The organism is Bacillus sp. DHT2 (genome assembly GCF_026241455.1).
GTDB classification, from domain to species: Bacteria; Bacillota; Bacilli; order Bacillales; family Bacillaceae_G; genus Bacillus_A; species Bacillus_A pseudomycoides.
In genome coordinates, this window is record NZ_JAPHWH010000002.1 from 461,374 (window position 1) to 519,044 (window position 57,671).

A 57,671-nucleotide genomic window follows, 5' to 3' on the forward strand; every position below is an offset into this window, starting at 1 on the left:
TCTATCCTACAAATATTAAAACAAAAACGAACAATTCTATTTTTATACGGTACCTTTTTTTGTTACAATGATAATGGAAGGGGGCCTTTATATGGAATCACGCGAATGGGAACGTATTGTTGATCATCTTCTTTCGTTAGTGCCTCTTTTTTATCGCAAATTTATGCTTCCTGGAGAGTTTTCTTCACAAAGGCACATGCCACCGTCACATACACAGGTGTTACTGCTATTGCATGAACGTGGCACATTAGCAGTGTCAGAAATCGGAAAGCGATTAGCGATTTCAAGGCCCAACATGACACCTCTATTAAATAAATTGATTCAAGAAGAACTTATAGAGCGTCATTACAGCGAAAAAGATCGACGAGTCATTTTAATTTCTCTAACACTAGAAGGGAAATCGTTAGTAAGTCAATATCAACAATTCATTTTAGACAAACTAAAAGAAAACTTTCAAACATTATCGGAAAGCGATCGTGAACAACTCATTCACTCGCTTCAAACGATTCAAAATTTAATTTTGAAAACAAACGTATAAAGCTGCTTCCAAAGGAAGCAGCTTTATGATTCATAATAGTTTCCATAATATACATTTGAATACGGCCATGTTGTTAAGTATGGTTTTTGCTCCGGAGAAGGCTGCGCTTGCTGATATGTTTCAAACTGTTGCCTTGTATAAGGAACAGGATAATAATGCACATATGAGTATGCTTGAGGTACATAGTAATAATACATTCATTCACCCTCCTTTTTTAAGCATATTCAAGGCGGAAAATGAATGTGACATTCTTTATATTTGTACAAGTGGTTCTCTCGCGCGTTTTTTTCTTTTTTTCAAACGTAACTTACGGTTCTTTTCATATAAATAATGCACAACAAAATAAGATATTACTCCAAATACAACCCCGAAAATTGTCATCCCAATTAATACATATACTTCACTCTGTAATAAGCTCTTTAACATAATAAAAATATTACTCGAGAAAAGATCAGATATTGTATATGGTTTATGCTGAATTACCTTTATTTCAAATGGATATAAAGTTTTCCCTAATGCATATGCAAACGGAAACAAAATTACCGGAAGAAATGATATTTTTCCGATAATATTACCAATAACCGCTGCTGGAAAAGATCCCTTTGCTAAGCGTACAATTGGATAAAAAATAAGATAAACAAGTGACGCTGTATAAATCACCAACATTTCCAAAGCAAATCCAATCGCAAATCCACGTGACACTTTCTTCGCTCCTTCTGGCGACCGGAGCAACTTATAATAATGAAATTTAAGCACTCTCCAAATACGTTGAAAAAATGAATATGTTTTTTTACCTGTTTGCACAATTATCATCTCTTTAATAGTTTTTTCTCTTCGTAGTATGAACTTAATACTACGACACAAACAACCCTATTTAACTTCACTTATACTAACTTCATCTTATTATAAATGATACAAAGAACATTCACCAAATATACATCAGACATTTCGTAACAAAAAAACCTCCCCGATTAGGAAGGTTTTTTGATGTTTTGAAGTAGACTTACCAATAATGCTTTTTGAGCGTGCAATCGATTCCCTGCTTGCGCAAAGACAACAGAATGCGATCCATCTATAATTTCTCCTGTTACTTCCTCTTCACGATGAGCGGGTAAACAATGTAAGAAGCGATACGTTGCTTTCGCATGCTGAACAAGTTTTTCGTTCACTTGAAACGGTTGAAATAATTGGTATTTCCCTTCCGTATCTTCTTGCCCCATGCTCATCCAAACATCGGTATAGATAAAGTCAGCACCTTTCACTGCCAACTCCGGATCATTCAAAACTTCAATATTTGCTCCCGTCTCATTTGCAATTTCTAGCGCACGCTTTACAATTTGTTCATTCGGTTCATACCCTGGGGGAGTCGCCACTGTCATATGCATACCGACTTTTGCACTTGCTAGCAGTAAAGAGTGACATACATTATTTCCATCCCCTAGGTAAGCAAGTTTAATCCCTTTAAATGTATGAACTTCTTCATAAATTGTCATCAAATCAGCTAATGCCTGACACGGATGATGATCATCTGTCAATCCATTAATAACAGGAATACTTGCTTCTTTCGCAAGCTCCTCTACATCTGCGTGCGAGAATGTACGAATCATAATTCCATCAATATAATGAGATAATACTTTTGCTGTGTCTGAAACACTTTCTCCTCTGCCAAGTTGCATTTCTTTTCCACTTAGAAACATTCCATGTCCACCGAGTTGTACCATTCCTGCTTCGAAAGAAACACGCGTACGAGTTGAATGTTTATCAAAAATTAATCCTAATATTTTCCCTTCTAATAAAGGTTCATGCTTCTCTTTTTTTAAATACATTGCAAATTCAATTAGCGCAATTATCTCCTCTTGCGTCAGTTCTTCTAATGTTAAAAGATCTTTCGTTTGTAATTTCGGTACTTGTATAGTTGACATAGAATTTCCCCCTTATAATATTGGTGATTTTTGTGTACAAATCACTCTTTTTATCATATTTACTGCTTCGTCTATTTCTTCATTCGTTACAATGAGTGGTGGTAAAAGTCGCAAAACATTTGTTCCAGCTTGCAATACAAGAAGCCCCTCTTTTTCTAACTGTTCTATAATGAATGTGACGTCACACTTACAAACGACTCCAATCATAAGTCCTCTCCCTCGAATATTAGTGATCCATTCAACATCAAGTAATTCTTTCTTTAATTTTTGCAGGAAGTATTCTCCCTTTTCTTTTACTTCTTGTAAAAATGAAGGTTGTTTTATAATTTGTAGTACTTCTTTTGCTGCTGTCATTGCAATGTAATTTCCGCCAAATGTTGAACCATGAGTCCCCGCTGAAAAAGCAGTCATAAGCTCTTTCTTTCCAAGCATTGCCCCAACCGGGATCCCATTTCCAAGCGCCTTTGCCGCTGTAACGATATCTGGGGATGTTCCGGTCTGTTCATAAGCAAACAACGTTCCCGTTCTTCCCATACCCGTTTGCACCTCGTCGATTATATAAAGAGCACCATATTGTCTACATAACTTCTCAATCTCTTGCAAAAAGGAAATATCAGCAGGTAAGACGCCACCCTCACCTTGAACAACTTCCACCATAACTGCAGCTACTTCTTCATTCATTGTCTCCCTGAGCGCGGCTATATCATTAAAGGGAATATGTGAAAAAGATGGAAGAAGTGGACCAAATCCCTTTTTTACTTTCTCTTGCCCCGTTGCGCTCATCGTTCCAAATGTTCTTCCATGGAAAGATTGCTGAAATGTTAAAACAAGAGATTTCCCCGTATGCTTCCGCGCTAGTTTAAGCGCTGCTTCATTGGCTTCTGCCCCGCTATTACAAAAAAACACGTAATCTAACTCACGCCCCTCTGTTAGCAATTCAGCTACCTTTTCTTGTGCCTTGTGCGGAAAAAGATTTGATATATGCCAAATTTCCTGTAATTGCTTTTTTACTGCTTCTACAAGTACAGGATGACAATGTCCTAAATTACATACAGCAATTCCAGAAGTAAAATCTAAATACTTTTCCCCACTTTCATCTATCACTTTTGTTCCGGTTCCTTGAACAATTTCAACACTGCGTCTCCCATATGTCGGAAATATATGACTACTCATACGATATTCACCCCTTTTGTTACCGTCGTTCCAACCCACTCCCCTGATGTTCCTACAAAATGTTTTGTACCATTTACAATGCTGACATGCTCGACTCCCATCTGTATTGAGGTGAGAGCAGCCTGCACTTTCGGAATCATCCCCCCTGTAATAATTTCTTTTTCTATCAGACGTAGGATCTCAGCTTCATCCGCTTTCGTTAACAACTTCCCTTCGAACAATATCCCATCTACATCCGTAATAAAAATAAGTTCTTTCGCCCCCAGCGCAGCTGCAATTCCGGCTGCGGCTGTATCTGCATTTATGTTATAAACCTGGTTTCCTCTTACCCCAATTGGAGCAATAACCGGAATATAATTCAAATCTAGTAACCCTTTTAATAGTGAAGTCTCTACACCGCTAACTTCACCAACATATCCAATATCCTCATCAAAAGGCTGAACTTGAAGTAATTTCCCATCACAACCAGAGACTCCGATTGCATGCAAGCCATGCTTTTGAAAATTCATCACCATTTTTTTATTCGTGCTTCCGCATAAAACCATTTGAACAACATTCATCACTTCTTTTGTCGTCACACGTAATCCATTCTTCTTTTCAATTGGAATATTAAATCGCTTTAGCTTTGCATCAATTTCTGCTCCACCGCCATGAACAACAATAACTTGATATTTTTTCTTCAGCTGCTCTATACATTCAAAAAACACATGTTCTAAACGTTCTAGCATACTACCACCGCATTTTACTACGATATACTCGCTCATCTTCTCTCTCCTTACGTACGATAACAAGCATTTATTTTCACATAGTCATAGCTTAAGTCGCAGCCCCAAGCTCTTCCTTTCTCCCCTCCAAGGTGCAAATGAGCATCAATAACAATTTCAGATTCCTTTAATTTTTGTTTCATTTCCTCTTGAGAAAACGCTTGTGGCTCGCTGCTTTGTAAAACAGGAATAGACTGAACAGCAATATCAACAGCGATAGGATCAATAACAACTCCACTTTGACCAATCGCACTAATAATGCGGCCCCAATTTGCATCTTCACCATACATTGCAGTTTTCACAAGACTTGAGCCAACAATTTGTTTCGCAATCTTATTCCCTTCTTCTACTGTTCGTGCTCCGTATACATTTACTTCAACTAACTTAGTAGCACCTTCACCATCTTTAGCAATTTGCTTCGCTAAGTCCTCACATACCTTTTGCAAAGCAAACATAAACTTCTCCCACTCCGTATGATTCGTATAAATAGCAGTTGTTCCTGATAACCCACTTGCCATTACAACGACCATATCATTTGTAGATGTATCACCGTCCACAGTAATTTGATTAAATGTATGATTCGTAACTTGTGATAATGCTAGCTGGAGTGCTTCTTGTTCTATATTTACATCTGTTGTAATAAAGCTAAGCATCGTTGCCATATTCGGATGAATCATACCAGAACCTTTTGCTGCCCCTGCAATCGTCACTTCTTTTCCTTCAATCATAAACTGATAACATGATTGCTTTATAACAAGATCCGTTGTTAATATCGCTTCATAAAAGGAAGCCGCCTTCTCTTTTTCTTTCGATGGTACGAGATAGGAAATACCAGTACGAATTGCTTCCATTGGTAAAGAAACTCCAATGACACCTGTTGAAGCAACTGCTACATGATTTTCTTTTAGCTGGAATTGTTTCGCAGCCAACGTTTTCATTTCATACGCATCTTGTAACCCCTGTACACCTGTACATGCATTTGCATTTCCGCTATTTACAACAATTGCTTGTAGCTTTCCTTCCACAGCTATACTTTCTTTTGTAACTTGTACTGGCGCAGCTTGAAATTGATTTGTTGTATAAACAGCTCCGCAATTAGCAGGAACATCACAAACAATTGCTCCCATATCTTTTTTCCCTTTTTTCAACCCAACCTGGGTACCAATCGCTGCAAAACCTTTTGGCGTTACAATTGATCCACTTGCAACTTTTATAATAGAATCTGTTCCAATCATCATTCTTCCCCCTTATGGATAGAGCGGCATATATTGTAATCCCGCCGTTTCCTCCAGACCTACTAATAAGTTTGCATTTTGAATTGCTTGCCCAGCCGCTCCTTTCATCATATTGTCGATAACGGAAACTACTGTAATACGTCCTGTTCGTTCATCATAAGCCGCTCCAATGTCACAATAATTTGAACCCCTTACTTCTTTTGGACTTGGAAACTCTCCTTTAGAACGGATACGAACAAAAGGAGCATGACAATACGTTTCTTCATATAGCTTCTCTAATATCTGTGCATGGATATCTCGTTTTGCTTTTGCATAGAGAGTAACCATAATCCCTCTCGATATCGGAATTAAATGTGTACTAAATGTAATTGGTTTCGCCTGTTTATTCCACTCACCAAGCATTTGTTCAATCTCTGGAACATGCTGGTGCTCATTCACTTTATAAATATGGAAATTATCATACAGCTCTGGAAAATGAGTCATTGTTGTCGGTGTTTTTCCCGCTCCTGACACCCCTGATTTCGCATCGATAATAAGTGAGTCTTCCTCTATCATCCCGCCCCGCATTAATGGCGCAGCTGCTAGCAGTGCCGCTGTTGCAAAACATCCTGGATTTGCAACCAATTCCGTTTCTTTAATAGCTAACTTTTTCCATTCACTTAATCCATACACTGCCTTTTGAAGAATTTCTTCCTTTGCAGCAGGCCTTTTATACCATGTTTCATATGTACAAGGATTCAACATACGGAAATCACCTGATAAATCAATAACTTTTAAACCAGACGCTAGCAAGCGTGGCGTCAGCTCCGCCGAAACCCCTGCTGGTGTCGCTAAAAATACAATACTAGCCTCCTTCGCTATTACATCCACGTCGATTTCTTGTAACGTATGGACAATAAAATTTTGTAAGTGCGGATATACATTTGTTATTCGTTCCCCTACTTGTGAAAAAGAATGGACAGATGTAATCGAAAAATATGGATGATGATGTAACAACCTTATTAACTCAATTCCTCCATATCCAGTTGCTCCAATAATCGCGACTTTCATATGCTCCTCCTTATATCGATTCTTTAAATTAAATATGATTATAATATTGTATATTTATAGAGTCAATTAAATATTTATTAATTTTAAAAGTTTTAAAAACGTAATTTTTCTAGAAAAACAATAATTATACATGAATTTTTATACACCTTTGATGTACGCTAGTATTTTTTCTATACTTCAAGTACAATAAAAACAATACATTTATACATGCAAGCGGGGGAAAAACATGAATGAAAAATTAATTGAAAAGATGTTGATAAAAAGTTTTCGGCAATATCAATGTAAACCTATTTCAAAAGAGGATCGGGAAACTTTAATTCAAAGTGTCCAAACAACCATTGGTTCGGAACCTAATATCGATGTATATGAAGCAATTGAGGATATTGTTTATGAATATATTACGGGAAAATAAAAAATAGGAGATTTCCAAATGGAAATCTCCTATTTTTTACTTAATGATTTACCTGCTATACGTTCAAAAAAACCTGGAAATAACGCAAAAAGTTTTGGCCCAACACTCATCCATTTTGGCAAATTCACTTCACGCTTTTTCGTTTGCATCACTTTTACAATTTGCTCTGCTACGTATGTTGGCTTTAACATGTAACGTCCCATATTTTTTACATATGTACCTGATTGATCAGCAATATCAAAAAAGTTTGTGTCAATTGGCCCTGGATTAATCGCTGTTACATGAATATTTGTATTTGAGAGCTCCATGCGTAAGCTATTCGTAAATCCTAATACCGCATGTTTGCTTGCTGCATACGCACTAGATTTTGGCGTTGCAATTTTCCCTGCTAACGAAGCAATATTAATGATTTGTCCACTATTTCTCTCTAACATATGAGGTAATACTGCTTTCGTACAAGCTACTAATCCAAATACATTGACCTGAAACATATCTTTCACTTCAGTCATGGACGCTTCTTCAAACGTTTTGAAAATACCAAAACCAGCATTGTTTACCAATATATCAATCTGCCCTGCATCCTTTAATATTCTTGCAAAAACAGTATCGATCTCTGCTTCTTCACTTACATCTAATACGTAATAATAGCAAGGCGTATTGTAAGTCGCTTTAATCTTTCCAGCTAATACTCGTAGTTTTTCTTCTGTCCGCGCTATTAATACAGGAATCGCGCCTTGCGCTGCAACTTGCATCGCAACTTGTTCTCCAATTCCACTAGAAGCTCCTGTAATGACGATTACTTTTTCTTGTAAACGTCCCGTCATCGCTGTCACCTACTTTGCATAATAAATCGATTGTGGCGACGATTCATCAATCATCACTTGTTGATTATATGCTAAAAAGTCCAATTGTCCAACTGTTTCCGAAATCGTAAGTGGCAATTGTTCTTTATATAATACAGGAAATAATTTCACACATACTTCGAAGGCTGTCATCGGTTTTTCTTTTAATAATTCTAACACTTTGAAAGCACGTGTTTCTTGTTTTTGCAATCTTCCCTCTATCAGCTCTTTCACATTCACAATGTCTTCTCCATGACCTGATAAAATACGTGAAATCTTCATGTTACTTAAACGTTTTAATGTTTGATTATATTGTAGTAAAGGTTGCGCTCGCTCTGTCTGTCCTTCATATGGCGGTTCTAGTATCGGATTGGAGGAAATATGACTGATTAAAGCATCCCCACCAATTAATAGTCCATCACGCTCCCTGTATAACGAAATATGAGTCGAAGCATGCCCAGGTGTTTCAATAACTGTAAACTCCGGTAACGATTCAATACTGTCTCCCTCTCGTACAGTATGTGTTAACGATCTATTACAAGAATATTTAAGTGTTTTCGTCGTAAGTAATGCTTCATTCTTCAAAAATGCTTCTGGAACTCCGAACTGTAATGCGGCTTCTTTAAAAAATTGTTGATAACGTTTCAAAAATTGAGAATCCTGCGTAATCCACGGCTCATTCCAAGGATGGCCCACAATATTTGTCTTCTCAGAAAATGTATTTAAAAGTCCACAATGATCAGCATGATGGTGTGTAATCACTACTGTTTCAATGTCTTCTATCCTATATCCTAAAGTCCTTAATTGTTTTTCTAATGCTGCCCTGGCCTCTTTTGTATTTGTCCCTGTATCAATTAATGTTAATGATTCTCCCTTTACTAAAAACACATTAACTGTCTCAACTGCAAATGGAACAGGAATCTCCATTCGATGAATTGCTACCATGTTTATGCCCCCCGTCTCTCTCCGGTTCAAAAATGAATCCCTCTTCAGTTTACAACTTCTTTAAAAATTTGTCATTATTTTCAGATAAAAAGAAGGTGTTTTCTATAATAAAACGAATGTATGTAAATTTATAAGTTTTTCTTACAAAAATTAAGGAGGCTTCATCATGTCTATTCAAAATATTTCCTTTCTAGGTGCCGGATCTATAGCTGAAGCAATCATCGCCGGTTTATTAGATGCGAAGGTTGTAACGGGTGAACAAATTACAGTAAGTAACCGCTCAAATGAAACAAGATTACAGGAATTACATACAAAATACGGTGTCAAAGGAACACATAACAAAGAAGAACTACTTGCTCATGCGGATATTATTTTCCTTGCAATGAAGCCAAAAGACGTCGCAGAAGCACTTCAACCTATAAAAAAATATATAACGAATAATCAACTCGTTATTTCATTATTAGCAGGTGTTTCTACAAGTTCTATTACAAGCCTGCTTCAAAAAAATGTTCCGATTATCCGAGCAATGCCAAATACATCAGCCGCTATTTTAAAATCAGCCACAGCTATTTCTCCATCCTTGCATACAACAGAGCAGCACATTTACATTGCTAAATCTTTATTTGAAACAATTGGCCTTGTTTCAGTGGTGGAAGAAGAACATATGCATGCTGTTACTGCACTATCTGGGAGTGGCCCTGCGTATGTGTATTACGTAGTTGAAGCAATGGAAGAAGCCGCAAAACAGATCGGCTTAGAAGAGTCTGTGGCTAAATCACTTATTTTACAAACAATGATCGGTGCCGCTGAAATGCTTAAAGCTAATACTAAGCACCCTTCTATCTTACGAAAAGAAATCACCTCTCCTGGTGGAACGACAGAAGCTGGGATCGAGGTTCTTCAAAGTTTTAATTTTCAACAAGCACTCGTCGCATGTATTACACAAGCTACAAAACGATCACATGAACTTGGAAAAACATTAGAACAATTAACAAACGAAAAATAATAAACGGAGCTCAGAAAATAGATCTGAGCTCCGTTCTTTTATCACGATTGTATTCTCTTATTTGCTACTCTTTCCAAAAATCTCTTCTTGAAGGCGACGCCCTGTTGGTGTTGCTGCTAGTCCACCTTCAGCTGTCTCACGAAGTGCAACTGGCATTGTTTGCCCAATTCTAAACATCGCTTCAATAACTTCATCGCATGGAATTGTACTTGTTACACCAGCTAGTGATAAATCCGCTGCAATCATAGCATTTGATGCACCTGCTGCATTACGTTTTACACAAGGTACTTCTACAAGTCCAGCAACTGGATCACATACTAACCCTAGCATATTTTTTAAAGCAATCGCCATCGCTGTAGCTGCTTGCTCTTGTGTTCCTCCAGCCATTTCAACAGCTGCCGCTGCTGCCATTCCACTTGCTGAACCAACCTCAGCTTGACAACCTCCAGCTGCACCTGAAATGCAAGCATTATTGGCAACAACCATCCCAAATGCTCCTGCTGTAAATAGAAATTCAATCATTTCTTCACGTGTTGGCTGTAATTTTTCTTTGAGCGCAAATAGTACGCCTGGTACAGTCCCAGCTGATCCAGCTGTTGGTGTTGCACAAATGATTCCCATTGCTGCATTTACTTCGTTTGTTGCAACCGCTTTGCTCACTGCATCCAACATCGTATGCCCAGATAAACCTTTCCCGCTCTTCATATACTCTTGTACTTTCACCGCATCTCCGCCAGTTAAACCAGTCGGTGATTTCACACCTTTAATACCACGCTCTACCGCTTGTTCCATCACGACTAAGTTTTTCTCCATGCCTGCAAGTACTTCTTCACGAGAGATACTTCTTGTCTCCATTTCACATTGAATCATAATTTCTGCAATTTTTACATTCTGTTCTTTAGCTTGCGCCACTAGTTCCGCTGCGTTCCGAAACATGGTGTGTCCCCCCTGCAATTAATCCATAATAGTTACTTGACAAATATTAGATTGTCCTTTAATTTCTTCGATAACTTCATCTGCCAACAATTCATCTGTTTCAATGACCATAAGCGCTCTTCTTCCTTTTTCCTTACGTGAGACACTCATCGTACTAATATTAATTTCATGTTTGGCAAGTATAGAAGCTACAGATGCAATCGCTCCAAAGCGATCATTATTTACAATAAGAAGTGCCGGACTTGTTCCTGATAGTTGTAAATCAAACCCATTTAATTCCACCACTTCAATCTTTCCACCACCAATTGAACAAGCAACCACTTCAATCTCCTCTTCTCCTTTATACAAACGAATTCTCGCTGTATTCGGATGTGGTGCATTCGCTTCTTCTTCAATAAAGTCCACTTCAATCCCACGCTCTTTTGCAATTTCTAGCGCACTTGGGATACGTGTATCATCTGTTTCAAATCCTAGTATACCACCAATCAATGCTACATCCGTTCCATGACCACGATATGTTTTTGCAAACGAGCCATATAACGAAATCGTAACTCTTTTTGGTTCATGACGGAAAAGTTGACGAGCAACTTGCCCCATTCTTGCTGCACCTGCTGTATGTGAACTGGACGGCCCAATCATAACTGGACCGATAATATCAAATACTGAGCGATATTTCATCATGATTCCCCCTAAATCTTTTATAAAAAACTGCTTACTACTATTCTATTAAGCTGCCGATTCTGTTGCCTTTCCTCCCGTACTACGAATTTGCTCCGCTGTACGAATTGGATAGTTTTTGAATAGAAGTAAGCCAATATATCCTGCAATAATACCAGACACCATAATACATAAGAAACATAGCGTTACTTTCATCGGATCATTAAAACCATACATAACCATAAGTCCGGCAATCGCACCAGCAATAAATCCTGGTAGCAATCCAAATTTTAACACAGAAGCCCCTACAAGCATAGCATAAACAGGTGATACCCCCATTCCTAACGCAACAAGAGTTGCACCAGCTACTCCGCCTAGACTACCTGCTGATTCTCCAAGAAACTAAAGAGTGAAAAAAGACTGAGTACAAATAATAATAATACGGTTCCCTTAATAATCCCCATGATGCCCTCTCTCTTTTAGTCAATTTCGTTTCGTTACGAAAAATGGCTAAAATGCACGCTGTAACTCCCGACGAATTGTAATTTGCCCTCATTATAGCTTGTTTTTTATGAAACGCTTACTTTTGTTGAATTTCAAAGTTTCAGAATTATTTTTTTTTACTTCTCTTGTAGTAACAATAAGACAAACTATCTATATAACAGTTTTTCAAAATGACCGATGTTATGTGTTTTTCTCATATTCATCTAAAAATCTTAAAATCCCTGTATTAGTTCATATAGATATCAAATGATAACAGTTTCAACTATCTTGTAGAGAAAAAATTTTTTATAAAAAATAAAACAATGGCAAACTTATGTTGCCATTGTTTGTAAAATGTTATCGTTCTACTGGAAAACATTTCAAATCCATAGCTATTTCTGTATTTGCAAACAACAACTGAGCTTCTTGTAACAATTCCTTATATGTATCTGCTTGATAACGCGAACTAATGTGAGTCAATATTAACCGTTTCACATTCGCTTGCAATGCAATACTTGCTGCCTGTTCTGTTGTTGAGTGAAAATAATCATGTGCCTGTATTTCATCTGCTGCTGCAAATGTCGCTTCATGTACAAGTATATCTGCATCTTGCGCAAGGATTCTACTTGCTTCACAATAACGTGTATCCCCTAAAATCGTAATGATTCTTCCTTTTTGAGGTGGACCAATAAAGTCTTTTCCGTGTAAAACCCTTCCATCCTCTAATTCAACTACTTCACCGTCTTTTAAACGTTTAAAGATTGGCCCTGGCTTTACGCCAGCTTCTAGCAGCTTCTCAACAAGGAGATGTCCTTGTATGTCTTTCTCAACGATTCGGTATCCAAAACATTCAATTCCATGTGACAACCTCTTCGTTTCTACATGAAATTGCTTGTCTTCAAAAACAATACCCTCCTCAGTAATTTCTACAATTTCAAGTGGATATTTAACATGTGTTGTACTCACCGATAATGCGACTTCAATGAATTGCTTAATCCCTTTTGGTCCGTATACTGTTAATGGAGTTGTTCCTCCTTGAAAGGAACGACTTCCTAATAAACCAGGTAACCCAAAAATATGATCTCCATGCAAATGTGTAATAAATATTTTTTCAATGCGACGTGGACGCACTGATGTATGTAAAATTTGATGTTGTGTTGCTTCACCACAGTCAAATAACCACGTTTCACCTCGTTCTTCTAACAACTGCAAAGCGATTGCCGAAACATTTCTCCCTTTTGAAGGGACGCCTGCACCAGTTCCTAAAAATACAAATTCCACTTTCTTTCCTCCAGCTCTTTATAGAATCTATCTTTCATCTTACGGAATGTTATTTCAAATGGCAAATGAATTTCTACGAACTACTCATCTAGACAACTATAAAACACGAACGTTAACGATAAAAAAATAGCAATCGTTCGTGTTTTATAGTAAAATAATTGTATTACAAATAAAGGGAGCGTTTAACTATGAAAGAAGTATTTCGTTTACAAACTGATTTTTCATCTTCATTTGATCGCTGGGTAAGTTCTTTCGTGTCTGATCACCCAGCACCACTAGAATGGACGACTTTAAAAGAGTTAATTCATGAATACACCACATCGCATACAAATCGAACGTTACCTGAATACATTTCTTCATCTATCACATATTATGCACGACGTATTTCAACAACAAACAATTCAGAGATTGTGATTTATGAAAATCCCTCCATCTCATAATCTATAAAGTGAAACTTTAATCAGTGTCGCTTCATCCCCCACTGATTATTAGCCCTCACCAACCGGGCTTTTACGGACAGTTGATCCCCAATCTAACTTCTTTGCTTTCACTGAAATTTGAGATAGGGGTCTTACTGCCCACAAATAGCGGGATAAAAATATACAAAATATCATCCCCTTTTTACTATGAATAATAAATGGCCAACTGGTCATTTTAAAAACATAGTATTGTAAAGGAGAGATATCATTGAAAAAATTAAAGATGTTTTCAATCATTTTTTTGGCAATTATTTCATTGCTTGGATGTGCAGGAAAGCAAAAGGAGAAAGCATTGGATAATCGCGAAAACAATGGCGTACGAAATGTTACATACGAAGGAAACAACACTAACCTTCAAAGAGTAAAAAATAATACGAACGGTGTCACGAACAATGAAACACGACTGCATATAGCAAATAAAGCGGCAGATCGAATCGTTGAACTAGAAGAAATAGACAAGGCAAATGTAATCGTCACAAATAGAAATGCCTATGTTGCAGTTGTTTTACGTGAAAATGTAAAAGGACAAATCACAAAACAATTAGAAAAGAAAGTTGCAGATCAAGTTAGAGCTACCGACCCAGATATTCGTCATGTATTTGTATCTTCAAATCCTGATTTTGTAGATCGAATGAGAGACTATGCGGACAAAATTAACCAAGGCAAACCAGTAACAGGGTTATTTGAAGAATTTACCGAAACCGTTCGAAGAGTATTTCCTAATTCTCGGTAACAAATCAAGTAGCCTTAATCGAGAAAGTAGTAAATCAAATGCTTTTGGAATCTGGAGTAACGACTGCAGGATGGAAAACTTCATTAGATTTAGAAGCGAGTTAAATATAAAAAGTGTCATGAGTACTAAATTACCATGACACTTTTTTACATAAATTTATTTTCCAATTTCTGCCGAAAAGATTTCTCCTGCTTTCGAAATAACTGACTCCCTCTTTGTAAAACAGGAGTTCCATATTTATCATTAATCTGGTCAATTACAGCTAATAGTGGCTCTTCTTTCGCATCTTCTTCAAATGAAAATAAATCCAATTGTTTAATTGATTCTGTTTTCCATTCTAATTCCGTAGCTGTGACACCAAGCAATCGAATCGGATCGCCATCCCAATGTTGCTTCCATAAACGTGAAGCAGCTTGAAAAATATCACATTCTTCCCAAATTGCATTTTTTAATTGTTTACTCCGCGTTACTGTACGCCGATCATAGTATTTCATCATAATTTGAATGTTATAGCTGACAAGAGTCCGTTTTTGTAGCCTTTTGCTAACTGATTTCGATAAGCGCTCTAACATATCAAGCAATTCCTTCTCTTCATCCATATCCTTCGAAAATGTTGTTGAATTTCCGATACTTTTATGTTGTCCCATTTGATTTGGATCGACTTCTCTATCATCCATACCTTTTGCCCGTTTTTGTAAATCAACGCCGTGCTTTCCTATTTTTGCACGAATCACATGCGCTTCTCCCTTTGCCAACTGTTCAATTGTATGTATATGGATTTCTTTTAGCTTTTCTGCTGTTTTCTCACCAATTCCATGCATTGCTTCAACAGGACGTGGCCAAAGTAATTCCTGAATATCTCGTTTCCGAAACACAGTAATACCAAGCGGCTTTTTCATATCTGACGCAGTCTTCGCTAGAAAAAGATTTGGGGCTATTCCAATGCTACATGGCAACTCTAATTCTGTTAATAATGCTTGTTGAATCATCTTAGCAATCTCAAGAGGTGAACCTAATCCATAACAATCTGTTATATCTAAGTAACCTTCATCTATAGAAACTGGCTGAATCTTTTCAGTAAAGCGTGAAAGAATTTGAAACATCTCAAATGACGCCTCGCGATATAATTTAAAATTCGGGTGCTTCACAACTAACTCTGGACATAACCGCTTCGCTTCCCAAAGGAGCATTGTTGTACGTACTCCGTATTCCCTTGCTTCATAACTACATGTTACAATAACCCCTTTTCGTTCTTTTTCATTCCCTGCAACCGCTAATGGTTTTCCTTTTAATGATGGATCATGGGCAATTTCAACTGACGCGAAAAAACAATTCATATCAACATGTAGAATGACACGACCGTTTTTTGGATACATTTCTCTCATGTTTCTCACCCCCGAAAAAGAACGTTTGTTCCTGAATTTATTATATCAAATTCCTCAAAAACAGTGGAGCTTTTCAATCACAAAAACACGTTCTTTCCGACTATTTTTTGATATACTGAAATCAGCAATGGATAATTATGTAAAAGGAGAGGGTGGTATGAAAAACCATAGTAAACTCAATTACACGTTCCTCGTTATTATATTAATTATTGCTATTAATTATTTACTACTGCCGATTTTTAATATTAATGTGAATACCTTCGCACTGCTACCTCACTTAGTACGTGTTGCAACAACGTATATACTCCCCTGGATTTTTTTATATTGGCTCATTCGCCTTGTAAAAGCAATCGAATCCAAATGAAAATGGCGTGTAAACCTATGATGGTTTACACGCCATTTTTTTCGTATGCTTACAATTATTTCGCTATTTCTTCAATAATTGCAACAACTAGTTCAGCTGTTTTTACTAATTCTTCAACAGGAATTTTCTCGTTTGTTGTATGAATCTCTTCATAACCAACTGCTAAGTTTACTGTTGGAATACCATGCCCTGCAATTACGTTTGCGTCACTTCCGCCACCACTTTGGTGAAGAGAAGGTGTACGACCAATCTTTTCAGCAGCACGTTTTGCAACTTCTACAACATGATCGCCATCAGCAAATTTAAATCCTGGGTACATAACTTTTACTTCAACATCTGCTTGACCGCCCATTTCTTTTGCAGTTGTTTCAAATACTTCTTTCATTTTTGCAACTTGCTCTTGCATTTTTTCATCTACTAAAGAGCGAGCTTCTGCGAAAATTTGCACATGGTCACAAACGATATTTGTTTGTGTGCCACCTTCGAAACGACCGATATTTGCAGTTGTTTCAGAATCAATACGACCAAGGGGCATTTTTGCAATTGCTTTTGCTGCGATTGTAATTGCAGATACACCTTTTTCAGGTGCTACACCGGCGTGAGCTGTTTTCCCGCGAATAATCGCATTTACTTTTGCTTGCGTTGGCGCTGCAACTACGATTTCGCCCACTTTTCCATTGCTATCTAATGCATAGCCATATTTTGCTGTAATACGTTCACGATCTAATGCTTTCGCCCCAACAAGACCTGATTCTTCACCAACTGTAATAATAAACTCGATTTTTCCATGAGGAATATTTTCTTCTTTTAAAACGCGGATTGCTTCAAACATGGATGCTAATCCAGCTTTATCGTCTGACCCTAAAATTGTAGTACCATCTGATACAATATAACCATCTTTAATAGAAGGCTTAATTCCTTTACCAGGAACTACTGTATCCATATGAGAAGTGAAGTAAATTGTATCTACTCCTTCTTTCGTCGCTGGCAAAGTACAAATTAAGTTACCTGCACCATGTCCAGTTACACCCATCGTGTCATCTTCAAATACTTCAACACCTAAAGCAGTAAATTTCTCTGTTAACACTTTGCAAATTTCTGCTTCATATTTTGTTTCAGAATCTACTTGCACAAGTTCCATAAATTCATTTACTAAACGTTCTTGATTAATCATGAGAATGCGCCTCCTGCATTGCATTAAGTATGTAACATCGTTAATTATAACAGAATTTCGCAAAAGTTTCGAAAGACAAGCTAAAAAAACAGATGGTTCACACATCTAGATAACCATCTGCTTTCTTCTACTCATTTAAAAGGACCCACCGCATATGATCTTCCCAAACCCCATTTACCATTAACATCTTCCGGGACACCCCTTCATATTGAAAGCCAATCTTCGTTACAACTTGAATAGATGCTAAGTTACGGGGCATAATCGGGGCTTCTATACGATGTAATTGGAATTCTTGAAAAGCCACTTCAATTGCTTTTCTAAGCGCTTCTGTCGTATAACCTTTGTTTAATTCATCTTTATCTAGTTTATAACCAAGAACACAGGACTGATAAATTCCACGCACAATTAAATTGAAAGAAATACAACCGATAATATTCGTATCATCACCTTTTTTAAAAATCCATAATCGAATAATTTTCCCTTCTACAAATTCTTTCTCATCTTTTTGCAACCGTTTTCTTTGATAATCCAATGTAAAAAAATCATCTGGTCGATATTCTTCCCACGCCTTTAAAAACTCACGATTTTTGTCGTAATATTGAAGAACTTGCTCTGCATACAACTCATCGATTTCTCTTAATTGCAAACGTTCTGTTTCATATATTTTCATTATCGTATCTCCATTCTTCAGCTTGCAAAACTTTTTTAAAAGGCACCGAAAAAACTGTGTCCTATGCTGTTTATATTCTCTGTGTATTTCAAATTTTCCTGTTATATTTTAGATACACTTCTCGAATTTTGTCTTCTCTATACCCTTGTCCATGTTTCCATTTCTCGATACAATAAAGTGAAACTTTAATTATTGGGGAGTCTCCATTCCCCCAATAATTATTAATCCTCACCAATTGGGCTTTTACGGACAGTTCATCTCCCACCTAACTTCTTTGCTTTTGCTGAATTTTAAAGTGGGAGTGTTACTGTCCGCAAATAGCGAGGGAGAGTTGGAATGATTGTAAGGAGGTTTAACATGAATAAGAAAGCACAAAAAGTTATGATATACGTTATGCTAATTTCAATGCTTGTAACAACATTACTCACTGGAGCAAGTATGTTTTGGTAAGGAGGACGATATATAATGTCGTCCTTTTTTAGCACAAACAGGCTGTTTATTCTCCTGGATAGAAAATAAACAGCCTGTTCAATCACAATCATTTTAATGAATGATTTATATTTTATTTTATTATTAGTACAAGCGCTACAATACTAAATGAAAAAGCCATCACAAGGGCCATAACAAAGCTGGTATAATGTTTTTGCTGAAACGCTCCTATAACAAAAGTTACATTTAAAAGTGCCATGAACACAATTGACACCAGAAAAGAACATACATTAAAAGTTGCCAATATGAAAGTCACAATGAATAGAAAGCCAATAAAAAACTGCATATAAGAAAGCCTTGGATTCAAATACATACGAGCAACTCCTTTTCCAATAATCTTCGTATATCCTCATTAATACATGGATATGTACACATGTCAAGACAAGTTCGTGGAAAGAAAAAGCCAACTTGTTCGGTTGACCTTTTCGTAAACCAGAGCTCCTTTTTCTTTTGCAAGCTGCTGAAATGTTCTTTTCGATTTTACAATCCATACCTTTGTTCCAATTGGAATGCGATCAAATAAATATTCCACATCATTTTTTTTCATTCTAATGCATCCTTGTGAAATATATTTTCCAATTGAGCTTGGCTGATTTGTACCGTGAATACCATATTTACTCCCGTCAGTATCTCGTGCATTAAACCCCATCCACCTAGAGCCAAGTGGATTTTTTGGTGAACCACCAGGGATATCCTTCGCAATATAATAAGGATTTTTTGCCTTCATTACAATATCAAAACTTCCCTCTGGCGTTAACTCGTTTGTTTTTCCCGTCGCTACAGGAAAGACCTTTTGTATTTTACCATCATCAATATAAGCAAGCTTGTTCGTCTGCTTATTTACAATAATAAATGGATCTCCAGCACGCGGATTATCTCCAAGAGGCCATATCGGTGAAAGAGAAAAACATAATAGTAAGGACAGAAAATACGACATGATTCATTCCTTCCCTATATATATAAATCCATTTTGATTTTTCGACATATTAGCTGCGGCTATGAAAACAAAAACTACTCTCCACTTATTTTCTCTTTTATTTTCACACGGCATGGGGCGAAAAAGAGCACTGACCGCTTCTATGCATGGCCGGATGCTCTTGCCTACCTAAAAAGAATGGTTTGATGTTGGCTTTTTAATTTGGATTTATATAAGTTCTTTCACATTATCCTTCCCTTTAAACCTACTTTTAATAAGTAAATATTGCTCCATTTCATAAACAAGTTGAACAAGCTTCGCACGCATTTCAAATTCTTCACGTGTCTTAGGAAGTGGCATTTCTCTAAAAATCTCTCGCATTTCTTGTAATTGTCTAAGTGAAATAAGACCTGTGCTTTCAGGACGAATAGAATTCCCCACGTTTCCAATCACTTCCGCAATCATATCTGATTGCTCATATGACCACGATAAGGAAGCTGCAAGCGGCATAATCCGCTCTAAAATTTCAAATTGTTGTATACGCATATCAAAATACCGATAATAATAATCATCTTCTCGCATAAATTGATTTTCAAGTTTTTTGAAGGATAACTCTTTTGCTTGCTTTAAAATGTCCTCTGTTTCAATTAATTCTTTTCCAGCCCATGTACTATCTCGATTTCGTAAATATACAGCCATCTCAAATAAAATCGTTTTAAAATTCCATTCTACTTTTTCCTGATACCTTTTTAATTTTTTTTCTGCACTTGGCATATACATATTTACCAATAAAGCCACACTAATTCCAATTGTTAAAATTGCAATTTCATTTCCAATCGCTAACCATGTGATATGTTTTAATGAATACAAATGCATGACAATAACTGAACTTGTAACAATTCCTTCTTGAATTTTAAGCATAACAGCTGTTGGGATAAAAGTAAGAAGTAACAAACTAATAGCAAGTGGTGTATAACCAATTGTTTCAAAAATACAAAACGAGAATACCATCGATAATAAGCAAGCTAAAAACCGATGCAAAGATGCTTGGAGTGATTTTCGTTTCGTATTTTGCACACACAAAATAACCAAAATGCCCGCAGAACTATAAAATTCCAAACCGAATAGCTGCGCAATAAAAACTGCCGCACCTGTTCCAACTGCTGTTTTCACTGTACGATATCCAATTCTAAACATATCATTGCTCCTATATGTATAAACGTATTTACAGTAAGTATAAAAAAAGGATGACAAGCTGTCATCCTTTTCTCCTTATTATTCACGTAACTTTTACATGTTACAATATTTTTTGTAAAAATTCTTGTGCGCGTTTGCTTTTTGGTTCTGTAAAAAACTGTTCTGGACTTGTATCTTCAACAAGCTTTCCACCATCTAAAAAAAGCACACGATCAGCTACTTCTTTTGCAAATCCCATCTCATGTGTCACAATTGCCATTGTCATTCCTGTAGTCACTAAAGATTTCATTACTTCTAATACTTCTTTTACCATTTCAGGATCTAGTGCCGATGTTGGTTCATCAAAAAGCATAACTTCCGGTTCCATTGCCAATGCTCTAGCAATGGCTACACGCTGCTTTTGTCCACCTGAAAGACGGTTTGGATATGCATCCTTTTTATCGAGCAATCCTACCTTTTCAAGAAGTTCCTTCGCCTTTTTCTCTGCTTCTGGTTTTGCCACACCTTTTACATTTACTGGTGCGTACATAATATTTTCTAATACTGTCATATGAGGGAATAAGTGAAAATGTTGAAACACCATTCCAACATTTTCACGAACACTCATAATATTTGTTTTTGGATTGGTCACTTCTTCATTCCCAATCCAAATGTGACCATTTGTAGGTGTTTCTAGTACGTTCATACAACGTAAAAATGTTGATTTTCCTGACCCAGACGGTCCAACAATCGCAACAATTTCGCCCTTTTCGATTGTTGTCGTAATTCCTTTTAGTACTTCATTTTGTCCAAATGATTTATGAAGGTTTTCAATTTTAATCACTTTTCTTCATTCTCCCTTCAATTGCTTTCCCGACTAATGTAAGAATAATTACTAGAATATAGTAAACAAGTCCGACAAATAGTAACGGTTCAAGATATTTAAACGTTTCACCGCCTACAATATATGCACGGCGCATTAAATCAGTCGCACCAATTACTGTCACTACTGCCGACTCTTTCGTAAGTGTTGCAAATTCGTTCACAAGCGCTGGTAATATATTTTTTAATGCTTGTGGTAAAATAATATTTTTCATCATTTTTCTATATGGAACACCGAGAGCCATCGCAGCTTCAGTCTGTCCTTTATCAACAGCCTGAATTCCTGCACGAATTACCTCTGACATATATGCACCCGAATTTAAACTAAATGCAAGTACTGCTGCTAAAAATGCTGGTATATCATATCCAATCATTTGCGGAACACCGAAATAAATAATCATTAATTGCAAGACAAGTGGTGTACCACGAAATATCGATGTATATAAATCAGCAGCGATATTTAACACTCTTACTCTAGCAATTTTACAAAGTGCTAATAACGTTCCAAGTATAAAACCAACTAAAGCAGATACTGCTACAATTTTCAGTGTAACTTCTAGTCCCTTTAATATATATGGTATCGACGGAGTAATTGCCGAAAAATCTAAGTTCATCTTTTGTCATTCCTCTCACAGAAAAGAGAAAGGCAGCTTATTTTTTGCTGCCAAACCATTTCTTCACTAATTTGTCCATTTCACCATTTTCTTGCATCTTCTTAATCACTTTATTAAATTCTGCTGTTTTGTCACTATTTTTCGGAAGGGCAATTGCTGCTCCTACTTCTTCTGGAGCTTCCTGAATTTCAATTCCTTGTAAACCTTTGATTTTTTCTAAATAATTTTTAGCAACTGTATCTTCTAAAATAGCAGCATCAAAACGTCCAGCCTGAATTTCTTGTACGATTTCTGGTATACGGTCACGCCCCTCCGCCTGGAAGTTCACTTGCTTGTTAAATTCATTCGCTTTTTCTTCTTGAATAGAACCTGTTTGTACCCCTACTTTTTTACCTTCCAAATCTTGTAATGACTTAATACCTGAATCCTTTTTCGAAACAATCATGTTTTTAGCAACAAAATAAATATCTGTAAAATCCGCATTTCCCTTACGTTCTGGAGTTGGTGTCATACCAGCCATAACAAAGTCAACTTTCCCCGAGCTAAGCGATGCTAATAATCCTCCAAAATCCATATCTTTCACTTTCACTTCATAACCAAGTTCTTTCCCAATATACTTTGCAATATCAACATCAAAACCGATAATTTCATCACTCTTTGAAGCTTCCACATATTCATAAGGTTTATAGTCTGCTGAAGTACCCATAACGAGTACTTTCTTATCTTTCTTCGTATTCGATTCCTTTGTTTCTCCCTTACTACAAGCACTAAACATACTTATTATTAAAATAAGTGCAAATGAAATTGATAATAACTTCTTCATATTTCTCCCCCTAATAATGTATATTTAAAAGTTTTATAGAATTTTTATTCGATGTTTGTATTGTAGCAATAATTTTATTTTTATGCAACAATTAAAATAAAAATAAAATACAAATTCTATTAAAACGGTTTTTCTAGGTTGATTAATGTATAGATTAGTGTATAAAATATACATTTCATGTATATTCCCTCTCATTACAAATGATTATAAACAAATGTTATTAACTTCACCTCCTAATAAAGTGCAACTTTAATCAGAGGGGGGACTTTCTTTAACTTCTATTGATTATTAGCCCTCACCAATCAGGATTTTACTGCTCACAAACATCCTAATAAATGGAACAAAATAAAAAAACGGTACATACACTTATAAGTGTATGTACCGTTTTTTTATTTTCTATTAAACCTCTTTACAATTCTCTTCAAAGTACGATTGTAATTTTGCAATGACTTGCATTGGCTCATGGCCTTCGATTTCATGGCGTTCAACCATCGTTACAATCTTTCCATCTTTTAATAATGCGAAAGACGGAGAAGATGGTGGATATCCTTCAAAATATTCACGTGCACGTGCTGTTGCCTCTTTGTCCTGCCCCGCAAATACTGTTACAAGGTGATCTGGACGTTTATCATAATGTACGGAATGCGCAGCAGCAGGGCGAGCAATACCACCTGCACAACCGCATACTGAGTTTACCATTACAAGTGTCGTACCTGTTTGCTTAAATGCCTCATCAACTGCGGATGGTGTTGTTAATTCTGTATATCCAGCGGAAACAATTTCTTCACGCGCTTGACGGACAACATCATTCATAAAAAAGTTAAAGTTAATCAATGTTTTCCCTCCTCTAGATCTCTCTCTCTGTATCTTACCAGTTACCGTTTTAGAAATACAAGTAAACTTACTTGTATTCTTCTTATGCGTATAGAAAAAACGTCCTAGAACAAGTGTCCTAAGACGTTTTTTCTTAATGTCCGCGATGCTTTTGTTTTGCTTTTTGCACTTTGATAAGGCGTTTTTTCTGCTTTTCTGCTTCACGCTGTTCCTTAGATTGCACTCGCTTTTCTTGCTTATGCAATTCATAAGATAAACTAATTGCCTCTTGTGCCTTCGTAAAGCTTTTTGTATGCATTTCTTTTGCAGCTTCTCTTATGATACGTTTTATACTTTTCGGACGCTTTTTCTCTTCCACTTTAACACCGCATTTGGCAAAGTGATTAAAATACGTTAGCAACGTATTATTTACAAATACAAGTATCTCTTCGTCTGATGGCTCAGCACCAAAAATATACCTCGCTGCATACAAAATCCCTTTATGTGTATCCTCAATCATTCCTACAAAAAACTGACCATCATGATATACTGTCAATTTCATCGACAGCCCCTCCTTAGAAAAAAATTAGAAATACTGGACATCCCGGAGGGGAAGGTTACTGACATACTAGTATGCGTCTGGACTACCAACCAGAACTGTGTTTTTGTATTTCTATAGCTATTATATATTATTTCTACTTTCTTTTTCTATCTTCTCATATGCTTCAATCATTTTTTTATGTGATCCTACAATGTACTCAGGCAATTCTGTAACGGGAAAGAATTTAAGCTGAACCGCTTCCTCTTTATTGACAGCTAGCAAACCTTCATATTCATTTGTATAATAAGCAGTCGTTACAGATTGAAATTCATCACCATTCGCTAATTTTATAAAGTAATTAGCTCCAGAGAACACATTAATGAGTTTTAAATTTTTCACATAAATTCCTGCTTCTTCATATACTTCACGGCAAGCTGTCTCTTCTGTGGATTCTCCAAGCTCCATTAAACCACCAAGCAATCCCCATTTTCCATACGGTTCTGTTCGTTGTTGTAATAAAACATGTCCACCTTCATTTAATACGAGAACAACAGCACCAACTAAAATTAAAGGGCGATGACCAACTACTTTTCGTAACTCCTCTACATATCCCATCGAAACAAACCCTTCTTTTTTTATTTCGTTGTCCACACTATTGTATCATATGCATAAGATGGTAAAATGCGTATTCATTTCATTTTTTTAACAAAATATTTATTTTTTCCATTTCATCTATCGTTGCTAATTGAATCAATTCAATTGATACTTTTTTTGATAATTCCTCCTTTGCCCATGTTTCCGTTTTCCCCAATAAAGTAAGCACATCCTTTTGAATTTTCCCGTCTTTTACAAGAATAAATGAAATAGGTGATTTTTTACCAGCTACTTTCATATCCAGCCGAGATACCGTTTCATATTCTGGATACTGAAATACCGAAACAACACCACTTGCTTCCCATAATGCTAATTTTATTGTTTTAATATCACTAATATTTTGTAAGCGTAGTTCAGAAAATAAATACTCTACCGTAATTCTTGCTTTTTTCAAATTGCTAAAATCGATTGAACCATTATGTATGAGAATAACCGGAGCTGGTTCTAAAAAACGTCTCCACCGATCCCATTTCAACATTAAAATCGAACTTATGATATGAAGAACAACGAGCATAAAAGTTGTAATCATCGAGCCTGTTAAACCCACTTTTTCATCGGATAGTGCATTGGAAATATTTCCACCTAACAATAAAACTAATACCACATCTAAGAAGCGGAGTTGTGCAATGGAGCGTTGTCCCATTGCTTTGGCAACAATAATTAGAAAGATATATGCTATTATAGCTCGAATCATCCATTCTATATGGGAAAGATGATGTGCTCCCTCAAAAATATGCATATGCATGAATTTGCACTCCTTAATCATCACAAACTTTCACACTCCCTTTAGTTTGTGATGATTAAGATCATCTATACAAAAAAGACCGATTCGCATGAAAACGAATCAGCCTTTTTACATAAAAATTAACTAACTGAAAACATATACTTTTTGTATGTTTTCCGCACCGATAAGACGAGCCCCATCATCATCATATTCGAGAATAAGGAACTTCCTCCATATGATAAAAACGGAAGCGCAATTCCTTTTACCGGCATTAATCCAACAATCATACCAACGTTTTGGAAAATTTGTAATGTTAAAACACCAATTACTCCAGCACATAATAATGTACCGAACAAATTATCTGCTGAATACCCAATTATAATTGTTCGATATAAAAGAAGCAGGAACATAAATACAACAAAAGCTGCAATTAAAAATCCACCTTCTTCAGCAATTGTAGCAAAAATGAAATCGGTATGCTTTTCAGGAATATATACACTTCCATATCCAAATCCTTTTCCATCCATTCCTCCACTACCAACCGCTAAAATCGATTGTTGTGTTTGATAACCTTGATCCACGTGCTCAAATGGATCCAGCCAACCCAAAATTCGTGACTGTTGATGCGGCTTTAGTAAAGTAACCAATTTGTTGAAAAAAATATCTGGGTATTTCAAAAATATAAATACTAACGTGGACAATATGGTCAGTGGAATAACTGTACATATTGCAATTAATTTCTTTTGAATACCTGACATAAACAAAATACATGCAATCCCTGCAGCATATAGGAAAACCATCCCTGTATCAGGCTGACTATATACAAGTAGAGCAGGTGGAATCGATACTAAAATAATTTTACCTATTAATCTTAAATCCGTTTGAAAAGTCCGTACCATATATTTTTCATTATGCTTGACTGCTAAACTAGCAACTAAAATAAGCAACGCAATTTTGAAAAACTCTGATGGCTGGATCGCCCCAAGAACTGGGACTTTAAACCATCTTTTTGCCCCTAATATTTCAGGGGTTAAAGCTTTAAATGGTGAAATCTTAAGTATAATAATCGAAGCAAACCCAACAATATAAAATGGCCACGCTAATTTTTGCAGTTGATCTAAATCAATACTTGCAACAAGTAGTAATAAAACAATACCGATTACATAGTTAATCCCTTGTTTCATTGCAAAATTTGAATTTCCATATTGTCCTGTTTGTTGACTGCTATATATGGCAGCTATACTCGTGACGCATAATATACACAAAATTAAAATTAATTTTACATCTAAACTTTTTAGAAATTCGGTACTTCTCTTCATGACATCCTCCTGAAACATTGTTAAGGCAAAATAAAAAACCAGGAGTCAACATTCTTTATATTTTGACGACTGATTGCACATTAATCTATAAAATACTTATATAGAATAACTTTCTTTTTTAAACAATACAATACATTATACTACAGTTTCATCAGTAAGATTTTCCAAAAAAATATTCTTTTCTTATTGTATATCTATATACTGGATATCAGCAATGTATTTTCGTAAATTCATAATACATTATTATTCATTGTCACATTAATGGAAGGCATTTTTTATTGTGGGATAAAAAGTGAAGAAATATATTTTTTCTAAAGTAAAAAGCTCGCAGACGCGAGCTTTTTATTAATATACAGACGTATTATTCTCTGATACATTTTCAAGAATTTCTTTTACACGTCCTAAGAATTTACCACAAATTAAGCCATCCAGTACACGATGATCAAGGGATAAACATAGGTTAACCATGTCGCGTGCACCGAACATACCATTATCCATAATAACTGGACGCTTTACAATAGATTCTACTTGTAAAATAGCAGCTTGTGGATGGTTAATAATACCCATAGATTGAACAGAACCAAATGATCCTGTGTTATTAATTGTAAATGTACCGCCTTGCATTTCGTCTGCTTTCAATGATTTTGTACGAACTTTTCCTGCAAGTTCAGTAATTTCACGAGCAATACCTTTAATTGTTTTCTCATCTGCTTGTTTAATAACTGGTACAAATAATTCATCTTCTGTTGCAACAGCGATAGAAAGGTTAATATCTTTCTTTTGAACAATCTTGTCACCAGCCCACATTGAGTTAATTTGTGGGTATTCTTTCAATGCTTGTGCAACTGCTTTAACGAAAAATGCAAAGAATGTTAAGTTGAAGCCTTCACGCTTTTTAAATTCGCCTTTAATTGAATTACGGTATGATACAAGATTTGTTACATCTACTTCAATCATCATCCAAGCGTGAGGTGCTTCGTGTTTACTACGCAGCATGTTCGCAGCAATTGCTTTACGTACACCTGTTACCGGAATCTCAATATCGCCAGGTACTGTCGGTACAGATACAGGTTTTGCCGCTTCTGTTTTTGGAGCTGATGGTGCAGTCACTTTTGGTGCTTCTTGTGATGCCTGCATAGATACAGGTGCTGCTTCTTTCTTCGCACCAACTACCGGAATGTTTCCAGATTCCACAAGCTTCAGAATATCTTTACGTGTAATACGACCATTTGCACCCGTACCTTCTACTGCATCTAAATCAATATTATGCTCACCTGCAAGTTTTAATACAGCTGGTGAGAAACGAGGTTTGCCATCAGTTGGTTGCTTCACTTTTGGTGCTTTTTCAGCTGAAGCCACTTCTGTTTTTGGTTCCTCTTTTGTTTTCTCTTCTACAGCTGTCGCAGCTACCTCATCCGCGCCCTCTACTTGGATCACACAAACGACTTCACCTACAGCAAGTGTATCACCTTCAGCAGCGACTAACTCCTTCACAATTCCTGTGAAAGAAGATGGTACTTCTGCGTTTACTTTATCTGTCATTACTTCTGCAAGCGGATCATATTTATTTACGTGATCGCCAACATTTACGAGCCATTTACTAATTGTACCTTCCGTTACACTTTCCCCAAGCTGAGGCATTGTGATATTTTCTACAGCCATGTATAGTCCCCCCGATTAAAATTCCGCAAGTTCACGCATTGCTTTTTCCACTTTATCTGGATTTACCATAAAGAATTTTTCCATTGTTGGTGCATATGGCATTGCTGGAACGTCTGGACCTGCAAGACGTGCAATTGGTGCATCAAGGTCAAATAAGCAATTTTCTGCAATAATTGCTGCTACTTCACTTATAATGCTTCCTTCTTTGTTATCTTCCGTTACAAGAAGAACTTTACCTGTTTTAGAAGCTGCTTCAATAATCGCTTCTTTATCTAATGGATATACAGTACGTAAATCAAGAATGTGAGCAGAAATGCCATCTTTCGCTAATTTTTCAGCAGCTTGAAGAGCAAAGTGAACACATAATCCATATGTGATGACAGTAATATCATCACCTTCACGTTTTACATCTGCTTTTCCGATTGGTAATACATAATCATCTTCTGGTACTTCGCCTTTAATTAAACGATATGCACGTTTATGTTCAAAGAATAGTACTGGATCTTCATCACGAATTGCCGCTTTTAATAATCCTTTTGCATCATATGGTGTAGAAGGAATAACAATTTTTAAACCTGGTTGGTTTGCAAACATTGCTTCTACAGACTGTGAGTGATACAATGCACCGTGAACGCCGCCACCAAATGGTGCACGCACAGTGATCGGACAAGTCCAGTCATTATTAGAACGGTAACGAATTTTTGCTGCCTCAGAAACAATTTGGTTTACTGCTGGCATAATAAAATCAGCGAATTGCATTTCAGCAATTGGACGCATTCCGTACATCGCTGCCCCGATTGCTACCCCTGCAATTGCAGACTCTGCAAGCGGTGTATCAAGCGCACGATCTTCACCAAATTGATCATATAATCCATTTGTCGCTTTAAATACGCCACCTTTTTTACCAACGTCTTCTCCTAATACAAATACTTTCTCATCGCGTTCCATTTCCTCGCGCATTGCTAATGTAATCGCGTCAATATAAGACATTACAGCCATGAAACGTTCCCCCCTATTCTGCGTATACGTGCTTCAATGCATCTTCAGGTGCTGCATACGGAGCATTTTCTGCATATTCTGTTGCTTCGTTTACGATATGCATAATTTCATCTAACATTTGTTTTTCAGATTCCTCTGTTAACACGCCAACCTCTTTTAAGTAAGCAGCAAATGTAAAGATAGAATCTTTTTTCTTCGCTTCTTCTACTTCTTCTTTATCACGATATACACGATCATCGTCATCACTAGAGTGTGCTGTTAAACGATATGATACTGTTTCAATTAAAGTTGGACCTTCGCCGCGGCGGCCACGATCCGCTGCTTCTTTTACAGCTTTATATACTGCAAGCGGGTCATTTCCGTCCACTGTGTATCCTGGCATACCGTAACCAATTGCACGATCTGATACATTTTTACATGCTAATTGCTTTTCAACAGGGATAGAAATTGCATATTTGTTATTCTCACACATGAAAATAACAGGCAATTTGTGTACGCCAGCAAAGTTAGCACCTTCGTGGAAGTCACCTTGGTTAGAAGAGCCTTCACCGAAGGTAACAAACGTTACTAAATCTTTCTTTTCCATCTTCCCTGCTAGTGCAATGCCTACTGCATGAGGCACTTGTGTTGTAACTGGTGATGAACCTGTCACAATACGGTTTTTCTTCTGACCGAAGTGACCAGGCATTTGACGGCCACCAGAGTTTGGATCTCCTGCTTTTGCAAAGCCAGACAACATAAGCTCTTTTGCTGTCATACCAAACGCTAGTACTACACCCATATCACGGTAGTATGGTAATGCATAATCTTTTTCACGATCAAGTGCAAATGCTGCGCCTACTTGTGCAGCTTCCTGTCCTTGACAAGAAATTACGAATGGAATTTTCCCTGCACGGTTTAACAGCCACATACGTTCGTCAATTTTACGTGCAAGCAACATCGTACGATACATTTCTACTACTTGCTCATCACTTAAGCCAAGCTCTTCATGGCGCTTTTCTTTTACTTCTGCCATTTTCATAACCTCCTAAATCCACATTTTTATGCGTGTAACGCTTTTCCATCTACTGCTAATGCAGCTTCACCAATTGCTTCTGATAATGATGGATGCGGATGAATTGTATGTGCAACTTCCCAAGGTGTTGCATCAAGTACTCTTGCAAGACCCGCTTCAGAAATCATATCCGTTACATGTGGGCCAATCATATGAACACCGAGAATATCATTTGTTTCTTCATCAACTACAAGTTTCACAAAACCATCTGATTCTCCATATACAAGTGCTTTTCCGATTGCACGGAATGAGAACTTACCTACTTTTAACTTATAGCCTTTTTCTTTTGCTTCCTGTTCTGTTAAACCAACAGAAGCTACTTCTGGACTACTGTATACACATTTCGATACCATAGAGTAATCGATTGGCATAACTTCTTTATCAGCAATATGTTCTACAGCAACAATACCTTCATGAGAAGCAACGTGTGCAAGTTGTAAACCGCCAATTACATCACCAATTGCATAAATATGTGATTCTTTCGTTTGATAAAACTCATTTGTTTGAATGTATCCTTTTTCCACAATGATATCTGTATTCTCTAAGCCGATATTTTGCGTATTGGCTTGTCTTCCTACAGATACAAGCATTTTTTCTGCCTTGAATTCTTTATTTTCACCATTGTGTTCGGCTTGAATTGCTACTCCATTATCTTTTACCAATGTTTCTGGTAATACTTTTGCACCTGTTACCACTTTAATTCCCTTTTTCTTCAAGAGACGTTGCATTTCTTTCGAAACATCTTGATCTTCAAGCGGTAAGACATGTTTTGCATATTCTAATACGGTAACTTCAACACCGAAATCAGCAAGCATAGATGCCCATTCAATTCCAATTACGCCACCACCAACAATGATAATTGATTCCGGAAGCGTTTCCATTTTTAGGGCATGATCCGATGACATTACGTATTCTCCATCTAGTTCTAACCCTGGTAAAGAGTTTGGACGAGAACCTGTTGCAATAAGCACATTTTTAGGAATCAACATTTCATTCTCTTCTCCACTTGCAAATTCAACCGAAATTGTTCCCGGCATTGGAGAGAAGATAGAAGGTCCAAGAATGCGGCCGATACCTTCAAACACATCAATTTTACCTTGCTTCATTAAATGCTGAACGCCTTTATGAAGCTGCGTTACAATCTTTTCTTTACGCTCTTGCACTTTAGCAAAGTTCAACTCTACATTGCTCGTTACAACGCCAAACTCTTCACTCTTTTTCGCCGTTGCATATACTTCAGCACTGCGCAGCAATGCTTTACTAGGAATACAACCTTTGTGTAAACAAGTGCCACCAAGATTATCTTTTTCAACAAGTGCTGTTTTTAGCCCTAATTGTGATGCACGAATAGCAGCAACATATCCGCCAGTACCGCCGCCAACGATGACTAAATCATATTCTTTTGCCATTATCTCAACCCCTAGCTACCGTTTCTTTTTCTCGTACAACATACTCTTTTGAAGCTTCTTCCTCACGTAATACACGAAGTGCCCCTTCTGCTAATGCTTGTAATTCATCTTCACCTGGATGCACAATCACATCAGCAATCCAATGAACGCGCTCCTTGATCTCATCAACAAGAATTTTGCTATATGCGAGTCCTCCTGTTAAAACGATTGCATCTATTTTCCCATGAAGAACCGCGCTGGCTCCGCCGATTTCTTTTGCAACTTGATATGCCATCGCTTTATAAATAAGTGTTGCCTCAGGATCACCTTTCTCAACCATGTTCTCAACTTTAATTGCATCGTTTGTACCAATAAGGCTTACTAATCCGCCTTGTCCAACAATCTTTTTCATCATTTCATCGCGGTAATACTCACCTGAGAAACACATTTCTATTAACTGTCCAACCGGCACTGTTCCAGCACGTTCTGGACTAAATGGACCTTCACCATTCAAACCATTATTTACATCAATAACTTTTCCTTGCTTATGAGCACCAACCGTTATCCCGCCACCCATGTGCGCAATTAATAGGTTTAAATCTTCATATTTACGACCAAGTTCCTCTGCAACTTTACGCGCCACAGCTTTTTGGTTTAACGCATGAAAAATACTTTTTCGCTCCATGCCAGAAATACCACTAATACGAGCAATTGGATCCATTTCATCAACAACAACTGGATCGACAATAAATGCTGGAATATTTAATCCTGAAGCGATTTCATACGCCAAAATACCTCCAAGATTTGAAGCGTGATGACCGCTATATCCATTTTTCAAATCTTCTAACATTGCTTCGTTCACTGTATACGTACCACCTTCAATGGGACGAAGTAATCCCCCGCGGCCGCAAACAGCGTTTAATTTCGAAATATTAATACCGTGAGAATGTAAAACCTCTAAAATTGTTTCTTTTCGAAATTCATATTGATCAATAATTCGTTTATATTTACCGATTTTATCCACATCATGACGAATGGTTTCTTCTAAAACGGGTCTTTCATTATCAAAAACACCTATTTTTGTGGATGTACTACCCGGATTAATAACAAGGATTCGATTTAAGGACAATGTTGCTACCTCCACCTATAAATTCAAAAGGAAGTGGAAACCTCGTAAGAGGTAACCACAGCTTTTGTAGAAGTTGTATATGATAGATTAGCGACGGCTAATAATGTCATGGCCGTTGCGTAAGAACGTGCTACGAGTATTTTTCAAGCTTGCAATACGCTCTTCAGCTAGACGATCTGCTGCAACATAAGTTGGTACACCATCACGTTTTGAAATCTCAATTACTTTTGCAATTGTGTCATAAATAGACTCTACACGTTTTAATGCACGTTCTCTATTGTATCCATATAATTCATCTGCTACGTTAATTACACCGCCTGCATTAATTACATAGTCTGGTGCGTATACAATTCCCATTTCATGGATTGCGTCACCGTGACGATCTTCTTTTAATTGGTTATTTGCAGAACCTGCAATTACTTTTGCTTTAAGTTGTGGAATTGTTTCGTCATTTACTGTCGCACCTAATGCGCATGGTGCATAAATGTCACATTCTACACCGTAAATTTCATTTGGTTCAACTGCTGTTGCACCAAATTCTTCTACTGCACGTTGTACCGCTTCTTTATTAATATCTGTAACGATTAGTTGTGCACCTTCAGCGTGTAAATGTTTGCATAGGTGATATGCTACGTTACCAACACCTTGAACAGCAATTACTTTACCTTCTAGGCTGTCTGTACCAAATGCCTCTTTCGCTGCTGCTTTCATACCGCGGTAAACACCATAAGCAGTTACTGGAGATGGGTTACCAGAAGAACCGAATGAAGGTGAAATACCTGTCACAAAATCAGTTTCTTCGTGGATAATATCCATATCATCAACAGTTGTACCAACATCTTCTGCAGTAATATAACGCCCGTTTAAACCTTGGATGTAACGTCCTAATGCACGGAACATTGCTTCACTTTTATCTTTACGTGGATCGCCAATGATAACTGTTTTTGCACCACCTAGGTTTAAACCAGCTGCTGCGTTTTTATATGTCATCCCTTTTGCAAGACGCAATGCATCTTCAATCGCCGCTTCTTCAGAATCATATGTCCACATTCTTGTTCCACCAAGGGCTGGTCCAAGTGTTGTATCATGAATTGCAATGATTGCTTTTAATCCAGATTCTTTATCTTGACAAAATACTACTTGCTCATAATCATATTTTTCTAAGTATTCGAAGATTTCTAATGTCATTGTCATTTCCCCCTAATTGTTTTACCCTTTTGGTTTATTTAGAAGCAGTCGCAACTGCTAAAGCTAATGAATATACTTTTGTTTCTGCTGAATCTGCACGAGATGTTAAAACAATCGGTGCTTTTGCGCCAGCAATCATCGCTCCTACATTTGCATTTGCAAAATAGACAAGCGATTTATATAGCACGTTTCCAGCTTCAATCGTTGGGACGAGTAAAATGTCTGCCTTACCTGCTACATCACTTACTATGCCTTTGTGCTCTGCTGCAATTTGTGATACAGCATTATCTAAAGCAAGCGGTCCATCAACGATACAATCTTTAATTTGTCCACGACGATTCATTTGGGTTAACATCGCTGCATCGATTGTCGCCTGCATCGCTGGATTAATAACTTCCACCGCTGCAATTGGAGCCACTTTTGGCAATTCGATTCCTATTGCCCGGGCAACTTCAACAGTATTTTGTATAATAGCAGCTTTTTGCCCTACATCAGGTGCAATGTTCATCGCTGCATCTGTAACAAAGATAAAGCGATCGTAATTTGGAACTTCAAACGCTGCAACATGTGATAACACACTACCCTTGCGAAGTCCCCACTCTTTATTTAATACTGCTTTTAAAATACTTGCTGTTGGGATGTTCCCCTTCATAAGTACGTCTGCTTCACCATTTCTTACAGCTTTAACAGAAAGTTCCGCGGCCTCAGCACTTGATGATGCCGCAATCACTTGAACGTGTTCTGAAACTTGTAAGTCATGCTCTTGTAGCATACCCATAATTTTTTCTTGATTTCCATATAGACGAAATTGAGCTAACTGTAATTGAATTGCCTTAGCAACTGCTTCAATTACTTCATGATCTTCAGCCACTGCTACAGCCACAGTTTTTTTAGGCTGCCCTGCTGCTTGATCAATTAAGTGTTTTAACTTCATATCTTGTAATCAACCCTTTCCGTCGTCCCTCGTCTATTTAATAAGCAAATATCGTGCCAACTTTTCAAATTGGTCATACCAATTATGAAAACGCATACAAAATACAGTGAAATCAGTACTTTGGAAAATTACATAATATCCTGTCTTAAATTGTTGTTTTTTGCGTACCATGCAATAAATTGCATGGTGCGCAATTTATTGCATGCTATTTTTTGCATGGTCATACTTTTCTAACTTGTAATATAAATTTCGAACTGAGATTCCTAACACTTTCGCTGTCTTTGTTTTATTCCCACCAAACTTCTCTAAATATTCATGTATGATGTTCCCTTCAAACTCCGTAACCAAATGTTCAAGGGGCTTTTCTTCTAATTCCGGCAATAAATTATTTCCTTTTAATTCCACTTGGTCTTCCTTATGCAAAGAAGGCAAATGATGTACATCAATATACATCTCATTATAGTTCATAAAAATAATCGCCCGTCCCAAAATATTCTCAAGCTCCCTGACATTCCCCGGCCAATCATACGATCGCAAATATTCAATAGCCGATTCTGTTAACCCTTCTACATTCCGGCCATAATCTTGATTAATTTTTTGAATCAATCGTTCTGATATAGCTGGAATATCTGCCTTTCGCTGACGAAGAGACGGAATTTGAATTGGAATTTTATTTAGGCGATAATATAAATCTTCTCTGAATTCACCTTCCAAAATTGCTTTTTCTAAATTTACATGCGTCGCTGCAATCACCCGAACATTAATAGGAATTGGTTTTGTTCCTCCAACTTTTACAATTTCTTTTTCCTGCAAAACGCGCAATAATTTCGCTTGCGTATTCGCAGACAGTTCCCCAATCTCATCTAAAAAAACACTCCCATTATTTGCTTCTTCAAAGAAACCTCTTTTACCACCTCTTTTCGCACCAGAAAAAGCTCCTTCTTCGTAACCAAATAATTCACTTTCCAATAAAGTTTCCGAGATAGCAGCACAGTTTACACGAACAAACTTATTGTATTTCCGATTACTCCCGTTATGAATAGCGTGCGCAAATAACTCTTTACCAGTCCCTGACTCCCCGCGAAGTAATACGGTTGCTGGTGTGTTTGCTCCCAGCTTTGCTTGCTCTATTGCAGCCATCGTTTCATCAGACGTTCCTACAATATCCTCAAAAGAATATTTCGCTTCTAGCGTCCGAATAATTTGTCTTGCCCGGTTTAATTCATGCGTTAATTTTTGAATTTCGGATACGTCACGAATAACACCAACGCTACCTTTCAATATACCATCAACAATAACCGGTGCGACATTTACAATGACATCTCGTTTTTTCTGACCAATTTTCATATGAATCCCTCGTACCGCCCTACGCGTCCGAAGTACTTTCATATGCATACTTTCCCCCTCTACAATATCAGTCGTTGCAGGTTTTCCAATTATGTCATCCTCTGTAAGGCCTGTTAACTTTGTATAAGCAGGGTTGATGACAAGACCTCTTCCTTTCTCATCTACAACAGAAATCGCTTCCTCAGATGAATAAATAATCGCTTCCAATAAGGTTTGAATTTCTTTTAAATCTGTAACTTCTTCCGCTAAATCTACAACTTCTGTAATATCTTTAAAAATTGCAAATGCCCCTTGCACCTCTCCATCTTCTTTTAAAATAGGAATACGCGTTGTAATAATCTTCTTTTCATTTCCTAACGTCAATTCATGATTTACTTCTATTTGTTTCGTTCGTATAATACGAAGTAACTTACTAGTCGGAATTACTTCTAAAATATATTTCCCAGTCGCTTCTTTCGCTTTATAACCCGTTATACGTTCTGCACTTTTGTTAAATAATTTCACATAACCTTCTGAATCAATGACAATCATTCCATCATGAGTAGAATTTAAAATCAAATTTCCTTGCTGCGTTTGGCCTTTCAGTTTTTCAATTAAATTCTCTTTCTCATGTGCCAACTTCGTAACGATCTTCGCAACATCCCCTGGTATAAGGAGTGTATTTTCTTGCTTTTTTGCGAATAGAACCTTATGTAAATGGTAATCACCACTCATATCAAAAATTACATCCACATCCACTGTAAGAAAAGAATCTAAATTTTCTCCAACTGCAATACCTTGTTCTTGCGCAATCTGTAATCCTTTTGCATTCGGATTTATATCGATAACGCCAACGACTTTAAATATATTCGAATTTTGCAGCAAACCAAGAATCGTACTTCCACCTTCGCCCGCTCCAATAATTAATACTTTTTGTTTCACACATCCCACTTCCTCTCGAAGTATCTCTGCAAAATTTTTCACACCTTTATCTTACTCGTTCAGCAATCACTTGACAAATCCCCTTTCTATATAACATCATTTGATATATACAAAATTATCTGAAAAGGAGCGTTATCTATGCAGCGTTACCTTGCTCTTCTATTAGCACTCATCCCCATCTCATTAGCAGTGCTAGGTATAAAATTGATGAGAGATACTGTATTTGGTATTCTTTTATCTCCAATCCCTGTATTATGGTTACAATTTTTAATAGGTGTATTCTGCTTTGCAATCGGTTTTTATATCTTTGGAGGCTTTGTTGTACATCGTGATCGTAAACGAAACAAAGTACAAGCTCGTTTCAGAAGATAAAAGAACATAAAAATGAGACCCTTCTAATGAAAGGTCTCATTTTTTCGCTTGTAATAACACTCTCGCTGCTTCTGGATAATCAGTAATAATCGCCGATATGTTCATATCAAAATACTTACGCATAACCGTTTCATCATTAATTGTATAAGGCCGCACTTCAACTCCGCTCTCCATTGTTAATTCAGCTATTGCATCCTGAAGATAACGATAGTTCGGATGAATCGCAGTAGCCCCCATTTTTCGCGCATACGCCCACGGGCTATGTAAACCTTCTCGATACAAAATGGCCGTTTGAATATCCGGAGCCATCATATGACATCTTTTCATACTGTAATGATTAAAAGAAGAAAAAATAACTCGATCTTCTAGGCCAAACTTTCGTATAAGTGTTATAACTTCTTCTTCTAAACCACAATATGGAATTTTATTATTTTTAAATTCAATATTGAGCAACAAACAATTCGATTTTAGCCATTCTAGCACTTCTTCTAATAAAGGAATTTTGCAAAAACCTACCTTTTCCGAAAACTGGTGACTCGCATCCAATTTTCGCAAATCTTCATATAAGTAATTACGAACGGCACCTTTTCCATTCGTTGTACGATTGACAGTTTCATCATGAATCACAACAACTTTTTTATCCTTCGTAAATTGAACATCTAATTCTATCCCGTCTGCCTGAAACGATTCCGCAGCTTTAAATGAAATCATTGTATTTTCTGGATACGCCCCCGCCGCACCGCGGTGCGCGAATATAAGAGTCATCCTCACTCCCCCAATCTTATGCTATACTATACGAAAAAGGAGGTACTTCTATGAAACCATTACAAATTTCTCCGGATACTGCAATTCGTTTATCAAAAGCTCTAGGTGTTCCACTTGAGCAAATTATGCATATGCCGCAGCACATTTTAGTTCAAAAGTTAGTTGAGCTAGAAAAACAAAATAAAGATGAAGAATAATCCAGTCCTGTTTTGCAGGACTGTTTATTTTCTCTATTCACCATATTTCCACCCATATATATATCATAATATCATAAGCAGATTCTTACATAAACTTCAGAAATATATTTATCCCACTATTCGCGGGCAGTAAGACCCCCACCTCAAAATTTATTGACCTTCCTTCTTTATACAGTATTTTATAAGAAAATTTTACTGTGCCAAATATTTGAATTTACTAAACAGGTAGAATGAATATGGTCAGTTATCTAATTGAACATAAAATTGTTACACAAATATTGAGAAATATGTAAATTTAATTTCTTTACATCTTATTCTTGCTATCATTTATAAGAATATTCAAAAAATGATAAGGGATTTCATGAACGTTCAAATGAAGGGGAATGAACAGGTTACAAAGTTGCTAAATGACTGGTATCAATCTATGTTGTCACAACAAAATATACAGGCAACAAAGTTAAAACAAGAAGTAGAAGATAGACTTTCCAATATCAAGGAAGATGAACATTTATCATTATATTATTCGTTACTAGATTTTAGATATAAAGTATTAACAGATGGACTTAACATCACAAAAGATAGCTTCGATAAAATTAATTCCTTTAAAATACCTAATAACAGCTTTCTTTCTTATTATTACCACTTCTTCAAAGCAGTTCACAGCACAATTCTTGCAGACTACAATGAAGCGAGAGAACATTTTGAAAAAGCAGAAAAGCTATTAATGTATGTTGTATCCAACGAATTAGAGGAAGCGGAGTTTAATTATCGTTTGGCTTCGTTCTATTATCAAGTTTACAAACCACTTTTAGCAATTGACCACATACGAATGGCAAAAGATATATTTTCTAAACATCTGGGCTACGAAATCAATGTAGCTTTATGTGATAACATTTTCGGGCTATCTTGTATAGATTTAAGACAATTTGAACAAGCCGAAGAAAGCTTTAACACTGCTATAGATAGCCTAAACAAGAATAATGAAAAAACATTACTACTACGTGTTAGAAATAACATCGGATTAATGTATGCGAATCAAAATCTTTCATCTTTAGCAATTCGTCACTTATCAGAAGTTACGGAAAATATGCCAAACCATTTTAAAGCTTTATATTTACAAGCTGATGAAAATATAAAATTAGGTGAAACGGAAATCGCATCTCAATTAATCGAAAAAGGCTTAAATATCTGTAACGAGTTAGAAAACAAAGAGTATCAATATCGCTTTAAGATTTTAGAAAAATCAAACAAGTCATCCGATACTCTAGAATTAGAAACTGCTATATTGGCAAGATTTTCATACTTTAGGAAAGAAGAACTATGGGATTGTATTGAGGAATACACCGAACGACTAGCAAATAAATTTTATGCTGAGGAAAACCATTTAAAATCAAGCAAATATTTCTACATGAGTAATGAAGCGAGAAAAAAATTATTAGCTAAAGGGGTATTAAAGTAATGAAAAAGATTGGATTAACAATAACAGGATTAGCATTAGCTGGAATTATGACTTTTGGTGTTAGCAACAACCCAGGATTTTCGTCATTGAACAAAGGTGACACACCTGCACCTCAAAGACCTGATTTAGCATTAAACATAGGTGATACACCCGCACCTGCTTATGACCATGGACAACCTTCCTTGGGGCTTAGCTGATGGAAACACTGGTGCAAGTATTGGAGACCACGGTGGTATTGTAGCACAAGATACTCACGCGGATTTGTAATCAAATTATCAAATAAAGAAAAGGAACGCCAAAACCCTCGCACTAGGCGTTCTTTTTTATTGTAAAAATAAAAACCACGAATTAAATCGCGGCTTCTTGAAATACTTCTTGGGCATCTATCATAATATCGGAAACATTAACGCCTCTACTCTCGCACATCCCTACCATTGCAGAAATAATTATTTTAAATATTTAATATACGTCCGAATATGAAGAGGTTTTACCTTATCAACATCCGTAATCTTTAATTCTCTTTCTAAATATGAAGCAAATAACTTCAACGTTTGGTCATATGACCGAATTATTTTCCTACTTAGATACTTTGCATTACAATGAAGTAAAAAGTTTTCAACATTCATCTGAAAGTTGTTCATACAACAAAAAACCTCCTAGCTATTAGAATAAAAATTTCAATCCAATAAATAGAAGGTTTTTAAATTAACCGCCAATTATCTACGTACTTTATTGCTTACATACGTAATTCATCGGCTATTAAATTTTGTTATGAAATACACTTAACATCTTGATACAACAACACTTACGAAGCCTTATGTTCAAGCCTCAACTTATCTGCAACCATTGCGATGAATTCGGAATTCGTAGGTTTTGCTTTTGACATCGATACAGTATAACCAAATAAGGACGAGATTGAATCAATATTCCCACGACTCCACGCTACTTCAATCGCATGACGGATTGCGCGTTCCACACGGCTTGCTGTCGTATTATATTTTTTCGCAATATCCGGGTATAAGACTTTCGTAATAGAACCAAGAAGCTCGATATCGTTATATACCATAGAAATTGCCTCTCGCAAATACATATATCCTTTAATATGAGCTGGTACACCAATTTCGTGAATAATGCTTGTAATACTCGCATCTAGATTCTTCGGTTTTCCATCTACTGTTGTTGCAGATCGGAAAGATGGTAGTGGACGTTTAATTGTAGTATTCGTTTTACCGCTTACTTGACGAATATGACCCGTTAAATTTTCCATATCAAATGGCTTTAAAATGAAATAAGAAGCACCTAAATCAACTGCTTTTTTCGTCACATCTTCTTGTCCAAATGCCGTTAACATAATCACATTCGGCTGTCTTAGTCGTTCAATATGACGCATTTTTTCCAGCACCGCTAAACCATCTAAATGTGGCATAATAATATCTAAAACAAGTACATCAGGTTGTTTCTCCTTCAGTAAATTCAAACACTCTTGACCATTATAAGCAATTCCGATTACTTCCATATCATCTTGAGCAGCAACATAACTTTCTAGCATTGATACTAGTTCCTTATTATCATCCACAAGACACACTTTAATTTTCTCCACAGCTTTTCCTCCCTTACCGAATCGATTCTCCCGACATGTGTAAGCTTCTAGGCTACATGAATTGTTCGACAATTGTGTGAAATTTCCCTTTTAAAGTTTCTTAATTTCCGATAAAATCACAAAAAAATATGTTTATCGTTCATTTATTTTCTTTCTTTACACATTCCATCATAGGTTTACAACGAAACGTTCACTCTTTTCTTTTATTTTACAACAAAAAACAGCTCTTGCGGAACTTTTACAAAATTTCAACGAATTTCTCAAGAAAAAAGCAAGCTGATATTAATCAGCTTGCTTTTTTCTCTTGCTCATAAATATTAATTCCAGCTTCATGTAACATCCATTCAATATGGACACCATACCCTGAAGTTGGGTCATTCACAAATACATGTGTAACAGCACCAATCATTTTTCCATTTTGAACAATCGGACTACCACTCATCCCTTGAACAATACCACCTGTTTTAGCCAATAAACGTTTGTCTGTAACTTTTACAACCATTCCTTTTGTAGCTGGGAACTTTTGTGGTACCGTGCTTACGATTTCAATATCAAATGCCTCTACTTTATCTTGATCGATAACTGTTAATATTTTCGCTGGCCCTTCTTTCACTTGATGAGATAATGCAATCGGCATTGCTTCATCCATTATGCCATTTTTTATACCTGTATTTAATTTACCAAAAATACCAAAAGGACTATTTGTTGTAATATTACCAATCACTTCACGATCCGGTGAAAATCTTGCTAATTTTTCTCCTGGATTTCCATGACTACCACGTTCGATAGAAGTAACTGTCGAACGAACAATCTGTCCATCTTCTACTTGAATTGGTTTTTTCGTATCATTATCAGAAATAACATGACCAAGCGCTCCATATTTCATCGAATCCGGATGAACAAAAGTCATCGTTCCAATACCAGCAGCTGAATCACGAATATATAAGCCAATCCGATAAGACGATTCACCATTATCTTTTTCTGGTGTTAGTTTCGTATGAATATACTTACCATCTCGTAATAAGACGAGGTTAAGCGGTTCACCTGTTTTTCCGCTATCATGAATAAAAGGTGCCACATCGCTCATTCTTTCAATTGTTTTTCCATTAATTTCGGTAATCATATCCCCAACTTGTACACCAGCCACTTCTCCAGGCGATACTTTCCCTCTCTCTGTTTGAATTAAATGATGTCCAACAACAAGTACACCTTTTGTATTCAATTTCACTCCAATTGATTGCCCACCTGGAATCACTTTAAAATCTTTTAATACTTTCACATTTACCTTTTTTACTGGAAATCCAGCAAGTTGAAAAACCATATCCGCTTCACCATTTTGATGCGAATTTACTACAAGTCCAGATTTCTGTTCTTTATTTGAACTCACTGTAAAAACATGATGATTTGTCGATGAAGCCTGGAAAACTGGAAATGATGCTATTTCGGATTGTTGACCCTCAAAAATAACGAGTTGCTTCGGGGATGAAATAAACGTACGAAGCGGTTTAAAACATCCAATAAAAATTAATGAAACAAGGAGGCAAAGACCTATTATTTTTCGGAATTGCTCTAATTTCAATTCATTCACTCTCCTCGCTCCTACCCCACATTCAGCCTAACGACTTCATCTTTTAATTTCTCCTTGCAACGCTTTGTTTATAACCGGAAGAATCAAGAAATCGTCATTTGAGCAAAAAAGCTATCCATTATTGGATAGCCTCTGCTGTCTGTTTAAAACGATGTGCTTGCGTAAGTAACTCTTTCGCATGTTCCGTCGTTAAATCGGTAATTTCCACGCCAGAAATCATTCGAGCAATCTCCGTTACCTTATCCTCTGTACTTAATACAGTAACTGATGTAATCGTCCGATCATTCGCAACTTGTTTACGGATAAATAAATGTGAATCCGCCATTGATGCTACTTGAGGTAAGTGCGTAATACATAGTACTTGTGAGTTTACAGATACACGATAAATTTTTTCCGCAATCGCTTGTGCCACTCGGCCACTCACTCCCGTATCTACTTCATCAAAAATGACCGATGCAACACCTTGATGCTTAGAAAAGATACTTTTCAGAGCTAAAATAATACGAGATAACTCTCCACCAGAAGCTACTTTTGAAAGTTGTTTTAATGGTTCACCTGGATTTGTTGAAATATAAAATTCCACATGATCGTATCCATCTGCCGTAAGTTTCACTGGTGTCCCTTCTAGAAATGGATCATCATGGCTTCCTTCTCTTTTCTTAATCCTCACTTCAAATTTCGTTTTTTCCATATACAATTCTTTTAATTCTTGGTGGATTGCGTTCGTAAGACGATCTGCAAGTTGATGACGCATATTGCTCAATATTGTTGCTTCCTTCAAAATTACACTTTCTAATTCTTTTAATTTCTTTTTCGTCGTTTCAATATGTACATCTTTATTTTCGATTGTAAAAATTTCTTGCTCTATTTTATCAGCATACGCTAAAATCTCTTCTACAGTATTTCCATACTTTCTCTTTAGCATACGAATTTCATTTAAACGCGTTTCAATTTCATCTAAACGATTCGGGTCATATTCCATTATATCTAATCTTTCACGGAGCTGATAGGCAACCTCTTCTAATAAGTAGTAGCTATTTGCAATCGAATCATGGTTCTCTTGATACGCCTCATCTAGGTGTGTAATACTCTCCATTTGTCCCATCGCATTTCGCACATGATCAAGTCCACTACCATCTTCGCTTAACGAACGGTATGCATCACCAAGCGCTTTATAAATCTTTTCGAAATTAGAGATTTTTAATCTCTCTTCCGTCAATTCATTTTCTTCATCGACTTTCAAATCCGCTTTACGAATTTCTTCGTGCTGGAATTGAATTAAATCTAAGCGATGTGCCATCTGCTGTTCATTCTCTGTTAAGGATTTCAGTTGTTTTTTTAACTGCTCATACTTACCGTATACGCCCTGATATATTTCTAATTGGTTCACGATACGATCCCCATCAAAATGATCGAGCATAAACAAATGGCGTTCCTCATTCATCAAATCTTGCGTTTCATGTTGTCCATGAATATCAACAAGTGTTTTCCCAATTTCTTTTAATATACTCAATGTAACAAGTTTACCATTTACACGACATACACTTTTTCCATTCGCAGCGATGTCACGTTTTAAAATGATCATCCCATCTTCAATTTCAATGTCCAGCTCTTCAGCTTTCGTAATACATGGATGTTTATCATCCTCTATATAAAATAAACCTTCAATTTCAGCTTTTTCTGTTCCATATCTAACAAATTCTGCTGAACCGCGGCCACCAACAAGTAAGCTGATTGCATCAATAATAATTGATTTTCCGGCACCTGTTTCACCACTTAAAACTGTTAAACCTTTTTGAAAAGAAATATTTAATGACTCAATAATAGCAAAGTTTCTAATCGATAATTCCGATAACAATGCCCCATTCACCTCGTTATAAACTAATCCCCTAAAAAGGGCTTTCGCTAAGCGCTTTTCACTCTGCGTTTATCATATATATTGTATGTATAAATTACTCTTCTAGCCCGCTCCATTGTACCAAACATTCGTTTTACGGGTCAATCCATCGATTTCCTAACTTCATTCTAGAAAAACACCATATTTCACTTCACATTCATCTATTTTTCCTAGAATAAAAAATATCTTGTTTACTTTCTGCTTTTAGCAAAAGAGTAAACAAGATTCTTTTGTTACAACATATTTAAGAAACGATCTGATACAACACCTGTATCCTCAGGCGTACGGCAAATAATTAAGCAAGTATCATCACCACAAATGGTTCCAATAATCTCATCCCATTCTAAATGATCAATAAGTGCTCCAAGCGCGTGCGCGTTACCAGGTAATGTTTTTAACACAAGCATATGTCCTGCTGTGTCTAACTTTACAAACGAATCGACTAGATTACGTTTTAATTTTTGCAACGGGTTAAATCGTTGATCTGCTGGTAAGCTATATTTATAGCGACCATCATGCAATGGCACTTTTACTAAGTGCAACTCTTTAATGTCACGCGATACAGTTGCTTGCGTTACATTAAAGCCTTCATTACGTAAAATATCAACTAGTTCATCTTGCGTTTCAATTTCTTTATTCGCGATAATTTCTCTGATTTTAATATGGCGCTGACCCTTATTCATACATTTGCACCTCACACTATCTCTTACCATAGTTTAAACATTGGTATACTTCACTTATTTATGTTAACTTATAATCGTTTACTTGTACATAATTGTTTTTACAATCATTATACAATTCCAACAAAAAGAGGAACAACAACCGTTATTCCTCTTTCCCTTTTTGTTTTAAGACCTCATGAGCTTCTGTTACAACTTGCTCTACAGAAACCAGAGAATGCTTTTCACCAATCTCACGTTCACCATGCCACTTTAAATGAACTAAAAACTCAATATTTCCGTCCCCACCTGTAATTGGAGAAAATGTTAAGTTTTCAACATCATACCCTTCTTTTATTGCGAAATCAACAATCATTTCTACGACAGCTTCATGAACTTTACGATCACGAACGATGCCCTTCTTCCCGACCTGCTCTCTTCCAGCTTCAAATTGTGGTTTAATTAAAGCCGCAACATCACCATTTGGAGTCAATATTGTTTTTAAGACTGGAAGAATTAATTTTAACGATATAAACGAAACATCAATGCTAGCAAACTGCGGCAAGCCACGCTCTAAATCAGTCGGTGTTACATAACGAAAATTCGTCCGTTCCATAACAACAACGCGCTCATCTTGACGAAGCTTCCAAGCAAGTTGATTGTACCCTACATCTAAAGCGTAAGATAACTTCGCACCATTTTGCAGCGCACAATCTGTAAAGCCACCAGTTGATGAACCAATATCTAACATAATTTTATCTTGTAAATCAAGATGAAAAGTCTCTAATGCCTTCTCTAACTTATAACCGCCACGGCTCACATATGGCATAACTTGTCCTTTTACCGTAATCGGTGTATCTTGTGGAATTTTTTCCCCTGGTTTATCGAGTCTCATTTCATTTGCATATACAAGACCCGCCATAACAGCGCGTTTTGCCTTTTCACGCGTTTCTATAAGTCCTCGTTCTACTAATAGTACATCTACTCTTTCTTTTTTTACACTCATTTGTTACGCCCTTTTTTGTTTTGATGGAATCATTGTATGAATGCGGTCCACAACAGCATCTGTCGTTAAACCAATTTCTTCTAACAACTTTGTAACACTACCGTGTTCAATGAAATGATCTGGAATTCCCATTCGTTCGATTAAAGCACTATGATACCCATGCTCAGTAGCAAATTCTACTACACCTGTACCAAATCCACCGATTAAACAAGCTTCTTCAATTGTTAAAATCGGCATATTCTTACCTAGGAGTTCATGTAAATATGATTCATCCATCGGCTTAATAAAACGAGCATTCACGACTTTCACTGAAACTCCAGCTGTTTCGAGACGCTCCGCCGCTTCCAGCGCCATCGGAATCGTTGTACCAAATGTCAAGATTGCTGCTTGCGTACCTTCTTTTAAGGTTTCCCATGTACCAATTGGAATAGCTTTGAGTTCTTCATCCATTTTAACTCCAAGTCCATTTCCGCGCGCATAACGCAGAGCAATTGGACCATCTTCATATTGCATTGCCGTATATACTAAATGCTGCCCTTCATTTTCATCTTTCGGCATCATGAGCACCATATTTGGCAAGTGGCGTAAAAACGCGATATCAAATACACCTTGATGTGTTTCACCATCTGCTCCAACCAATCCAGCACGGTCAATTCCAATGAAGACATTTAAATTTTGACGGCATATATCATGAACAACTTGGTCATATGCACGTTGTAAGAATGTTGAATAAATCGCTAAGAACGGCTTCATTCCTTGCGTTGCCATCCCAGCGGCCATCGTTGTGGCATGTTGCTCAGCAATTCCCACATCAATCATACGATCTGGAAATTCTTGATGAAACTTTTCAAGCTTAGAACCAACTGGCATTGCTGGTGTAATCGCAACGATACGCTCATCAGTTCTTGCAAGCTTACGAACTGTCTCACTTACAACCGCACTCCACGCCGGTGCAACTTCTTTTGGCTTTACAAAATCACCAGATTCGATTTTATATGGTCCTGTTCCATGCCAAGTTCCAATCACATCGCTCTCTGCTGGTTTATAGCCTTTTCCTTTTTTCGTAATCACATGAACAAGTACCGGGCCTTTTGTTTTCTTTGCATATTGAAGCGTTTCAAATAAGTTTTCATAACTATGCCCATCAACAGGACCTAAATATGTAAACCCTAACTCTTCAAAGAAGACACCTGATACAAGTAAATATTTTAAACTATCTTTTACTTTTTCTGCGGTTGCTGCAACTTTCCCGCCAACTGCTGGAATTTTCTTGAGTAAATACTCTAGTTCATCCTTCACCCATTGATATTTTCCAGCTGTACGCAGGCGACCAAGAACGTTATGAAGAGCTCCAACATTTGGAGCAATTGACATTTCATTATCATTTAAGATAACAATCATATCTGTTTTTTCATGCCCGATATGGTTTAATGCTTCTAAAGCCATTCCACCAGTCAAAGCACCATCCCCAATAATTGGTATAATACACTCTTTCGTTTTCTTTAAATCACGTGCTAAAGCCATTCCCATTGCAGCAGATAATGAAGTCGAACTATGACCTGTTTCCCATACATCATGCTCACTCTCGCAACGTTTTGGGAAACCACATAGACCTTTATATTGTCTTAATGTGCCAAACTCTTTTGCACGCCCTGTTAAAATCTTATGCACATAGGATTGATGTCCTACATCCCATAAAAATTTATCTTTTGGACTGTCAAATAATTTATGCAGAGCAATTGTGAGTTCTACTACACCTAAGTTAGGAGCAATATGTCCACCTGTTTGAGAGAGCTCTTCAATTAAAAACTTCCGAATATCCTCACTCAATGCCTCTAGTTCGCTGATAGACATATCTTTCAAAAAACTAGGGTTTTGAATTTGCGTTAGATCCACATGGATCACTCACTTTCGTTTCATAATCTGTCAATATGGCAAATATTACAAAAAAACATTTGCACAACACAAGAAATTCTTCAATATCATTCCTATTTTCTATCCTGCTTGAACAGACAATTCGTCATCTTTCTCTACATTCTTAGAAAACGAAGTATCCCTTTCAAGTAAGAAGCCTACATGAATCATAGCTCCTCTATCCGATGAAAAAAGAGCCGCTAACACAAAGTGATAACGGCAACGTAATCTAGATATATTTTTGCCAATAACAAGAAAAGAAAAACCTTTTTCTACATTTATACCACAAAATAATAAATGACTCAACAAATGAAAACGTTCTTACATTAGTTATTACGCTTTGCGATCAAATCACAAATAGATAATAAATACTCATCTTGTAATTGTAAAGATGCTATCGCATCTTTCGCTTTAACAATTGTTTCTTCTAAGATACATTTTGCCTCATCTATAGTAAATAACGTCGTATATGTACTTTTTTCATTGGAAGCATCACTACCAATTGGTTTTCCAATTTCTTCTTCCGTACCTTCTACATCTAAAATATCATCTCGAATCTGGAAAGCCAGACCAATATATTTTGCAAATGCAAGTAGTTTCTTCTCTTGTTCTGGTGTTGCTCCTGCAAGTACCGCTCCTGCAAGCACGGCATATTCTAATAACCGCCCTGTTTTATGCTTATGAATATATTCTAATTCACTAAGCTCAAGCCGCTTTCCTTCCGCTTCCATATCCGCTACCTGTCCAGCAACCATTCCTTCTGGTCCAGCTGCTTTTGCAAGTTCAAGCGCAAGTCTTAGCTTTGTTTCTGTAGAAATGTCTTGATGATGATACGCTGTCACTACTTGGAAAGCATGTGTTAACAAGCCATCTCCCGCTAAAACGGCCATCGCTTCACCAAACACTTTATGGTTTGTTGGTTTTCCCCGTCTTAAATCATCGTCATCCATACATGGTAAATCATCATGAATTAACGAATAGGTATGAATCATTTCAAGAGCACAAGCTGCTCCTATGCCCAGTTCTCTTTCCTTTTCAAACGCTTGCAACGTTGCAAATAAAAGTAACGGACGGAGACGCTTTCCGCCTGCTTCCAATGAATATGTCATCGCTTCGCGAAGTACATTTGGACATTGTAATTGATTTGCATAGCGTGCAAGCTGCTCCTCGACGAAAGTTTTACTCTCTTTCACAAAAGCATCAAAAGCTACATATACCACTATGCTTCATCTCCTACAGCAGTAAATGGTTTAAGTTCTCCATCTTCTCCAAGGATAACTGCCATTTGTTCTTGTACATCTTTCAATTTCTCATCACATAGCTTAGACAACTCCATACCTTCTTTAAAATATGAAATCGCCTCTTCTAAAGGAACATCGCCTTGTTCGAGCTTAGAAACAAGATGTTCAAGCTGAGAAATTGCTTCTTCAAAGCTTAATTTATTTTCCATTGTTCAATTCACGCTCCTCTATGCCCGATACGTTACAATCTAACACTCCATCTTGTAATTGTACTAAAACAACATCACCAAGGCCGACATCTTTCACACTTTTTAACACTTGCTTTTTTTCACTATATACGAGCCCATATCCTCTCATCATTACTTTAAGTGGACTTAGCGCCTCTAATTTTTGAGCCGCCCTCATAAACGCAAACTCTTTCGTTTGCAGTAATGTTTGCATTTCACGTTGCAATTGCTTTTGCAACGTTTCTACCCTTGTTTTTGTTTGTACAATCTTTTGAGAGGGATGATGCTTCTCCAAATAAAATGAGAGCTGTTTTAACTGATTTACCTTTTTCTCTACATAGCGTTCTTTCACCAAAATAAGCTGTTCAAGAGTACGATCTAACTGTTCTTCTTTTTGCTCATACACTTGCTTTGGATAACGAAACGCATACGACTTTTGAAGTGTTTGCAGTTGTTCTTGCTTTTTATGTAACACCTCTCGCATTGCCCTTTGCAGGCGAAGGGTTCGTTGTAACACTTTCTCTTGTAATTCAATTATATTTGGTGCTGCAAGTTCTGCTGCTGCCGTTGGAGTTGGTGCACGTAAATCTGCTACAAAATCAGCAATTGTAAAGTCTGTTTCATGTCCAACTGCCGAGATGATTGGAATTTCACTTGCAAAAATCGCCCGTGCAACCATTTCTTCATTAAAGGCCCATAGCTCTTCAATGGAACCGCCCCCACGACCGACAATTAAAGCATCTATATCCTTCATCTCATTCGCTGTTTGAATCGCTTGTACAATTGAGGGAGCCGCAGACTCCCCTTGTACAAGTACCGGAAATACAATCACATTCCCAATTGGATAACGACGTTTAATCGTCGTTATAATATCCCGAATCGCAGCTCCTGTTGGAGATGTAATGACACCAATTGTTTTCGCATAGGCAGGGATTGGCTGTTTATAAACTTGAGAAAACAGCCCTTCTTCCTCTAATCGAACCTTTAATTGCTCATAAGCTAAATGAAGATTACCAATTCCATCAGGCTGCATATCATGAACATAAATTTGGTATGAACCACTTGCTTCATAGACAGAGATTTTCCCTTTTACAAGTACTTTCATTCCATCTTCTGGTCTGAATTTTATATTGCGATTATGACCCGCAAACATAACCGCTGCTATTCTTGCATTTTCATCCTTTAATGTGAAATACATATGGCCACGGCTATGACATTTAAAATTTGAAATTTCTCCTTTTAACCAAACAGACTGTAAATGCGGGTCATACTCTATTTTTGTTTTTATATAGCGTGTTAATGCTGTAACGGTTAAATATTGCTTTTCCATCTTTCTCTCCTCATAGCCGATTCAAATTATTTACAAACAACTCCTGCGCGTTTTGCAGATTCTACTGTATTATGAAGGAGCATTGTAATTGTCATTGGGCCGACACCTTTTGGTACTGGTGTAATGTAACCCGCAATATCAAGTACATTTTCAAAGTCAACATCACCGCACAGCTTACCTGTCTCTAAACGGTTGACACCAACATCAATTACAACTGCACCTTCTTTTATATAGTCAGCTGTTACCATTTTCGGTCTTCCAACAGCTACAATTAAAATATCAGCTAACTTTGATAATTCTTTTATATTTTTCGTTTTGGAATGGCAATATGTTACAGTCGCATTTTCATTTAAAAACAGCTGTCCCACTGGTTTTCCAACGATATTACTTCTTCCGATTACAACAACGTGTTTTCCTGAAATATCAAGATTTGTTTCTTTTACTAATTCTACAATGCCATGCGGTGTACATGGAAGAAATGTATCTTGACCTGTCATCATACGGCCAACGCTGATTGGATGGAATCCATCTACATCCTTTTCAGGTGAAATTCTTTCAATGATAGCTTTCTCTTCAATATGTTTCGGTAAAGGCAATTGTACTAATATACCATTAATACGGTCATCTTCATTTAAGCGATCAATTTCAGCTAACAAACGTTCTTCTGTAATTGTATCTGGAAACTCAATTAACTCTGAATAAATTCCAGCTTGTTCACAGCCCTTTTCTTTTCCTTTTACATAAGAACGAGATGCTGGGTCTTCTCCAACTAAAATAACGGCTAATCCTGGTACAATCCCTTGCTCTTTCAACTTCACAACTTCTTCTTTCAATTGTGCTCGTTTTTTCTCCGCAACTTCATTTCCTTTGATGATTACTGCTACCATTTAAGATTCCCCCTTAAAGAAATTACAGTGTGTCTTTTATATTAGATAAAACGCCGTTTATAAAACGACGAGATTCCTCATCCCCAAATGTTTTTGCAATTTCAATTGCTTCGTTAATTGTTACATTGTGTGGAATTTCTTCCATGTACTTCATTTCATACACAGCTAGACGTAAAATACTGCGATCTACAATACTAATACGTTCTAATTTCCACTTCTTTAAATTTTGACGAATTGCTTCATCAATTGCTTCTTTATGTTCTACACAACCAACAACAAGTGATTCTAAAAACTCATTTGTTTCTTCGCCTTCTTCTAGCGTATTTTCCACCGCTACTTTCGGCTCTAATTCTCCAGTAATATCCATTTGGTATAATGCTTGCATGGCTCTTTCTCTAGCCGTCCTACGTTTCATTGTAACTCTCCTTTATACTTCAAGTCTTTCCTTATGTTTTGTTATATTATTATAATTTATAAGCCGTCAATTTACTTACTCTTACAGTTTTCATTGATTTTTCAACCTTATAATACAATGATAATAACACAATTTATCGTTTCATACACGAGTTACAAGGCTGAAAAATAATAAAAAGATTAACTTCAAGTTCCATACCCTATCACAATGTACGTTTTTTGAAAAAACGTATCATTCCCTTTTTATATTTTGTATTTTTTAAAATAGTATAATATTTTAAAGGTTTCGTGCATGAAGAGATGAAACGAGAAAAAAGGTGCCTATTTGACAAGGCACCTTCTCATTTTTATACTGGCTCGATTTCTGTTTTTTGCGTTTCGAATGTTACGCCAACGATGTGAATATTTACTTCTTTCGGCTCAAGACCCGTCATTGTAAAGAGTGCTTGGCGAATATTATCTTGAATTTTTTGTGCAACAACTGGTATTGCTACACCAAAATACATGACAACATAAACGTCAACGATAATATCGTCGTTTACTAATTCAACCTTCACGCCTTTACCGTGATTTTTCTTTCCTAACTTCTCAACAACATCTGTAGCAAAGTTGCCGCGCATTGCCGCTACGCCGTCTACTTCAGCAGTTGCGATACCTGCAATTACCTCAATTACTTCTGGTGCAATTTCTACTTTTCCAAGGGTTGTATCTTGACCCATATCTAACATATGTTCAGCCATGAAAAAAACCTCCTTTAAATGTATCACTGCGTCACAAGTTCATGCTCTTCCAAAAATTTAGTATTAAATTCCCCTTTTATAAAATCAGGATGATCTAGCAATTGTAAATGGAACGGGATTGTCGTATGTACGCCTTCAATGACAAATTCACTAAGTGCTCGCTTCATTTTTGCAATTGCTTCTTCACGTGTTTTTCCGTGAACAATTAATTTCGCAATCATCGAATCATAAAAAGGTGGAATTGAATAACCAGGATAAACAGCTGAATCGACGCGAATACCAAATCCTCCTGGTGGTAAGTACATTTCCACTTTCCCTGGAGATGGCATAAAGTTTTTGGCAGGGTTTTCCGCATTAATTCGACATTCGATTGCCCAACCTTTAAATTGTACTTCTTCTTGCTGTAGCGATAGCTTTTCTCCTGAAGCAACACGAATTTGCTCTTTAATTAAGTCCATCCCTGTTACCATCTCTGTAACCGGATGTTCTACTTGAATTCGCGTGTTCATTTCCATAAAGTAAAAGCTTTTCGTTTTATATTCATAAATAAACTCAACCGTACCAGCACCTGTATAATCAACCGCTACCGCTGCTTTTACTGCCGCTTCACCCATTTTCTCACGAATATTTGCATCAAGAGCAGGAGAAGGACTTTCTTCTAATAGTTTTTGCAAACGGCGCTGAATTGTACAATCACGCTCTCCTAAATGAATCGCATTGCCATGTGCATCTGCCATTATCTGAATCTCAACATGGCGGAAATCTTCAACGTACTTTTCTAAGTATACACCAGGGTTTCCAAAAGCGGTACTAGCTTCTTGCTGTGTAATTTGAATTCCCTTTATAAGCTCCTCTTCATGACGTGCAACACGAATACCTTTTCCGCCGCCACCTGCAGTTGCTTTAATAATAACGGGATATCCAATTTGATTTGCAAGTTCCATCGCTTCTTCTGTGTTTTTTATAATCCCTTGTGAACCTGGTACAATCGGAACCCCTGCTTCTTTCATTGTATCACGCGCAACGTCTTTTGTACCCATTTTTGAAATTGCTTCTGGGCTAGGTCCGATAAAAATCAAGTTACATTCACGACATAGTTCTGCAAAATCAGCATTTTCGGCTAAAAATCCATAACCAGGGTGAATTGCATCACAACCTGTTAATTTTGCAACGCTTATAATATTCGTCAAATTCAAATAGCTTTCTTTCGACATTGTTGGCCCAACGCAATACGCTTCATCTGCGATTTGCACATGAAGTGATTCTTTATCCGCTTCTGAATAAATAGCTACTGTTTCAATATTCATCTCTTTGCAAGCACGAATAATTCGCACAGCAATTTCCCCACGATTGGCTATCAATACTTTTTTTATCATCACAAAGACTCCCTTATTACGCTTTTACAAGAAATAGCGGTTGTCCATACTCAACAAGTTGTCCGTTGTTCACAAGAATTTCAACAATCTCTCCATTTACTTCTGCTTCAATTTCATTAAAGAGCTTCATCGCTTCAACGATGCAAACGACTGTACCTTCTGAAACGCGATCCCCGACACTTACATATGCAGGCGTATCTGGTGAAGAAGATGCATAGAATGTTCCAACCATCGGTGATGTGATTGTATGTAAATTCTCATCTTGAACAGCTTTCTTCTCTTCCTGCTTCGGTACTTCTACCTGCGCCGCTGCTACGGCTGTTTCCATTTCTACCGCTTGCGTTTGTAATGCTTGTTTCACTACTGGCGTTGTCTGTACAGACACAACTTCATTCCCACGCTTTTTCATTTTAATTGTCGTGCCATCTTTTTTGTATTCAAATTCATCAATGTTAGAGCTATCAATTAACTTAATTAATTCACGAACTTCTTGAATTTTAAACATATAAAATCCACTCCCATACACTTGTTTGTCCCGTTCTTACAGATACTGAACATATAAAAGCAAACTATGTTGTCTGTAAAGATACGATTCATTCTCCTAGAGAAATCATTCCTATAACATTTACTAATAGAAACTTTTGCTACTCTCATCTTACGATAAATATTTTCAACATTCCAATTTATATTTCTTTACGATAAATCGAAACTCCTGTAAAAAATATTATTTCACTAAATAATTTATTACCTAGTAATAATACCAAGTTTCACTCGAAATTGGCAAGACCACTTCATAAAAAACATGTTTTTGCTCTTTTTTCATTTAAAATTTAGAGCTCTTGATTTATTATTCTCATCTTATTTTAACTATGTACAACAACATATTTTACAAAATATTATTTTTTTATTTACAAGCCGTTCATCCTTCCTTCACATACGAATAGTATGTTCAAAGTAAAGTAAAATATCTTAATAGTGAGGTGCAGAAACATGATATGGCTCATCTTGTTCTTACCAGCTGTATTAATCTGGCTCATCGTTGTCTTCACTCATATAAAATACGGAAAAAGCAACCACCATTACCACGAACCTTTAATTTTTTACTCTCAGCGCATTTCTCCTTTCCGAGGAGAAAACATTAAAATAGCACAAAAAGATGAAATAGAAAAAAGCTATCGAAAACGATAGCTTTTTTCTATCCGGCTGTTCGCGAGTAGTAATCCTCCAGCTTATCATAGCTCGTAATACATATTTAAAATTTATTTTACTGGATCAAACTTGACGCCTACATCCTTGGATCCTGCCTCAGCACGAACAAGTTGGATAATTTTATTTGCTTCTTTTTGAGAATGCTTCGTAGCTTTTACTGTTACTTTAATATCAGTTCCATCAGCTCTTACAAGCGCATCTTTATAGCCACCTTGTGATTTAATAACTGTTTCAAGCAACCCTTCCTTTGTTTCCATCTGATCGATTGCATTTAATTCATCTTTCGCTTTACTTATTTCTTCAGCGGAAGATTTCGTTGATTTCATAACATCTTGTAATTTTTCTTTCTCTGCACTGCGTTGATCTTCCATTTTCAAACGAAGTGCTGTAAAGTTTTCATCACTTGATTGAACTGTTACATTGCCTTCTTTTTTGCTTGTCTCTTTTTTACTATCATCTTTTTTCTCTGTTTCTTTGCCCGATGTTTCTTTCGTTGTTTCTTTTGGAGTAGCTTCTTTATTAGATGTTTCTTTTGTCGTTTCTTTTGTCGTTTCTTTTGTCACTTCTTTTTCAACACCTTGCTTTTCTTGTCCAACCTTTTCACTCGCTGTTGGTGTTGCAGTATTCATTTTGTCAGGCGTTGTTACATAATAGACAGATAACACAACAACTAAACTTAGCATTGTTAGTAACCAAACTGTTTGTTTTTTCAACACTTTATTTCCTCCCTAACCCTTTTTTGGTAGTACTGCTACGCGGTGTGATGGTACATCAAGCATACGTGTCACCGCTTCCTTTACCATTGCTTTTATTTGTATATTATCCACCCCTTTTGCTACGACAAGGACACCTCTCACTTTTGGTTTCTCTGTTCGCAATACAATCGGAGTTTCTTTATCACCTTCGCGTATAATCACCGTTTTTTCATCAGTTGATTCATCTTCAACTTGTCTTTTTCCTCCAGTTTTATCTGTTTCACCTGTTGTTTGCGATCGTTTCACAATATTTTTTTCAAGTATTTTTTCTTCTGATGAGTCCAAATTCACTTCAATAGACACATCTTTAACCCCCGTTATATCTTCTAATGCTGCTTTCAATTCTTGTTCATATGCTTTTTCGTATTTTTCTATAGCTGACATGTTCTCGCTCTTTTTTTGTCCAAAAGTCG

Annotated in this window: 66 protein-coding genes and 2 pseudogenes (2 of these 68 only partly in view); 14 read left to right on the forward strand and 54 right to left on the reverse strand. The window is 36.7% G+C overall.

The window, feature by feature from the left end; all coding sequences use genetic code 11:
- A protein-coding gene (locus ORL93_RS07405) for a GDSL-type esterase/lipase family protein (protein WP_265958830.1) crosses the window boundary here: on the forward strand, positions 1-19 show its end. It extends 749 nt beyond the left edge of the window; only the last 19 of its 768 coding nucleotides appear in the window; the start codon falls outside the window, past its left edge; its stop codon occupies positions 17-19.
- 72 nt (positions 20-91) lie between these two features.
- On the forward strand, positions 92-538 hold the full coding sequence (locus ORL93_RS07410) for a MarR family winged helix-turn-helix transcriptional regulator (RefSeq protein WP_097794383.1): 447 nt from the start codon (positions 92-94) through the stop codon (positions 536-538).
- A gap of 23 nt (positions 539-561) precedes the next feature.
- Here the strand turns inward: ORL93_RS07410 and ORL93_RS07415 are convergent, their stop codons facing one another.
- From ORL93_RS07415 to argC, 7 genes are all read right to left on the reverse strand, one after another.
- Entirely contained in the window at positions 562-735 is a 174-nt protein-coding gene (locus tag ORL93_RS07415) for a hypothetical protein (RefSeq protein WP_003200119.1), read from the reverse strand.
- Positions 736-790: 55 nt separating this feature from the next.
- Positions 791-1,342: a DUF2062 domain-containing protein gene (locus tag ORL93_RS07420; protein ID WP_003200118.1), complete on the reverse strand. Its 552-nt coding sequence runs from the start codon at positions 1,340-1,342 to the stop codon at positions 791-793.
- Between the two features lie 167 nt (positions 1,343-1,509).
- A complete protein-coding gene (gene argF / locus ORL93_RS07425) occupies positions 1,510-2,460 on the reverse strand; it encodes an ornithine carbamoyltransferase (protein WP_006095911.1) in 951 nt (316 codons plus the stop codon).
- Between the two features lie 12 nt (positions 2,461-2,472).
- The gene (locus ORL93_RS07430; RefSeq protein WP_018766124.1) at positions 2,473-3,633 is read right to left on the reverse strand and encodes an acetylornithine transaminase; all 1,161 of its coding nucleotides are present in this window, start codon (positions 3,631-3,633) and stop codon (positions 2,473-2,475) included.
- Positions 3,630-4,397 (reverse strand): acetylglutamate kinase, encoded by a 768-nt coding sequence (gene argB, locus ORL93_RS07435; protein WP_265958831.1) that lies wholly within the window; start codon positions 4,395-4,397, stop codon positions 3,630-3,632. Before argB ends, ORL93_RS07430 begins: the two co-directional genes overlap by 4 nt.
- Before the next feature lie 11 nt (positions 4,398-4,408).
- On the reverse strand, positions 4,409-5,632 hold the full coding sequence (gene argJ, locus ORL93_RS07440; RefSeq protein ID WP_018780806.1) for a bifunctional glutamate N-acetyltransferase/amino-acid acetyltransferase ArgJ: 1,224 nt from the start codon (positions 5,630-5,632) through the stop codon (positions 4,409-4,411).
- Between the two features lie 12 nt (positions 5,633-5,644).
- Complete coding sequence (gene argC / locus ORL93_RS07445) at positions 5,645-6,682, reverse strand: N-acetyl-gamma-glutamyl-phosphate reductase (protein ID WP_265958832.1); 1,038 nt, start codon at positions 6,680-6,682, stop codon at positions 5,645-5,647.
- A gap of 226 nt (positions 6,683-6,908) precedes the next feature.
- Between argC and ORL93_RS07450 the strand changes: the two genes are divergently transcribed.
- Complete coding sequence (locus ORL93_RS07450; protein ID WP_018766126.1) at positions 6,909-7,094, forward strand: YqzH family protein; 186 nt, start codon at positions 6,909-6,911, stop codon at positions 7,092-7,094.
- A gap of 29 nt (positions 7,095-7,123) precedes the next feature.
- Here the strand turns inward: ORL93_RS07450 and ORL93_RS07455 are convergent, their stop codons facing one another.
- Together ORL93_RS07455 and ORL93_RS07460 are read right to left on the reverse strand one after the other, a co-directional pair.
- Complete coding sequence (locus tag ORL93_RS07455; protein ID WP_018780804.1) at positions 7,124-7,918, reverse strand: SDR family NAD(P)-dependent oxidoreductase; 795 nt, start codon at positions 7,916-7,918, stop codon at positions 7,124-7,126.
- A gap of 9 nt (positions 7,919-7,927) precedes the next feature.
- Positions 7,928-8,881 (reverse strand): MBL fold metallo-hydrolase, encoded by a 954-nt coding sequence (locus ORL93_RS07460; RefSeq protein WP_265958833.1) that lies wholly within the window; start codon positions 8,879-8,881, stop codon positions 7,928-7,930.
- Positions 8,882-9,047: 166 nt separating this feature from the next.
- Between ORL93_RS07460 and proI the strand changes: the two genes are divergently transcribed.
- Positions 9,048-9,887 (forward strand): pyrroline-5-carboxylate reductase ProI, encoded by an 840-nt coding sequence (gene proI / locus ORL93_RS07465; protein WP_006095917.1) that lies wholly within the window; start codon positions 9,048-9,050, stop codon positions 9,885-9,887.
- A 57-nt stretch (positions 9,888-9,944) separates the two neighbouring features.
- On the opposite strand, the gene sdaAA is transcribed toward proI, so the two are convergent.
- From sdaAA to rnz, 4 genes are all read right to left on the reverse strand, one after another.
- Positions 9,945-10,823 (reverse strand): L-serine ammonia-lyase, iron-sulfur-dependent, subunit alpha, encoded by an 879-nt coding sequence (gene sdaAA, locus ORL93_RS07470; RefSeq protein ID WP_003208393.1) that lies wholly within the window; start codon positions 10,821-10,823, stop codon positions 9,945-9,947.
- 18 nt (positions 10,824-10,841) lie between these two features.
- A complete protein-coding gene (gene sdaAB, locus ORL93_RS07475) occupies positions 10,842-11,501 on the reverse strand; it encodes an L-serine ammonia-lyase, iron-sulfur-dependent subunit beta (protein ID WP_016116224.1) in 660 nt (219 codons plus the stop codon).
- Between the two features lie 48 nt (positions 11,502-11,549).
- The gene (locus tag ORL93_RS07480) at positions 11,550-11,819 is read right to left on the reverse strand and encodes a hypothetical protein (protein WP_018780802.1); all 270 of its coding nucleotides are present in this window, start codon (positions 11,817-11,819) and stop codon (positions 11,550-11,552) included.
- Positions 11,820-12,320: 501 nt separating this feature from the next.
- Complete coding sequence (gene rnz / locus ORL93_RS07485) at positions 12,321-13,244, reverse strand: ribonuclease Z (protein WP_003200147.1); 924 nt, start codon at positions 13,242-13,244, stop codon at positions 12,321-12,323.
- 188 nt (positions 13,245-13,432) lie between these two features.
- Here rnz and ORL93_RS07490 point away from each other — a divergent pair, with 188 nt between their 5' ends.
- The 3 genes and pseudogenes from ORL93_RS07490 to ORL93_RS07500 form a co-directional block, all read left to right on the forward strand.
- Positions 13,433-13,684, forward strand: coding sequence for a DUF3932 family protein (locus ORL93_RS07490; RefSeq protein ID WP_018780801.1), 252 nt, complete (start codon positions 13,433-13,435; stop codon positions 13,682-13,684).
- A gap of 247 nt (positions 13,685-13,931) precedes the next feature.
- Positions 13,932-14,456, forward strand: coding sequence for a YhcN/YlaJ family sporulation lipoprotein (locus ORL93_RS07495; RefSeq protein WP_018766132.1), 525 nt, complete (start codon positions 13,932-13,934; stop codon positions 14,454-14,456).
- Positions 14,456-14,560: pseudogene (locus ORL93_RS07500) on the forward strand (MgtC/SapB family protein); the annotation flags it as partial. The gene ORL93_RS07495 and the pseudogene ORL93_RS07500, both read left to right, overlap by 1 nt.
- Positions 14,561-14,602: 42 nt before the next feature.
- Here the strand turns inward: ORL93_RS07500 and ORL93_RS07505 are convergent.
- The gene (locus tag ORL93_RS07505) at positions 14,603-15,841 is read right to left on the reverse strand and encodes a DNA polymerase IV (protein ID WP_018780800.1); all 1,239 of its coding nucleotides are present in this window, start codon (positions 15,839-15,841) and stop codon (positions 14,603-14,605) included.
- Positions 15,842-15,998: 157 nt separating this feature from the next.
- Here ORL93_RS07505 and ORL93_RS07510 point away from each other — a divergent pair, with 157 nt between their 5' ends.
- The gene (locus ORL93_RS07510; protein WP_029426860.1) at positions 15,999-16,205 is read left to right on the forward strand and encodes a hypothetical protein; all 207 of its coding nucleotides are present in this window, start codon (positions 15,999-16,001) and stop codon (positions 16,203-16,205) included.
- A 55-nt stretch (positions 16,206-16,260) separates the two neighbouring features.
- Here ORL93_RS07510 and ORL93_RS07515 read toward each other — a convergent pair whose 3' ends face one another.
- Together ORL93_RS07515 and ORL93_RS07520 are read right to left on the reverse strand one after the other, a co-directional pair.
- Positions 16,261-17,379 carry a tripeptidase T gene (locus ORL93_RS07515; RefSeq protein ID WP_003200167.1) on the reverse strand — a complete coding sequence of 373 codons (1,119 nt, stop codon included), beginning with the start codon at positions 17,377-17,379 and terminating at the stop codon, positions 16,261-16,263.
- Positions 17,380-17,506: 127 nt separating this feature from the next.
- Complete coding sequence (locus tag ORL93_RS07520) at positions 17,507-18,049, reverse strand: GNAT family N-acetyltransferase (protein ID WP_265958834.1); 543 nt, start codon at positions 18,047-18,049, stop codon at positions 17,507-17,509.
- Positions 18,050-18,406: 357 nt separating this feature from the next.
- On the opposite strand from ORL93_RS07520, the gene prli42 reads away from it, so the two are divergent.
- A complete protein-coding gene (gene prli42, locus ORL93_RS07525) occupies positions 18,407-18,499 on the forward strand; it encodes a stressosome-associated protein Prli42 (protein ID WP_018780796.1) in 93 nt (30 codons plus the stop codon).
- 112 nt (positions 18,500-18,611) lie between these two features.
- On the opposite strand, the gene ORL93_RS07530 is transcribed toward prli42, so the two are convergent.
- The 19 genes from ORL93_RS07530 to ORL93_RS07620 all read right to left on the reverse strand — a co-directional run bounded on the left by ORL93_RS07530 (position 18,612) and on the right by ORL93_RS07620 (position 37,622).
- Positions 18,612-18,851 carry a DUF3894 domain-containing protein gene (locus ORL93_RS07530; RefSeq protein ID WP_016116232.1) on the reverse strand — a complete coding sequence of 80 codons (240 nt, stop codon included), beginning with the start codon at positions 18,849-18,851 and terminating at the stop codon, positions 18,612-18,614.
- A gap of 63 nt (positions 18,852-18,914) precedes the next feature.
- Entirely contained in the window at positions 18,915-19,475 is a 561-nt protein-coding gene (locus ORL93_RS07535; protein WP_006095921.1) for a L,D-transpeptidase, read from the reverse strand.
- A gap of 207 nt (positions 19,476-19,682) precedes the next feature.
- A complete protein-coding gene (locus tag ORL93_RS07540; RefSeq protein WP_265958835.1) occupies positions 19,683-20,651 on the reverse strand; it encodes an aromatic acid exporter family protein in 969 nt (322 codons plus the stop codon).
- Between the two features lie 100 nt (positions 20,652-20,751).
- A complete protein-coding gene (locus tag ORL93_RS07545; RefSeq protein WP_097794389.1) occupies positions 20,752-21,474 on the reverse strand; it encodes an amino acid ABC transporter ATP-binding protein in 723 nt (240 codons plus the stop codon).
- Positions 21,467-22,126 carry an amino acid ABC transporter permease gene (locus ORL93_RS07550; RefSeq protein WP_003200153.1) on the reverse strand — a complete coding sequence of 220 codons (660 nt, stop codon included), beginning with the start codon at positions 22,124-22,126 and terminating at the stop codon, positions 21,467-21,469. The genes ORL93_RS07545 and ORL93_RS07550 overlap by 8 nt, the downstream gene beginning before the upstream one ends.
- A 37-nt stretch (positions 22,127-22,163) precedes the next feature.
- A complete protein-coding gene (locus tag ORL93_RS07555) occupies positions 22,164-22,949 on the reverse strand; it encodes a transporter substrate-binding domain-containing protein (protein WP_003200151.1) in 786 nt (261 codons plus the stop codon).
- Positions 22,950-23,348: 399 nt separating this feature from the next.
- Positions 23,349-23,762, reverse strand: a complete 414-nt coding sequence (locus ORL93_RS07560; RefSeq protein ID WP_003208428.1) for a BrxA/BrxB family bacilliredoxin — start codon at positions 23,760-23,762, stop codon at positions 23,349-23,351.
- A gap of 154 nt (positions 23,763-23,916) precedes the next feature.
- Positions 23,917-24,324, reverse strand: a complete 408-nt coding sequence (locus ORL93_RS07565; RefSeq protein WP_006095958.1) for a YjdF family protein — start codon at positions 24,322-24,324, stop codon at positions 23,917-23,919.
- A 120-nt stretch (positions 24,325-24,444) separates the two neighbouring features.
- Complete coding sequence (locus tag ORL93_RS07570; RefSeq protein ID WP_018766140.1) at positions 24,445-24,918, reverse strand: NUDIX hydrolase; 474 nt, start codon at positions 24,916-24,918, stop codon at positions 24,445-24,447.
- A gap of 79 nt (positions 24,919-24,997) precedes the next feature.
- The gene (locus ORL93_RS07575) at positions 24,998-25,702 is read right to left on the reverse strand and encodes a DUF421 domain-containing protein (protein ID WP_018766141.1); all 705 of its coding nucleotides are present in this window, start codon (positions 25,700-25,702) and stop codon (positions 24,998-25,000) included.
- Positions 25,703-25,821: 119 nt separating this feature from the next.
- On the reverse strand, positions 25,822-27,000 hold the full coding sequence (locus tag ORL93_RS07580) for an FtsW/RodA/SpoVE family cell cycle protein (RefSeq protein ID WP_018780792.1): 1,179 nt from the start codon (positions 26,998-27,000) through the stop codon (positions 25,822-25,824).
- A 345-nt stretch (positions 27,001-27,345) separates the two neighbouring features.
- Positions 27,346-28,662, reverse strand: coding sequence for a dihydrolipoamide acetyltransferase family protein (locus ORL93_RS07585; protein WP_003208433.1), 1,317 nt, complete (start codon positions 28,660-28,662; stop codon positions 27,346-27,348).
- Positions 28,663-28,677: 15 nt separating this feature from the next.
- Positions 28,678-29,661: a 3-methyl-2-oxobutanoate dehydrogenase subunit beta gene (gene bfmBAB / locus ORL93_RS07590; protein ID WP_003200187.1), complete on the reverse strand. Its 984-nt coding sequence runs from the start codon at positions 29,659-29,661 to the stop codon at positions 28,678-28,680.
- Between the two features lie 13 nt (positions 29,662-29,674).
- Positions 29,675-30,676: a 3-methyl-2-oxobutanoate dehydrogenase subunit alpha gene (bfmBAA, locus tag ORL93_RS07595; RefSeq protein WP_018766143.1), complete on the reverse strand. Its 1,002-nt coding sequence runs from the start codon at positions 30,674-30,676 to the stop codon at positions 29,675-29,677.
- Between the two features lie 26 nt (positions 30,677-30,702).
- Positions 30,703-32,124 carry a dihydrolipoyl dehydrogenase gene (gene lpdA, locus ORL93_RS07600; RefSeq protein WP_003200196.1) on the reverse strand — a complete coding sequence of 474 codons (1,422 nt, stop codon included), beginning with the start codon at positions 32,122-32,124 and terminating at the stop codon, positions 30,703-30,705.
- A gap of 4 nt (positions 32,125-32,128) precedes the next feature.
- Entirely contained in the window at positions 32,129-33,232 is a 1,104-nt protein-coding gene (gene buk / locus ORL93_RS07605; RefSeq protein WP_018780791.1) for a butyrate kinase, read from the reverse strand.
- Between the two features lie 87 nt (positions 33,233-33,319).
- Positions 33,320-34,420, reverse strand: coding sequence for a leucine dehydrogenase (locus ORL93_RS07610; protein WP_018766146.1), 1,101 nt, complete (start codon positions 34,418-34,420; stop codon positions 33,320-33,322).
- A gap of 34 nt (positions 34,421-34,454) precedes the next feature.
- Positions 34,455-35,354: a phosphate butyryltransferase gene (gene yqiS / locus ORL93_RS07615; RefSeq protein WP_018780790.1), complete on the reverse strand. Its 900-nt coding sequence runs from the start codon at positions 35,352-35,354 to the stop codon at positions 34,455-34,457.
- Positions 35,355-35,549: 195 nt separating this feature from the next.
- A complete protein-coding gene (locus tag ORL93_RS07620) occupies positions 35,550-37,622 on the reverse strand; it encodes a sigma-54 interaction domain-containing protein (RefSeq protein WP_018780789.1) in 2,073 nt (690 codons plus the stop codon).
- A 138-nt stretch (positions 37,623-37,760) separates the two neighbouring features.
- Here ORL93_RS07620 and ORL93_RS07625 point away from each other — a divergent pair, with 138 nt between their 5' ends.
- Positions 37,761-37,994, forward strand: a complete 234-nt coding sequence (locus ORL93_RS07625) for a DUF2627 domain-containing protein (protein ID WP_003200204.1) — start codon at positions 37,761-37,763, stop codon at positions 37,992-37,994.
- 36 nt (positions 37,995-38,030) lie between these two features.
- On the opposite strand, the gene ORL93_RS07630 is transcribed toward ORL93_RS07625, so the two are convergent.
- Positions 38,031-38,759, reverse strand: a complete 729-nt coding sequence (locus ORL93_RS07630; protein ID WP_006095952.1) for a glycerophosphodiester phosphodiesterase — start codon at positions 38,757-38,759, stop codon at positions 38,031-38,033.
- Between the two features lie 50 nt (positions 38,760-38,809).
- Here ORL93_RS07630 and ORL93_RS07635 point away from each other — a divergent pair, with 50 nt between their 5' ends.
- The 3 genes and pseudogenes from ORL93_RS07635 to ORL93_RS07645 all read left to right on the forward strand — a co-directional run bounded on the left by ORL93_RS07635 (position 38,810) and on the right by ORL93_RS07645 (position 40,682).
- On the forward strand, positions 38,810-38,956 hold the full coding sequence (locus ORL93_RS07635) for a YycC family protein (RefSeq protein WP_003200201.1): 147 nt from the start codon (positions 38,810-38,812) through the stop codon (positions 38,954-38,956).
- A 361-nt stretch (positions 38,957-39,317) separates the two neighbouring features.
- On the forward strand, positions 39,318-40,415 hold the full coding sequence (locus ORL93_RS07640; protein WP_265958836.1) for a response regulator aspartate phosphatase: 1,098 nt from the start codon (positions 39,318-39,320) through the stop codon (positions 40,413-40,415).
- Positions 40,415-40,682: pseudogene (locus ORL93_RS07645) on the forward strand (Phr family secreted Rap phosphatase inhibitor). The gene ORL93_RS07640 and the pseudogene ORL93_RS07645 overlap by 1 nt, the downstream one beginning before the upstream one ends.
- Before the next feature lie 179 nt (positions 40,683-40,861).
- Here ORL93_RS07645 and ORL93_RS07650 read toward each other — a convergent pair.
- The 16 genes from ORL93_RS07650 to accB form a co-directional block, all read right to left on the reverse strand.
- Positions 40,862-41,056: an integrase gene (locus tag ORL93_RS07650; RefSeq protein ID WP_097794391.1), complete on the reverse strand. Its 195-nt coding sequence runs from the start codon at positions 41,054-41,056 to the stop codon at positions 40,862-40,864.
- A 164-nt stretch (positions 41,057-41,220) separates the two neighbouring features.
- Complete coding sequence (gene spo0A / locus ORL93_RS07655) at positions 41,221-42,015, reverse strand: sporulation transcription factor Spo0A (protein WP_003208448.1); 795 nt, start codon at positions 42,013-42,015, stop codon at positions 41,221-41,223.
- A gap of 286 nt (positions 42,016-42,301) precedes the next feature.
- Positions 42,302-43,603: a SpoIVB peptidase gene (gene spoIVB, locus ORL93_RS07660; protein WP_003208450.1), complete on the reverse strand. Its 1,302-nt coding sequence runs from the start codon at positions 43,601-43,603 to the stop codon at positions 42,302-42,304.
- 118 nt (positions 43,604-43,721) lie between these two features.
- A complete protein-coding gene (recN, locus tag ORL93_RS07665) occupies positions 43,722-45,461 on the reverse strand; it encodes a DNA repair protein RecN (protein ID WP_097794392.1) in 1,740 nt (579 codons plus the stop codon).
- A gap of 272 nt (positions 45,462-45,733) precedes the next feature.
- Positions 45,734-46,183 (reverse strand): arginine repressor ArgR, encoded by a 450-nt coding sequence (gene argR / locus ORL93_RS07670; RefSeq protein WP_001032579.1) that lies wholly within the window; start codon positions 46,181-46,183, stop codon positions 45,734-45,736.
- A 142-nt stretch (positions 46,184-46,325) separates the two neighbouring features.
- Positions 46,326-47,165 (reverse strand): TlyA family RNA methyltransferase, encoded by an 840-nt coding sequence (locus ORL93_RS07675; protein ID WP_006095949.1) that lies wholly within the window; start codon positions 47,163-47,165, stop codon positions 46,326-46,328.
- Between the two features lie 3 nt (positions 47,166-47,168).
- Positions 47,169-49,061, reverse strand: a complete 1,893-nt coding sequence (dxs, locus tag ORL93_RS07680) for a 1-deoxy-D-xylulose-5-phosphate synthase (protein WP_097794393.1) — start codon at positions 49,059-49,061, stop codon at positions 47,169-47,171.
- 99 nt (positions 49,062-49,160) lie between these two features.
- Positions 49,161-49,385: a hypothetical protein gene (locus tag ORL93_RS07685; RefSeq protein ID WP_097969008.1), complete on the reverse strand. Its 225-nt coding sequence runs from the start codon at positions 49,383-49,385 to the stop codon at positions 49,161-49,163.
- A 20-nt stretch (positions 49,386-49,405) separates the two neighbouring features.
- A complete protein-coding gene (locus ORL93_RS07690; RefSeq protein ID WP_265958837.1) occupies positions 49,406-50,299 on the reverse strand; it encodes a polyprenyl synthetase family protein in 894 nt (297 codons plus the stop codon).
- Positions 50,299-50,529: an exodeoxyribonuclease VII small subunit gene (gene xseB / locus ORL93_RS07695; RefSeq protein ID WP_016116257.1), complete on the reverse strand. Its 231-nt coding sequence runs from the start codon at positions 50,527-50,529 to the stop codon at positions 50,299-50,301. Before xseB ends, ORL93_RS07690 begins: the two co-directional genes overlap by 1 nt.
- A complete protein-coding gene (gene xseA / locus ORL93_RS07700) occupies positions 50,519-51,877 on the reverse strand; it encodes an exodeoxyribonuclease VII large subunit (protein WP_265958838.1) in 1,359 nt (452 codons plus the stop codon). The genes xseB and xseA overlap by 11 nt, the downstream gene beginning before the upstream one ends.
- 26 nt (positions 51,878-51,903) lie before the next feature.
- Complete coding sequence (gene folD, locus ORL93_RS07705; protein WP_097794395.1) at positions 51,904-52,764, reverse strand: bifunctional methylenetetrahydrofolate dehydrogenase/methenyltetrahydrofolate cyclohydrolase FolD; 861 nt, start codon at positions 52,762-52,764, stop codon at positions 51,904-51,906.
- A gap of 22 nt (positions 52,765-52,786) precedes the next feature.
- Positions 52,787-53,179 (reverse strand): N utilization substance protein NusB, encoded by a 393-nt coding sequence (gene nusB, locus ORL93_RS07710; RefSeq protein WP_018780784.1) that lies wholly within the window; start codon positions 53,177-53,179, stop codon positions 52,787-52,789.
- Between the two features lie 346 nt (positions 53,180-53,525).
- Entirely contained in the window at positions 53,526-53,918 is a 393-nt protein-coding gene (locus ORL93_RS07715; protein WP_003208459.1) for an Asp23/Gls24 family envelope stress response protein, read from the reverse strand.
- A gap of 23 nt (positions 53,919-53,941) precedes the next feature.
- The gene (gene accC / locus ORL93_RS07720; protein ID WP_006095944.1) at positions 53,942-55,294 is read right to left on the reverse strand and encodes an acetyl-CoA carboxylase biotin carboxylase subunit; all 1,353 of its coding nucleotides are present in this window, start codon (positions 55,292-55,294) and stop codon (positions 53,942-53,944) included.
- Between the two features lie 16 nt (positions 55,295-55,310).
- Entirely contained in the window at positions 55,311-55,799 is a 489-nt protein-coding gene (gene accB / locus ORL93_RS07725) for an acetyl-CoA carboxylase biotin carboxyl carrier protein (protein ID WP_018766177.1), read from the reverse strand.
- A gap of 485 nt (positions 55,800-56,284) precedes the next feature.
- Here accB and ORL93_RS07730 point away from each other — a divergent pair, with 485 nt between their 5' ends.
- Complete coding sequence (locus ORL93_RS07730) at positions 56,285-56,482, forward strand: DNA recombination protein RecO (protein ID WP_097794397.1); 198 nt, start codon at positions 56,285-56,287, stop codon at positions 56,480-56,482.
- Positions 56,483-56,553: 71 nt separating this feature from the next.
- Here the strand turns inward: ORL93_RS07730 and ORL93_RS07735 are convergent, their stop codons facing one another.
- Positions 56,554-57,219: a SpoIIIAH-like family protein gene (locus ORL93_RS07735; protein ID WP_098148737.1), complete on the reverse strand. Its 666-nt coding sequence runs from the start codon at positions 57,217-57,219 to the stop codon at positions 56,554-56,556.
- A 12-nt stretch (positions 57,220-57,231) separates the two neighbouring features.
- Positions 57,232-57,671 carry the 3' portion of a stage III sporulation protein AG gene (gene spoIIIAG, locus ORL93_RS07740; protein WP_018780781.1) on the reverse strand. The gene runs 226 nt beyond the window's last position, so 440 of the gene's 666 nt are visible here — the last part of the coding sequence; its start codon lies beyond the right edge, outside the window; it ends in the stop codon at positions 57,232-57,234.

What these genes read in the sequence shown, in the direction of transcription:
- argR (WP_001032579.1), bottom strand. Translation starts at nt 46,183, where the DNA reads ATGAATAAGGGTCAGCGCCATATTAAAATCAGAGAAATTATCGCGAAT.
- bfmBAB (WP_003200187.1), bottom strand. Translation starts at nt 29,661, where the DNA reads ATGGCTGTAATGTCTTATATTGACGCGATTACATTAGCAATGCGCGAG.
- ORL93_RS07530 (WP_016116232.1), bottom strand. Translation starts at nt 18,851, where the DNA reads ATGTATTTGAATCCAAGGCTTTCTTATATGCAGTTTTTTATTGGCTTT.
- ORL93_RS07730 (WP_097794397.1), top strand. Translation starts at nt 56,285, where the DNA reads ATGATATGGCTCATCTTGTTCTTACCAGCTGTATTAATCTGGCTCATC.
- ORL93_RS07480 (WP_018780802.1), bottom strand. Translation starts at nt 11,819, where the DNA reads ATGGGGGTATCACCTGTTTATGCTATGCTTGTAGGGGCTTCTGTGTTA.
- accB (WP_018766177.1), bottom strand. Translation starts at nt 55,799, where the DNA reads ATGTTTAAAATTCAAGAAGTTCGTGAATTAATTAAGTTAATTGATAGC.
- ORL93_RS07580 (WP_018780792.1), bottom strand. Translation starts at nt 27,000, where the DNA reads ATGAAGAGAAGTACCGAATTTCTAAAAAGTTTAGATGTAAAATTAATT.
- argF (WP_006095911.1), bottom strand. Translation starts at nt 2,460, where the DNA reads ATGTCAACTATACAAGTACCGAAATTACAAACGAAAGATCTTTTAACA.
- argB (WP_265958831.1), bottom strand. Translation starts at nt 4,397, where the DNA reads ATGAGCGAGTATATCGTAGTAAAATGCGGTGGTAGTATGCTAGAACGT.
- ORL93_RS07640 (WP_265958836.1), top strand. Translation starts at nt 39,318, where the DNA reads ATGAACGTTCAAATGAAGGGGAATGAACAGGTTACAAAGTTGCTAAAT.
- ORL93_RS07650 (WP_097794391.1), bottom strand. Translation starts at nt 41,056, where the DNA reads ATGAACAACTTTCAGATGAATGTTGAAAACTTTTTACTTCATTGTAAT.
- folD (WP_097794395.1), bottom strand. Translation starts at nt 52,764, where the DNA reads ATGGTAGCAGTAATCATCAAAGGAAATGAAGTTGCGGAGAAAAAACGA.
- ORL93_RS07510 (WP_029426860.1), top strand. Translation starts at nt 15,999, where the DNA reads ATGAAAAACCATAGTAAACTCAATTACACGTTCCTCGTTATTATATTA.
- ORL93_RS07625 (WP_003200204.1), top strand. Translation starts at nt 37,761, where the DNA reads ATGCAGCGTTACCTTGCTCTTCTATTAGCACTCATCCCCATCTCATTA.
- ORL93_RS07430 (WP_018766124.1), bottom strand. Translation starts at nt 3,633, where the DNA reads ATGAGTAGTCATATATTTCCGACATATGGGAGACGCAGTGTTGAAATT.
- ORL93_RS07715 (WP_003208459.1), bottom strand. Translation starts at nt 53,918, where the DNA reads ATGGCTGAACATATGTTAGATATGGGTCAAGATACAACCCTTGGAAAA.
- ORL93_RS07550 (WP_003200153.1), bottom strand. Translation starts at nt 22,126, where the DNA reads ATGAACTTAGATTTTTCGGCAATTACTCCGTCGATACCATATATATTA.
- ORL93_RS07575 (WP_018766141.1), bottom strand. Translation starts at nt 25,702, where the DNA reads ATGCATATGCATATTTTTGAGGGAGCACATCATCTTTCCCATATAGAA.
- ORL93_RS07635 (WP_003200201.1), top strand. Translation starts at nt 38,810, where the DNA reads ATGAAACCATTACAAATTTCTCCGGATACTGCAATTCGTTTATCAAAA.
- ORL93_RS07610 (WP_018766146.1), bottom strand. Translation starts at nt 34,420, where the DNA reads ATGACATTAGAAATCTTCGAATACTTAGAAAAATATGATTATGAGCAA.
- sdaAB (WP_016116224.1), bottom strand. Translation starts at nt 11,501, where the DNA reads ATGAAATATCGCTCAGTATTTGATATTATCGGTCCAGTTATGATTGGG.
- ORL93_RS07455 (WP_018780804.1), bottom strand. Translation starts at nt 7,918, where the DNA reads ATGACGGGACGTTTACAAGAAAAAGTAATCGTCATTACAGGAGCTTCT.
- ORL93_RS07540 (WP_265958835.1), bottom strand. Translation starts at nt 20,651, where the DNA reads ATGTTTAGAATTGGATATCGTACAGTGAAAACAGCAGTTGGAACAGGT.
- yqiS (WP_018780790.1), bottom strand. Translation starts at nt 35,354, where the DNA reads ATGAAGTTAAAACACTTAATTGATCAAGCAGCAGGGCAGCCTAAAAAA.
- ORL93_RS07490 (WP_018780801.1), top strand. Translation starts at nt 13,433, where the DNA reads ATGAAAGAAGTATTTCGTTTACAAACTGATTTTTCATCTTCATTTGAT.
- ORL93_RS07565 (WP_006095958.1), bottom strand. Translation starts at nt 24,324, where the DNA reads ATGAAATTGACAGTATATCATGATGGTCAGTTTTTTGTAGGAATGATT.
- bfmBAA (WP_018766143.1), bottom strand. Translation starts at nt 30,676, where the DNA reads ATGGCAGAAGTAAAAGAAAAGCGCCATGAAGAGCTTGGCTTAAGTGAT.
- ORL93_RS07675 (WP_006095949.1), bottom strand. Translation starts at nt 47,165, where the DNA reads ATGAGTGTAAAAAAAGAAAGAGTAGATGTACTATTAGTAGAACGAGGA.
- prli42 (WP_018780796.1), top strand. Translation starts at nt 18,407, where the DNA reads ATGAATAAGAAAGCACAAAAAGTTATGATATACGTTATGCTAATTTCA.
- ORL93_RS07630 (WP_006095952.1), bottom strand. Translation starts at nt 38,759, where the DNA reads ATGACTCTTATATTCGCGCACCGCGGTGCGGCGGGGGCGTATCCAGAA.
- argJ (WP_018780806.1), bottom strand. Translation starts at nt 5,632, where the DNA reads ATGATTGGAACAGATTCTATTATAAAAGTTGCAAGTGGATCAATTGTA.
- nusB (WP_018780784.1), bottom strand. Translation starts at nt 53,179, where the DNA reads ATGAAACGTAGGACGGCTAGAGAAAGAGCCATGCAAGCATTATACCAA.
- ORL93_RS07450 (WP_018766126.1), top strand. Translation starts at nt 6,909, where the DNA reads ATGAATGAAAAATTAATTGAAAAGATGTTGATAAAAAGTTTTCGGCAA.
- ORL93_RS07460 (WP_265958833.1), bottom strand. Translation starts at nt 8,881, where the DNA reads ATGGTAGCAATTCATCGAATGGAGATTCCTGTTCCATTTGCAGTTGAG.
- ORL93_RS07520 (WP_265958834.1), bottom strand. Translation starts at nt 18,049, where the DNA reads ATGAAAATATATGAAACAGAACGTTTGCAATTAAGAGAAATCGATGAG.
- accC (WP_006095944.1), bottom strand. Translation starts at nt 55,294, where the DNA reads ATGATAAAAAAAGTATTGATAGCCAATCGTGGGGAAATTGCTGTGCGA.
- proI (WP_006095917.1), top strand. Translation starts at nt 9,048, where the DNA reads ATGTCTATTCAAAATATTTCCTTTCTAGGTGCCGGATCTATAGCTGAA.
- argC (WP_265958832.1), bottom strand. Translation starts at nt 6,682, where the DNA reads ATGAAAGTCGCGATTATTGGAGCAACTGGATATGGAGGAATTGAGTTA.
- ORL93_RS07560 (WP_003208428.1), bottom strand. Translation starts at nt 23,762, where the DNA reads ATGAATGATGTTGTCCGTCAAGCGCGTGAAGAAATTGTTTCCGCTGGA.
- ORL93_RS07505 (WP_018780800.1), bottom strand. Translation starts at nt 15,841, where the DNA reads ATGAGAGAAATGTATCCAAAAAACGGTCGTGTCATTCTACATGTTGAT.
- ORL93_RS07555 (WP_003200151.1), bottom strand. Translation starts at nt 22,949, where the DNA reads ATGAAGAAGTTATTATCAATTTCATTTGCACTTATTTTAATAATAAGT.
- ORL93_RS07410 (WP_097794383.1), top strand. Translation starts at nt 92, where the DNA reads ATGGAATCACGCGAATGGGAACGTATTGTTGATCATCTTCTTTCGTTA.
- sdaAA (WP_003208393.1), bottom strand. Translation starts at nt 10,823, where the DNA reads ATGTTTCGGAACGCAGCGGAACTAGTGGCGCAAGCTAAAGAACAGAAT.
- ORL93_RS07515 (WP_003200167.1), bottom strand. Translation starts at nt 17,379, where the DNA reads ATGATTAATCAAGAACGTTTAGTAAATGAATTTATGGAACTTGTGCAA.
- xseB (WP_016116257.1), bottom strand. Translation starts at nt 50,529, where the DNA reads ATGGAAAATAAATTAAGCTTTGAAGAAGCAATTTCTCAGCTTGAACAT.
- lpdA (WP_003200196.1), bottom strand. Translation starts at nt 32,124, where the DNA reads ATGGCAAAAGAATATGATTTAGTCATCGTTGGCGGCGGTACTGGCGGA.
- ORL93_RS07415 (WP_003200119.1), bottom strand. Translation starts at nt 735, where the DNA reads ATGTATTATTACTATGTACCTCAAGCATACTCATATGTGCATTATTAT.
- ORL93_RS07585 (WP_003208433.1), bottom strand. Translation starts at nt 28,662, where the DNA reads ATGGCTGTAGAAAATATCACAATGCCTCAGCTTGGGGAAAGTGTAACG.
- xseA (WP_265958838.1), bottom strand. Translation starts at nt 51,877, where the DNA reads ATGGAAAAGCAATATTTAACCGTTACAGCATTAACACGCTATATAAAA.
- ORL93_RS07535 (WP_006095921.1), bottom strand. Translation starts at nt 19,475, where the DNA reads ATGTCGTATTTTCTGTCCTTACTATTATGTTTTTCTCTTTCACCGATA.
- ORL93_RS07570 (WP_018766140.1), bottom strand. Translation starts at nt 24,918, where the DNA reads ATGGGATATGTAGAGGAGTTACGAAAAGTAGTTGGTCATCGCCCTTTA.